This is a genomic window from Sphingobium sp. D43FB, assembly GCF_002312805.1.
In the GTDB taxonomy this organism is placed as follows: domain Bacteria; phylum Pseudomonadota; class Alphaproteobacteria; order Sphingomonadales; family Sphingomonadaceae; genus Sphingobium.
Genome location: NZ_NMUA01000016.1, coordinates 1 through 55,979 on the forward strand (window position 1 = coordinate 1; position 55,979 = coordinate 55,979).

The window sequence follows — 55,979 nt, forward strand, 5'->3', positions numbered from 1 at the left end:
TTCATCTAAACCAACAATGTCAAAGAACCCGCCAAACTAAAATCCGGACAGCAAACCCCACCTGATCCTTACGGTCCAGGTGAACCAGCGTCCCGCCATAGTGGCAACCTTCCAGAGCGCTTCCATACAGCAGCGCCCCGTCCGGTGAACACGCCTCTAAGCAGACCAACTGAGTCGGTCAACAGGAAAAAACCACCGCTTTGGCAATTTTTCGCAAAAGCGGTCATCGGCATGTCGCAAAACCCCGATAACAGCTGAGGGTTTCGGGGCTCGACCACCCAATCGCGTCAGCACCCACTCTCCTCTCTTACGCGGGCCCTAACAGGCTTTCATGCTGCACACCGTTGCGAATCACCGCTACAGCGGCAAGCCGACATAATTTTCTGCGATCGTCGTCTGCGCCGCATGGGATGAGGCAATATAGTCGAGTTCAGCCACCTGCATCCGCCGGTCGAACGCATCGCCATCCGGGAAGCGATGCATCAGCTTTGTGAGTTGCCAGGAAAAGCGTTCCGATTTCCACACCCGTGCCAGCGCCTTGTCCGAATAGCCTGCCACCGCATCGGCATCGCCCCGCTTGAAATAGCCGATCAGCGCTTCCGACAGATAATGGACGTCGGACGCCGCCAGGTTCAGCCCCTTGGCACCGGTCGGCGGTACGATATGGGCGCTGTCCCCAGCCAGCATCAACCGCCCATGGCGCATCGGTTCGAACACGAAGGAGCGCAGCGGGGCGATCGACTTTTCGAGCGCGGGGCCGCGAGTCATGTTCGCGGCTGCCTCCGGGCCCAACCGCGTCGCCAACTCGTCCCACAGCCGATCGTCAGGCCACTCTTCGATCTTCTCGTCGAGCGGCACCTGGATATAATAGCGGCTGCGGCTTTCCGACCGCATCGAGGCCAGGGCAAAGCCACGGTCATGGTTGGCGTAGATCAGCTCATGATGACATGGTGGCACGTCCGCCAATATGCCGAGCCAGCCAAAGGGGTAGACCTTTTCATAGGCCTTAGCCACTGAGGCGGGTACCGCCTTGCGCGACGGCCCGTGAAAACCATCGCAGCCACAGAGGAATTGCGCATCGATCCGGTGAGTCATGCCATCCTTGCTATAGGTGACATAGGGCGCATCGCTGTCGATAGCGTGCAGCGCCACATCGCCCGCCTCATAGATGATCTCCAGCCCGCGATCGGGCGCGGCCTCCATCAGGTCGCGGGTCACTTCGGTCTGGCCATAGACCATGACCTTCTTGCCGGTCAGCGCCTCGATATCGATACGGATCAGCCGTTCGCCGTCCGCAAGGTGGAAGCCGTCATGCGGCAACCCTTCGGCATGCATCCGCGCGCCCAGCCCAAGCCGATCCATCAGGTCCGTGGTCGTCCGCTCCAGCACGCCTGCCCGAATCCGGCCCAGCACATAATCAGGCGCCGCGCGCTCGACGACGACAACCTCTATGCCTTCGGCCCGCAGCAAATGGCCCAGCAACAGGCCCGCAGGCCCGGCTCCGATAATGGCGACCTGTGTCTTCATCTCATCTCTCCCATAAGGCGACTTTGACCCAGACATGCGGCCTCAGGCGATCGAGCGACAGAGGGAGAGCAACCGATTATTTGGATGATCCACCGGAAATGGGTTCTCAGACGATGCCATGCTTGACCGGTCAAACCTATTGTCGCATGCCACATCGACGCAAAAGAAGATGGACGATCCGGCCGATAGGCGCCTGTCGCATACCGGTTCGAACCGTCAGGAGCAGGAGTATCCCATGACCGACATCAGACGCCAGTTGGACGAAGCGCCGATGGGCCGGTTGCAGATCACCGCCATCGCGCTCTGCGTGCTGCTCAATGCGCTCGACGGGTTCGATGTTCTGGCGATCAGTTTCGCGTCTCCCGGCATCGCCAAGGAATGGGGCGTCGATCGCGCCGCGCTGGGGTTTGTGCTGTCGATGGAATTGATCGGCATGGCCGTGGGGTCGGTATTGCTCGGCAATGTCGCCGATCGCATCGGCCGCCGACCCACGATCATCGGGTGCCTGATCGTCATGGCGGGCGGGATGGGCGCAGCCACGATCGCCTGGGACGTTACCTCCCTTTCCCTTATCCGCCTGATAACCGGCCTCGGTATCGGCGGGATGCTCGCCTGCACCAACGCCGTGGTCGCCGAACTCGCCAATGCGCGCGCGCGCAGCCTGGCGGTCGCGATCATGGCGGCGGGCTATCCGGTCGGCGCCATACTGGGTGGTTCGGTCGCTTCCTATCTGCTGATCGCGGGCGATTGGCGCGACATCTTTCTGTTCGGAGGGATCGTCACCGCCCTGTTCCTGCCGCTGTCGCTGTGGCTGTTGCCCGAATCGATCGGTTTCCTGGTCCAGAAGCGACCGCAAGGCGCACTGTTGAAGATCAATCGCCTGCTCGCCCGCATGGGCCATACCCCTGCCACCGCGCTACCGCCGCTGGACGCGGCCGCGCCCAAACCCTCCTTTGCCGCGCTGTTCGCCCCCGGCCTGGCCCGCACCACCATCCTGCTGACACTGGCCTATTTCTGCCACATCATGACTTTCTACTTCATCCTGAAATGGGTGCCCAAGATCGTCGTCGACATGGGCTATCTTCCGTCCAGCGCAGGTAGCGTGCTGGTCTGGGCCAATGTCGGCGGGCTAGTGGGGGCGTTACTGCTCAGCGTCCTAAGCTGGCGCATCGCTGTCCGCCCTCTGGTCATCATTACCATGGTTGCATCGACCATCATGGTCACGTTGTTCGGCCAGGAACAGACGACACTGGCTGGCCTCAGCTTGATTGCGGCATCCGCCGGCTTCTTCACGAACGCTGCGGTCGTGGGCCTATACGCGCTGATCGCCCAGTCCTTTCCGACCGCCGTGCGCGCCGGGGGGACCGGCATCGTCATCGGCGTCGGTCGGGGCGGCGCAGCGTTGGGGCCGATATTGGCCGGCTTTCTGTTCAGCCTCGATTTCACACTGCCACTCGTCGCCATCGTCATGGCGTCGGGATCGTTGCTGGGCGCGGGATTGCTGCTGGCGCTGCGCCATCGCCGATAGGCCATGACCGCTTCACCCGTCCCCAGCTTCTATCTTTACGGCGAGCCGCAGCGCAGCGTTGCGGAGGGGTTCGTCCATGTCGAAAGTCTGGACGACCGGTCGCGGCCCAGCGAATGGACGATCCGCCCCCATGTCCATCGCGACCTCAATCATATCATCCTGATCGCGGAAGGGGGCGGCGCGATGCAGGCGGAGGAGGCTGCGGTCCGCTTCGACGCCCCCTGCCTTTTGCTGATCCCGGCGGGCATCGTCCATGGTTTTAGCTGGGCCAGCGAATCGCGCGGGGCGGTCGTCACCATCGCCGACAGCTATCTGCGCCACCTCGTCCTGCGCGATGCGGATCTCGTTCCTCTCTTCGCCCACCCCCAAGCCGTCGCGCTCCCCCGATCGGACCGCGCCGCCGCCGAAGACGCCATCACCCGCATGGATCAGGAGTTAAGCTGGGCCGGACCAGGCCAGCGCGCTGCGGTCGAATCCGCCTTGCTGCATCTCATGGTGCTGGCCTTGCGCCATGCTGCCTTGAGCCAGCAGGCGCAGCCCGGCACGCCGCGCCAGGCCGCATTGGTCGCGCGCCTGCGGGAACGGATCGACCAGCGCTTCCGCCTGCGCGAGCCGGTATCCGCCCATGCCCGCGCGCTCGGCGTCAGCCTCACGGCCCTGCGCCAGGCGTGCGCCCGCGTGGCGAACAGTTCGCCCGCGCAGATGCTCGACGACCGCGCATTATTGGAGGCGCGCCGGATGCTGCTTTATTCCCAGCTGTCGGTCACCGACATCGCCTATGCCGTCGGCTTCGAAGACCCCGCCTATTTTTCGCGCTTCTTTACCCGCCATGTCGGCCAGCCGCCGCGCAGCTGGCGCGCCGCGCGCGAGAGTTGACGCACCGGCCCGCACCTTTAAGGGTTGGCGCATGACGGCCGACAAGCTCATCGACCTGCTCGTCGCCCGACTGGTTCGCGACCACGGCAGCAGCAAGCATCACTGGCGCCGGGTGATCGGCCCGCTGCGCCTCTACAGCCGCGCCACACACCCCCATTGCAACTGGAACGCGACACCGACCGGCACGATTGCGGATGTCGCGCTGATCGAAAATATGCTCGACGATCTGCGCATGGCGCATCCGCTGCTGACGGCCTGACGCAAAAGGGCGCAGCCGGTTGCCCCGACTGCGCCCTTTCGTGCGACCCCGAAGGGATGTCGATCAGACCAGCTGTTGTTCCAATTCGCCTAGCACGCGATAGCAGTCGAAGACCTTCGCGACGCTCGAATTGGGCTCGCGACCTTCGCGGATCGCGCCGATAAATTCGCGGTCCTGCAATTCGATGCCGTTCATCGACACGTCCACCTTCGACACGTCGATCGGCTCTTCCTTGCCGTTCACCAGATCGTCGTAGCGCGCGATGTAGGTGCCCGTGTCGCCGATATAGCGGAAGAAGGTGCCCAGCGGCCCGTCATTGTTGAACGACAGCGACAAGGTGCAGATCGCCCCACTCTCGCTCTTCAACTGGATCGACATGTCCATGGCGATCCCTAATTCGGGATGGATCGGCCCCTGCATAGCATGGGCCGACACGATCTTGCCCGCCTGATAGGCGAACAGGTCGACCGTATGCGCGGCATGGTGCCACAGAAGATGGTCGGTCCAACTCCGCGCTTCGCCCTTTGCATTGATATTCTTGCGGCGGAAGAAATAGGTCTGCACATCCATCTGTTGAATGTTCAGATCGCCGCCGGTGATCAGATTATGGACATATTGGTGGCTGGGGTTGAACCGTCGCGTATGCCCGACCATGCAGACAAGGCCCGTTTCCTGTTGCTTGGCTAGCACCGCCTGCGCATCGGCCCAGCTATCCGCTAACGGGATTTCGACCTGCACATGCTTGCCCGCGTCCATGCAGGCGATGGCTTGCGCCGCGTGCATTTGCGTCGGCGTACACAGGATCACCGCATCGACATCATCGCGCGCCAGCGTCTCGGCCAGTTCGGTGGTCGCATGGCCGATGCCATATTTATCGGCAATCGCCTGGGTCGCATCCAGCCGACGACCGACCAGCGATGTCACCGTCACGCCGTCGATATTCTTGAGGCCATCCAGATGCTTTTCGCCAAAGGCACCCGCGCCAGCCAAAGCAATACGCATAATAATCTCCGTACCAATCAAAAAGCCCTCCCCTTCAGGGGAGGGGTTGGGGTGGGGCCGTGAGGCAGGCGCTGCGCCTGATCTCATGCGCCCACCCCGCCGATTTACTCCGCCGCGATCGCCGTAACCGTATCGCTTCCGGTCATGTCCAGCCCTTCGCCATTGTCCGGGCGCAGCACCAGATGGCCGATCGCGGTGTTGGAGCAAGGCAAATGATAATGGCGGTGCAGCGCGCGGGTCTTCTTCCCCAGCGCGCCGCGCATCACCAGCCACATCACCATCTCGATGCCTTCGCTGCCGGTTTCGCGCAGATATTCGATATGCGGAATCCGACGCAGATGATCGCTGTCACCGATCAGCCCGTCCAGGAATTTATTGTCCCATTCCTTGTTGATCAGGCCCGCGCGCGGCCCCTGCAACTGGTGGCTCATGCCGCCCGTACCCCAGATCTGCACGTTCAGATCTTCGGGGAAACTCTCGACCGCTTTACGCACCGCCTCGCCCAGCGCCCAGCAGCGGTTGCCCGATGGCGGCGGATAGGTAACGACGTTGACGGCCAGCGGCACGACCTTGCACGGCCAGGCGTCGGGCTTGCCGAACATCATGGAAAGCGGCACGGTCAGGCCATGGTCGACATCCATCTCGTTGATGATGGTCATGTCAAACTCGTCCAGCACCAGGCTCTGCGCGATATGCCAGGCGAGGTCGGGATGCCCCTCCACGTCCGGCACGGCGCGCGGTCCCCAGCCTTCATTGGCCGACTTGTAGCGTTCGCCACAGCCGATCGCGAAGGTCGGGATGATCTTCATGTCGAAGGCGGACGCATGGTCGTTATAAACGAGGATGATGACATCGGGCTTTTCGGCCTTCTCCCATTCGCGCGTCCAGTCATAGCCCGCGAAAATGGGGCCGAAATACTCGTCCCGATCCTTGTTGAAGTCCGACGCCACGCCCAGCAGCGGCACATGGCTCGACGCCACACCAGCAGTAATTCGCGCCATATCAGCGATCCTCATTCTTGGCCGCAGCCGCAGCTTCATTGGCCCTGATCGACCGCACGCCTTCGGGCGAACGGCCACCGTTCATCATCATCTCGCGATATTGCGGGAATTCCATGTCCGTCATCGTGCTGACCGCTTCGGCGAACGGAATGCCGTCGGTCGAAAACAGCTTCGCCAGAAAATAGACATTGCCGCCCAGGTCGAGGCAGCGATTATAGTCGCGCGCCAGCATCGCTTCCTTCTGGTCCTGCGTCAGCGGCCATTCGTCCATATAGGCGCGCTCGTCGGCCTTGAACCGGGTGCGGTTCTCATCCTTCATCAGGCTCATCGCAAACTGGTTCATATGATAGCCCTGCCGCGCCCGCTTGGCGGTAAAGACACGGGTGCCGGGGATATCTTCCATCTCGGCCAGATATTCATGGATATCCTGGTGCTTGGGATCTTCTGTTATCATAGTCCCTTCTCCTTCAACTGGGCATCAAGGCGCGGGAACACCCGGCGGGCATTGCCCTCGAAAATCGCGACGCGCTCGGCCTCGCTTATCTCCAGCGCATCGACATAGCGTTTGGTGTCATCGAAATAATGGCCGGTAGTCGGATCGATGCCGCGCACCGCGCCGACCATTTCCGACCCGAACAGGATATTCTTGTTGTCGATCACATCGGCGAGCAGATCGACGCCGGGCTGGTGATAGACGCAGGTGTCGAAAAAGATGTTGTTCATCAAATGCGTCGACAGGTCCGGCTTCTTGAGCATGTCGGCAAGGCCGCGATAGCGCCCCCAATGATAGGGCACCGCGCCGCCGCCATGCGGAATGATGAAGCGCAGGGTCGGGAAATCCTTGAACAGATCGCCTTCCAGCAACTGCATGAAGGCGATGGTATCAGCGGCAATATAATAGCCGCCGGTGGCGTGCATCGCCGGGTTGCAGCTGCCCGACACATGGATCATCGCCGGAACGTCCAGCTCGACCATTTTTTCGTAGAAGGGATACCAATAGCGATCGGTCAGCGGCGGATGGGTGAAATGCCCGCCACCCGGATCGGGATTGAGGTTGCAACCGATGAAGCTCATCTCGACGCACCGTTCCAGCTCGGCGATGCTGTTGGACATGTCCGCCTTGGGCGATTGCGGCAACATGCATACGCCGACGAAGGTTTCGGGGAACATCGCCACCACCCGCGCGATCAGGTCGTTGCAGCGCATCGCCCATTCCTTGGCCATCGCCTCGTCGCCGACATGCGGCGCCATGGCCGACGCGCGCGGCGAAAAAATCGTCAGGTCCGCGCCGCGCTCCTTGATCAGGCGCAGCTGGTTCGCCTCGATCGTTTCGCGAATTTCCGCATCGCTGATGTCGGGATAGGGCGGACAGGCCGTGCCCGCCTTGAACGCAGCCTTCTGCTCTTCGCGCCAGGCGTCATGCCCCTTCGGCAACACCGTATAATGGCCATGGCAATCGATAATCAGGCTCATCGCGTCTCTTTCCTCAACCCTTATTCCGTCACCCCAGCGCAAGCTGGGGTCTCAGGCGACAGCGCACCACGCCCGCCCCAAAATCCCCGTCATTCCCGCGAAGGCGGGAATCCATCTCCCAGCAGTTCCTCTTGTCGCGAGGTGGCGAGATGAATTTCCGACTGCGCGGGAATGACCTTGGAAGAAACCACGCCAATCTTCGCGCCCAACCCCTCCGGCGGCATCTTGACCCCCAGCGCCCCGATCGCCCGCTGCCGCGCGACCGTACCGCGCGTCATCGCGGCCCCCGTGCCAAGCCCATCGAGCGTCTTGACCACTTCCTCCATCTCTGCCGCGCGGCGCAGGCCATGCACCAGCATCCGGTCGAGATTATAGTCGGCCCGCTCCGTCCAAGGCTTGGCCTTCTCGCTCGCGTCGAGCGACGCCAGCACCTCGTCCAGCACATCGGCTGCCTCGGCCGCCAGCACGCATTCGGCGGTCAGCGCTTCCATCCCCTTGACCATGACGGAGCGGATCATCTTGATCGATGACGCCCGCCCGACATCGGCACCCACGATGCGGGTCTTGGCAAAGCCCAGCGCCGCCAGCCGCGCCTGCGCGTCTTCGGCACGGCCACCGCTCAACAACAGGGGGACATTCAACCGCGCCGGATCGACCGGGGCCATCACGGCAACATCGACATAATGCGCGCCCGCCGCCTCGATCGCGCGCGCCGCCGCCAGCTTGGTCTGCGGCGCAACGCTGTTCATGTCGCAATAGAGCGCGCCCGGCGCTATCATCGCCGCCGCTGCCTCGGCCACCGCCAGCGCTTGGTCCGCCGTCACCAGCGACAGGATCAAGCCGACGCCATCCAGCGCATCTTCCAGAAAGCGCGCGGGCAACACGCCCGCCTGCCTATAGGCCGCCAGCATGGCGTCGCGCGTGGCCGCCGCATCGGTCTTGGCATCATAGACATGGGCGGCCGCAGCCCAATCCCCCGCCAGCGCAAAGGTGGACCCTGCCTCGCCAAACCCGATAAGACCGACTTCCTGCTCCATGGGAAAGGGCATGCCGGATTGTATCCCACCCGGCCAATCATATCCGGGGGCGTCTCATAAGATTTTACGAATTCATGGTTGCGACCGCCTGTTCGATTGCCGCCATGAACTGTTGCTGCAACCGGGTCGGTCGCCAATCGGCGCGACTGGTGACGCCGATGGTGCGGCTGATCTCGCCGGGCGCCGGACCGATATCGGCCAGCATCCCGCTGTCTAGTTCGACCCGCAACTGATCGATCGACAGCAAAGTCAGATAATCGCCGCTCACCAGCAATTGCCGCACCGTCATCACAGAGCCGCACTCGATCGGCACGGCAGGCAGGTCGCCGCCCAGCGCCGCGAACATCGCCTGCCATAGCTGGCGCAGCGGCGTGCCCTCGGGCGGCAATATCCAGGGAAAGCGCCGCAGATCATCGCCATTCCAGCCCTGCTCCAGCACATGCCCTGCCCGCGCGAAAATGGTCGGCCGATCCTCGAACAAGGGTTGCTGCACCAGATCCAGCCCGATGGTCGCATCGCGCAATGCGCCTACCATCATGTCGATCTCGCCATCGCGCAACGGGCCCACCAGTTCGGCATGCGACCCTTCGACCACGGAAATATCGACCTGCGGAAAGCCCCGGCGAAAGCTGGTGATCGCCAGCGGCAGCAGCCGCGCGCGGCTGAGCGGCATGGCCCCCACTAAAATCCGCCCGCTATCTTCCCCCATCAGTTCAGCAATCTCTTCCAGGCCCTGCCGCAGTTCAGCGAGCGCCAGCCGCAATCGGCGCGCCAGCGTCACGCCCGCGCGGGTGAGCATCAGCCCCCTCCCCCGCCGCTCAGCCAGCCGCACCCCCAGCGCCAGCGCCAGATCGCCGACCGCGCGGTGCAGCGAAGGCTCCGCCACTCCAGCCTGCACCGCCGCCGCCGCATAGCTGCCACTCCGCGCCAGCGCGACGAAGGCCCGGATTTGCGCGGCCGTCACCCGGCTGCTGCCGATCAACCGCAACGCCACATCGACGCGCGGCTTGAAACGTAGCGCGACCGGCGTCGGCACCATCCCGCCGGGTCGCCGCTCGAACAAAGCCGCGCCCAGTTGCGCCTCCAGCTTGGCGATGCCCTGGGTCACCGCAGGCTGAGTCAGGTTCACCGCCCGCGCCGCCAGGCTGACGCTACCCTGCTCCACCACGGCGGCCATTGCGGCAAGATGCCGGATATTGAACTGATCGACCTGCATTTTTGACAATTAGCAAAATTTTATGCAGCCGCGCCAGAACGGATTTGAGCATGGCGCCACTATTGTCCATGTCGCTGTCTGGTTTAGGAAAGAGGAGCAAGCGCCCATGTCCGGCATCGTCGTCCAGAATATCGAACGGGCGGACCTTTCCGTCATCGACGGTCTCGCCCAGTGCGGCGTCGCCACCGTCCATGAAGCGCAGGGCCGCACCGGCCTGCTCGCCCCGCACATGCGCCCCATCTATCCGGGTGCCCGGATCGCGGGCAGCGCCGTCACCATCTCCGCCCCTCCCGGCGACAATTGGATGGTCCATGTCGCGATCGAACAGCTCAAGGAAGGCGACATTCTGGTTCTCGCGCCGACCAGCCCCTGCACCGACGGCTATTTCGGCGACCTGCTCGCCACATCGGCCCAGGCGCGCGGCTGCCGCGGCCTGATCATCGATGCGGGGGTCCGCGACCTGCGCGACTTGAAGCAGATGAATTTCCCGGTCTGGTCAAAAGCGGTCCACGCCCAGGGCACGATCAAGGGCACGCTGGGGTCGGTCAATGTCCCGATCGTCTGCGCCAATGCGCTGGTCAACGCGGGCGACGTGATCATCGCTGATGATGACGGCGTGTGCGTCGTGCCGCGCGCCGACGCGGTTGCCGTGCTGGAAAAGGCACGGGCGCGCGAAGCCGCCGAAGAAGCGAAGCGCGTCCGCCTCGCCGCAGGCGAACTCGGCCTCGACATTTATAATATGCGCCCCCGCCTCGAAGAAATGGGTCTTAAATATGTCTGAGCCCCTTGGCTCCGCCAAGGTGATGTGGATGCGCGGCGGCACGTCGAAGGGCGGCTATTTCCTGGCAGACGACCTCCCCACCGACACCGCGGCCCGCGACGCCTTCCTGCTGCGCGCCATGGGATCGCCCGACCCGCGCCAGATCGACGGCATGGGCGGCGCCGACCCGCTGACCAGCAAGGTCGCAGTGGTAAAGAAGTCAGAGCGTGAAGGCATCGATATCGATTATCTCTTCCTGCAGGTCTTCGTCGACCAGGCGATCGTCAGCGACGCGCAGAATTGTGGCAATATCCTCGCTGGGATCGGCCCCTTCGCGATCGAGCGCGGCCTCGTCGCCGCGCAGCCAGACGAAACGCGGGTCGCCATCTTCATGGAAAATACCGGCCAGATCGCCATCGCCACGGTCCAGACGCCCGGCGGCATCGTCCGCTATGATGGCGATGCTCGCATCGACGGCGTGCCCGGTAGTTCCGCCCCCATCCCGCTGGAGTTTCGCGATACCGCTGGCTCCTCCTGCGGCGCGCTGCTCCCAACCGGCAATGCCTATGACGAAGTCGAGGGCGTCCGCGTCACCCTGATCGACAATGGCATGCCTTGCGTCGTGATGCAGGCGCGCGACGTCGGCGTTACCGGCTATGAAGATCGCGATACGCTGGACAAGGACAGCGACTTGAAGGCCCGGATCGAAAAGATCCGCCTCGCCGTCGGCGAACGCATGAACCTGGGCGACGTCACGGAAAAGTCGGTGCCCAAGATGATGCTGGTCGCCCCGCCCCGCAATGGTGGCGCGGTCACGGTCCGCAGCTTCATCCCCCATCGCGCGCATGCGTCGATCGGCGTGCTGGGCGCGGTCAGCGTCGCGACGGCCTGCCTGATCGAAGGGTCACCGGCGGCCGAGGTGGCAAATATCCCCGATGGTTCGCGCAAGACGCTGTCGGTGGAACATCCCACCGGCGAAACCACCTGCGTCATGGAATTGGACGGGAGCGGCACGGTCACCAGCGCCGCCATGCTGCGCACAGCCCGCAAGCTGATGGATGGAGAGATTTTCGCATGAGCGCCGCAACGTCCGATCGCGTCATTTCCTGGCACGGCAACCCGTCCAAACCGATTTACACCCCGCCCCCCGGGGCGATCGACGCGCACTGCCATGTGTTCGGGCCGATGGCGGACTTCCCGTTCAGCGCGAAGGCGAAATATCTGCCGGAAGATGCCGGGCCGGATATGCTGTTCGCCCTGCGCGACCATCTCGGCTTTGCCCGCAACGTCATCGTCCAGGCCAGCTGCCACGGCACCGACAATAGCGCGACGCTAGACGCCATCGCCAAGTCGAATGGCAAAGCACGGGGCGTCGCTGTCGTTGATCCGGCGATCTCGGAGGCTGACCTCCTGGCCCTCCATGACGGCGGCATCCGGGGCATTCGCTTCAATTTCCTCAAGCGCCTGGTCGACGACGCACCCAAGGACAAGTTTCTGGAAGTCGCTAGCCGCCTGCCTGCCGGCTGGCATGTCGTCATCTATTTCGAGGCGGATATCCTCGAAGAATTGCGCCCCTTCATGGACGCCATCCCCGTGCCCCTCGTGATCGACCATATGGGCCGCCCCGACGTGACCCAGGGACCGGACGGCGCGGATATGAAGGCCTTTCGCGCCTTTCTCGATTCCCGCGACGACATTTGGTTCAAGGCCACCTGTCCCGACCGCCTCGATCCGAATGGCGACCCATGGAACGCCTTTGCCGATGCGGTCGCGCCGCTCGTCGTCGATTATCAAGACCGCGTGCTGTGGGGCACCGACTGGCCGCACCCCAATATGCAGGATGCGATCCCCGACGACGGCCATCTGGTGGACATGATCCCGCGCATCGCGCCAACCGCAGAGTTGCAGCGCAAATTGCTGATCGACAATCCGATGCACCTCTACTGGCCGGAGGAAAATGTCGCCTGACGGACTATGGCGTCAGGCGACCAGCCCGACGCCCACGTCCTGCCCCGCCCATGCGCGCCAGCGATCCGCATCGGGCCGGGCTTCGACCCGATCGACCAGGTTGAATATCTTTACCTGACCCTGGGCGGCATCATAGGCGGGCCAATCCTCCTCCGGCCCACCATGCCGCACGAAATGGGCAATATGCCGCGTCATCCTTTGGCCCAAGGCGGCACGCTGCCCGGTCATCCGTCCCCCCCGCGCCAGCGCAGCGCGCAACCCGTGCATCGGCCATGTCAGCGTGAGGTCCAGCCCATGGGTCGCCCCGGCGATAGGGTGCGCATAATCGAAGCGGTAGAACCAGGTCGGGCTGTGCGCGGCATGGCGATCAGCGAAATGACGGGTCGGCATGACGAACGTCAGGTCACTGGCCAGCGCCCGCCGCCCCGCCTTGGTGCGCGGATATGTCGCCAATATCGCCTGCGCTTGCTCCACCCCCAATTGCCCGCGCAACAGCGTTTCCAGCGCGGACCAACTGGTTGGCAGAATATCGCCGGGCATCAACTCGAACAATCGCACCTCATCGCGCGTCGCTCCCGCAAGCAACGGCACTGGCGCGGCCTGTGCCTCCTGAATGGCCGCGAGCGTCCCCGGCACCAGATCGCCGTCCAGCCAGGGCGATGCGGGAATAGTCCCCGGATTGGCCGCGCCGACAGCCGCCTGCGCCTCAAAGAGGGCGTGCAAATTCAACGCCTGCAGTGCCCCAAGGTCGCGTCCGCCTGCACCCAGTGCCGCGGCATATTGGCGGCCGATGGCCTCGCTCTTCGCCTGACTATGGATCAGGCTGACGGCACCGCTCTGCATGATCGCCTGCTGAAACAGTGGCCGCGCTGCCGGGATGTGCAGCAGCAGCGAGACAGACATTGACCCGGCGGATTGCCCGCCGATCGTCACCCGATCAGGATCACCCCCGAAGGCGGCGATGTTGGTCCGCACCCATGTCAGCGCGAAAATCTGGTCGCGCAGGCCGAGGTTGGAGGGAATATCTGCGCTCTTCAGCGTCGCCCCAAGATTTACGAAACCCAATACACCGACGCGATAATTGATCGTGACGACGATGATCCGTCCATCGCGTGCGAGTTGGGAGCCGTCATAGCTGTTGCCGCTGCCCGCAACGAAAGCCCCGCCGTGAATCCAGACATAGACGGGCAGACGTTCATCTTCGCCCAGATCGTCCGGCGCGTAGATATTGACGGTAAGACAATCTTCGGAAAAATCCGGCTGGGCGATCCGCGCGCGCTTTGCCGCGTTGCCATACATTTGCGGGCATTGCGGACCCGGTACGGTCGCATCGCGCACGTCGGCCCATGTCGGGGCTGCGACAGGCGCGGTAAAGCGGGCGGCTTGCGCATAGGGTATGCCCAGCCAGCGCCGTGCACCTTGGGCGCTTGACCCGCGAACGAGACCAGACTGCGTAGCGACGACCTGATTGTTCATGGCACTCCCCTCTCCTGCGGCGACGTCGCACCGCATCACGCCTATCGCACCATCATCGCCCGCCCAACACGCTTTTGTTCATGCAGCGGATCGCCGTACCGATATCGGGCTGGTCGGACGTCACGCAGATCCAAGAAGGCTGACGAACGCCCGGATTTGCAGCTAGCCTCGCCCAAAATCACAGGAGAGACGATATGGAAGCGCTTGCAGAACTGGTCGCCAAGGAAGAGATACGACAGCTGGCGCAGCTTTATTCGCGTGGCGTCGATCGCAAGGATCTCGCGCTGCTCCGCACGCTCTACACGGACGATGCGATCGACAATCACGGCCCTTATTCGAGCGGCCCGGTCACGAACTACTACGCCTTTCTCGAACGGTCGCTGCCCCACATGCATATCGGCAGTCACCATATCTGCAATCATCTGGTCAGCGTCGATGGCGACACGGCGCAAGGTGAAGTCTACGCCATCGCCTGGCACCTGATCCCCGATAGCAAAGGCGGCCTCGCGCATGACGTCCAGAGCGTCCGCTATGTGGATAATTATCGCAAGGAAAACGGCCGCTGGCTGTTCGCGCGGCGCGACGTCCAGTTCGACATGAAGATGCTGCTTCCGGCCGCCGATCATGGCGCAAAGCCTGATCCCACCCAGGACGCGACCTATGCCGTGCTGCCTGCGGCGCTGTTTGCGCGGTATTGACCCTGCGCCGCCGGTTCGCCGAGGCGATCAAAGCGGGCCTTGCTTGACAGGGTCGGCAGCGATGTTGATCACCCGTTCAAACGACGAAATGGTCGGCATGGCAGGAAGGATTTTTCGATGACACGCTCTCTCAATGGCAAGGTCGCGGTGGTGACGGGCGCGGGGTCGGGCATCGGGCGGGCCATCGCCATCCGCCTAGCCGAAGACACGGCGAAGATCGCCATCTGGGACATCAATGCCGAGGGTGCCGCCGAAACCGCGCAGATGATCGAGGATGCCGGTGGCACCGCCATTGCCATCGCCGCCGACTGTTCGGACAAGGCCGCCATCCACGCAGCGGCGGCGGACACCCGCGCCACGCTCGGCCCCGTGGCCATCCTGGTCAACAATGCCGGCATCGCGCCCTTTACCCCGTTCATGGAGATTGACGATGATCTGTTCGACAAGGTCATCCACATCAACCTGCGCGGACCATATCTGCTGACCAAGGAAGTCTTGCCCGACATGCTCGCCGCCCAATGGGGCCGTGTGATCAACATCACTTCCTCCTCGGTTCAGTCCGGCTCCTTTGCCCAGGGCCATTATGTCTCGTCCAAGGGCGGATTGATGGGCATGACCAAGGCGCTGGCACTGGAATTCGCTGCCAGCGGCGTGACGTTCAACATGGTGCCGCCCGGCTTCATCGACACGCCCATGCTGCGCGCGGCGCCGATCGACGTCGATGCCTTTGCCCAGACCCTGCCGATGAAGCGGGTGGGCAAGCCGGAGGATATTGCCGCCGCCTGCGCCTATCTGGCGTCGGAGGAGGCCAGCTACATTACCGGCCAGACGATCAGCACCAATGGCGGCCGCTATATGGGATCGCATTAAGCCCGAACAGAAGAGCGCCGTGCCCCAAGCGCCTTGCGCACGCGTCATCGGCTCTTATGCTGGCACCATGGTCCAGAAACGTCGCATTGGAGCCGAAAGCTCCGAAACCCGCGCCCGCATTGTTGACGCTGCCGAACAGGTGATCCGCGATGAAGGCTATGCCGCCGCCAGTTCGCGGCGCGTTGCCCTGCGCGCGGAATTGCCGCCATCGCTGGTGCATTATTATTTCCCCACCACCGATGACCTGCTGCTCTCTGTATTCCGGCGCGGCGCGCAGCAAAGTGATGCGATGATCGACCAGGCGCTGGCCAGCGACGATCCGGTGCGTGCGCTGTGGCGTTTCTTTACCGATACCAGCCGCACCGCGCTGGCGATGGAATTTGTCGCGCTGGCCAATCATCGCAAGGCAATCCGCGCAGAAATCACGCGCCACAGCGAAGCGATGCGCGCACGCCAGACCGCCTGTCTCGATCGGCTGCTCGGTCCGAAACTGGCCGAGCAAGGCATGACCGCTGCGGCCATGAGTGTGCTGCTCGCGAGTGCAGGACGGGCGTTGGTCATGGAAAAGGGTCTGGACGTCAGCGCCGGGCATGACGATGCGCGGCACGCGGTCGAACGCTGGCTGGATAAGCTCCTCGCCTAAAAAATGAGACATGTTGACTTTTTTTCGACCCCATGCTGAACATGTGTTCAAGACATAGGGAAGACTGAGGAGAGTCGGACATGGCAAGCACCGCAATCACGCGCATGGCGCATGAAGAGATCAAGCCGAACATCGGTAGCCGCATCCTGAACAGCAAGGCGGAATTGCTGGCGGGCGATCTGGGACCGCAGCTGCGCGAGTTGCTGGAACAGCGCGGCGTGCTGGTGTTTCCCAAGATCGATTTCGACGATGACGAGCAGATCGCCTTCACCAAGACGCTCGGCACATTCGCGCCCGAAATGCAGGACGGCACCAACCACAAGATTCACAAGATCACGCTCGACGTGAAGGAAAACCCGCAGAGCGCCGAATATCTCAAAGGCTCGCTCTACTGGCATATCGACGGCACGATGAACGACACGCCGATCCTGGCGTCGCTGCTGTCGTGCAAGGTCAAGGCGCCCTGGGGCGGCAATACCGGCTTCTGCAACACCTACGCCGCCTATGAAGCGCTGAGCGACGAGCAGAAAGCGGAATATGAGAAGCTGCGCGTGATCCATTCGGTGTGGGCGACGGTCTTCTATTATGAACCGGAACCCAGCCTCGCCAAGATTGAAGGGATGCAGCGGATCGGTGAGAATGAACTGCCGCTGGTGTGGAACCACAAATCTGGCCGCAAGTCGCTGGTCCTTGGCTGCACCGCGCATCGTGTCAAAGACGTGACCCCCATGGAAAGTGCGAAAATTCTGGTTGGCTTGCGCGAATGGGCAACGCAGGAAGAATTCAGCTACAGCCATGAATGGAGCGTCGGCGATCTGGTGATCTGGGACAATACCGGCACCATGCACCGCGCCGAGGCCTATGATCCCGCTTCCAACCGCATGATGCACCGCACCAAGTTGCAGGGCGAAGAACCGTTCGAATAAAACGGCTTGAGCGTCGGCAAGTTAGAAGCCCGTCACCAGATATGGCGGCGGGCTTTTCAATAGGTATCTCAGATATTTAGTCGATCGACTTTGGTGCGCCTGTTCCCATGTAGCGCGCCAGATTCTGGTGCAGGCTGGCGACCGAGCGCTCCATATAGGGATTGGGCTGGGTGCCGCGGAAGCCGACATTCTTCATGCCCTGCTGGACGGCGGCCATGTTGGTGAAATCCTGTTGTAGGACCGACGGCCATTCCTCCGGTTTGGTATATTCCCAGTCGGTCGCGGGCGCTTCGCCGTCGGGGAAGAGTTCGTAGACTGCTGCCTCGAAAATACATTTGTCCGGGTCGCCCTGATAGGGACGGGCCGAATAGCAGAGCATGTTGTTGACGGCGTGGCCGATCTGGAAATTGGGGAAGATTTGCCAAGCGGTGCCGCTTTTTGCGGTATGGGATGGGTGGACCACCGGCCAGATGACGCCGCGCTTGGCGTCGTCGGCGCGGGCACTGGCTAGCCAGTGCTGGAGCACCTGGGCCGCGGGGGTGCCTTCGGGCAATTCTTCCTTCAGTCGCTGCGCCGCGTTGACCAGCGTCATGGTCGTATTGGTGTTGGCATTTTCCCAGGTGAAGAGCTGCATCTCCGCCGTCGAGAGGCGCGGGTCTTCGCCCGATCCGACACGCAACTTGGCCTGGTTCTCGCCCATATTCTTGGGCGCGTCATAGCCGATATTGCTGTGCAGGCCATGTTGGCGCGCCCAGCCGCGGAACTCGCCGAAAGCGTTGAATTCGGGGTGGGTGGTCTGGACATGATAGGTTTCGCTGAAGGCTTCGAGCGCGACTTTCCAGTTGCAGTCGAAGATGATCCATTTGCGCCAGCGATAGCGCATATTCTGGAGGCCGAAGGGATCGAGCATGCCCGGCACGACGCCCAGATAGTCGGTCAGCGACTCCCCGTCGGGATCAAGGCTGATCCATGCCCAGCCGCCCCATGTGTCGACCCGCACCTTGCCCAGCGCGGTGCGTTCCGCGGTCAGCTTGCCCTGCCAATCGTCCCGATGGTTGACGAAGGTGCATTGCCCCTGTCGATCGAAGGTCCAGCCGTGGAAGCCGCAGATGATGCTCGTCCGGTTACCGCGTGCGTTGCGAGCCCCCGTCGGCGTGTCGATCAGGCGGCGGCCACGATGGGGGCAGACATTGTGGAAGGCACGCAGTTCGTCGGGGCCAGTCCGCATGACGATGACCGAGTCTTCAAGGATATCGTAGGTCACGAAATCGCCGATATTGGGAATGTCCTCCAGCCGGGCGGCCTGCAGCCAGACCTTGCGCCACAACCGGTCCTGTTCGGCGCGCGCATAATCGGGCGATATATAGGCATCGACCGGGACGGTGACCGGCTGTGTCAGATCTGTCATGGCATCCTCGCTTGTCATCTATCGGCCCTGCCACCGGGGCGGGCGTTTTTCCGCGAAGGCGCGCGGACCTTCCTGTGCGTCTTCGCTCTGGTAGGTGTATTCCGACGCGGCACGGGCGGCCTGGAGCGCAGCGGAGCGGCCCATCTCGGTCGCCAGCATCACCGTGTCGCGGCCCGCTTTCACCGACAAAGGCGCGCCGTCCAATATCTCGGTGGCGAGCGCGATGGCGGCGTCCAGCAGCGCTTCGGGTTCGGCCAGGCGATTGACGAGGCCGATCTCATAAGCACGCTGCGCAGTGATCGGCTTTCCGGTCAGGATGATCTCCATCATGATCCGCTGCGGGATCATGTGGATGAGCGGTGAGGCCCAGGGGGACGAGCGGCCGACCTTGACCTCAGTGATGGCAAAGCGCGCGGTGCTGCTGGCGACGCACAGGTCGCAGGCCTGCGCGATCATCCAGCCGCCCGCGAACGCGACGCCGTTGACGGCGGCGATCGTGGGCTTGCTCAGTTCGATCGTATCATAGGGCAGCGGGAACATGGCGCGCGGCGGGACAGTCATGCCGGTTTCGACCATTTCCTTGAGGTCGCCACCCGCGCAGAAGGCCTTGTCGCCCGATCCTGTCAGGATGGCGACGCGCAGCGCCGGGTCCGTTTCGAACCTCTCCCATGCCGCCCGCAAGCCTTCGCGCACTTCGCGGCTGAGGCAGTTGCGCTGGTCGGGGCGGTTGATCGTCAGGACGGCAATGCCATCGGCGCGGGCGTCGAAGAGGACGGCGTCGGTCATGTCAAAATCCCCTTTGCGTGATGACATGGGCGGCCCGGTCCAATTCATCGCGGAAGTCTGGATGGGCGATGGCGATCAGGCGGCGGGTGCGTTCGGCAAGGCTTTGCCCCTTGAGTTCGGCCGCGCCATATTCGGTGACGATCACGTCCACGTCGGTGCGAGCGGTGGTGACCGGGCCGGAAAGTTGGGCGACGATCTTGCTGAGCGTGCCGCCCTTGGCCGACGCTGACAACGCGATGATCGAGCGGCCACCGGGCGAGCGCGCTCCCGCGCGGACGAAATCGACCTGCCCGCCCGTGCCGCCCAGATAGACCGCGCCCGATTGTTCGGCATTGACCTGTCCGGTCAAATCCACCTCCAGCGCGCTATTGATCGTGACCAGGCGCGAGAGGCGACCCAGTATCGCGGCATCATGGGTGTAGCTGGTCGCGCACATGCGGATGGCCGGGTTGCGATGCGCCCAGTCGTAGAGGCGCTTCGTGCCGATGAGCGCGCCATTGATCGAGACGCCGGGGTCGACCTCCTTGCGGGCGTTGGTGATGACGCCAGCTTCGACCAGTTCGACAAGGCCATCGCCCAACATGCCGGAATGGACGCCCAGATCCTTGCGGTCATGCAACAGCCGCAGGATCGCATCGGGCACAGCCCCAACCCCAGTCTGGATCACCGCGCCGTCGCCGATATAGGCGGCACAGTGGCGGGCGATAGCTTCGTCGATAGGGCCGATGGCGGCGGGGGCGACTTCGACAGGTGGACGGTTGACAGGGATGGCGACGTCGATGGCGGATGCGGGAATGGTTTCGCCGGGCGTGAAGGGGACAGCTTCGTTGATTTCGGCGATGACGACCCGCGCCTTGTCGACGGCGGCGCGGACATAATCGCTGATCAGGCCGCAGCTATGATTGCCCTGCTCATCCGCTGGGCTGACCTGGATCAGGGCCACGTCGCAGGGTATGACCCCGGCGGTGATCAGCGGGCCGACCTGGCTCACATGGACGGGAATGACCTGGAGCCTGCCTGCCTTGGTCATGGACCGCAGCGCACCGATCGCGCCCATGCTGGATAGGGCGAAGCTGTCGGCGGTGGCGGGGGTGAAGAGGCCCGAAAAACTGGTAGCGATGAAGGCGGACAGGCCCGGAATATCGCGGCCCTGGTCGATCAGCGCCTCGACCAGGGTGGTGGGTTCGCCACAGGCCTGGCCGATGACGATATGGTCACCGGCCTTTAAGTGTACAGCGAAGCGGACACTGGTTTCGCTTTTCACAATCGTCCTACTTGTCGGAGTAAATGCTCGGCGCGGCTGAGATGGGGACGATCGAGCATCCCGCCCTTATAGCCGATCGCCCCGACGCCCGGATTTTTCGCAAATATATCAACCACTTCAAGCGCGTGCGCGATTTCTTCCTCAGTGGGCGTGAAGGCGGCGTTGATCACATCGACCTGCGCGGGATGGATTGCCAGCATGCCGCGATAGCCATCGCGCCGTACTTTTTCCGCGCGGGCCTTCAACCCTTCGAGATCACGGAAATCGCCCTGGATCGTTTCGATCGCCATCACACCGGCGGCCGCTGCGCCGAGCAGGCACATCGACCGCGCCAGTTCATAGGTGAAGCCATAGCTGCCGTCGTCATTGCGGTTATTGCTGGCGCCGATCGAATCGGCCAGATCCTCCGCCCCCCAGGTGAGCGCGACGACGCGCGGCGCGCCCCTATAATCGCCCGTATGGAACATGGCTTTCGCGGTTTCGGTGACCAGCACGATCAGCGGGGTCGAGCCTTCATCAATGCCATTGGCGACTTCAAGCGCGGAGAGATAATGGTCGAGCCGCTCCACATCCTGCCGCCCATCGACTTTGGGCAGCATGATGCCGCCGGGCCGGGCGGGCATGATCGCGGCGAGATCGAGCAGTGTATAGGGACCGTCGAGCGGATTGACCCGGACCCACAAACGGTCCCGGCCTTCGGGACGGCTGGCGAGACAATCATGGACCAGCTGGCGCGCCAGCACCTTATTTTCGGTCGTGACGGCATCTTCCAGATCGAACAGCGCGATGTCCGCCGCGCTGTCGGCGGCCTTTGCCATCTTCTTCTCGCTATCGCCCGGCGCGAACAGCCAGGAGCGCATCTTGATCGAGAGGGTGGCGGGGGTGGACATGATCTTCTCTCCGGTCAGTAGGATTTGGGCAAGTCCAACACTTTTTCGGCGAGAAAGTTAAGGATCATATGCGGACTGACCGGCGCGGTGCGTGGAATCAGCACTTCGCGCAGCAGCCGTTCGACATGATATTCCTGGGCATAGCCCATGCCACCCAGCGTCAGCATGGCGGTATGGCAGGCCTCAAACGCAAATTCGGCGGCGAGATATTTGCCGGCGTTCGCTTCAACGCCACATTCTTCACCCTTGTCGAATTTGGTCGCGGCCTGCATCACCATCAGATTGGCGGCTTCCAGCTGTGCCCAGCATTTGGCGAGCGGGTGCTGGATGCCTTGATTCATGCCGATCGGCCGGTCGAACACGATGCGTTCGCGGGCATAGCGGGCGGCACGCTGGATCGCGTTGCGGCCAATGCCCACCGCTTCGGCCGCGAGTAAAATGCGTTCGGGGTTCAGCCCTTTCAGAATGATGCGGAAGCCCTGCCCCTCCTCGCCGATGCGGTCCTCTTCGGGGATGAAGAGGTCGTTGATGAACAGCATGTTGGAGCCGACCGCATGACGGCCCATCTTCGGGATCAGCTGATGCTCGATTCTATTGCGGTCGAGCTTGGTATAGAAAAGCGACAGGCCGTGGGTCTTGATCTCCACGTCATCGATCGGCGTCGTCCGCGCTAGCAGCATCATCCGGTCGGCGACATGCGCGTTGGTGATCCAGATTTTTTCGCCATTGACGCGATAGCCGCCCGCCTCGCGCACGGCGCGGGTCTTGAGCTTGGTCGTGTCCAGCCCGGTATTGGGCTCAGTGACGGCAAAACACATTTTTTCCGCGCCCGACAGGATCGGCGGGATCATGCGCTGCTTCTGTTCCTCGGTGCCGAACAGGTCGATGGGTTCGAGGCTGAATACCGGGCCATGGATGGTGGAGGCCGCCGTCATGCCGCCGCCCGCTTCGGCCACCGCCTGCATCATGATGGCCGCTTCGGTGATGCCAAGGCCCGCGCCGCCCACCGATTCCGGCATGGCGACGCCCAGCCAGCCCGCCTGCGCCATCGCGGTATGAAACTCGACCGGATATTGGGCATCCCGATCGCGCGCGAGCCAATAATCGTCGCTGAACTGGCTGCATTGGGCCAGCACGGCGTCGCGAATATTCTGCTGGTCGTCGGTAAAGGCAAAATCCACGTTTCTGGTCCCGATTGCCGCAAGGGGCGGTCCTGATTGTCGGCCTTTTGGGTATCAGCGAGGAATAAGGCGCACAATCGAACGGCTGTTCAACATTCGACATATCGGTGGGGCGAAGTGGTTGGCCATGGCTTCGCCGCGCCGCCTGTCCTAGCCCGACGGCATGGAACAGGAGAGAGACATGGGCGAGCCAAAGGGCCATGGTGGGCCGCTGACAGGCGTGCGGGTGGTCGATCTGACCGCGATGGTCTTTGGCCCCTATGCGACGCAGATCATGGCCGATATGGGCGCAGACGTCATCAAGGTGGAGCCGCCGGGCGGTGGCGACCAGACCCGCTATATCAATGGTGGCAATGCGCCGGACCTGGGCGGCGTGTTCACCAACGTCAATCGCGGCAAGCGCAGCATCGTGCTGGATCTGACGCGCGAAGCGGACAAGGATGTGCTGCGCGCGCTGATCGCGACAGCCGATATCTTCATCCATTCGATGCGGGGCAAGGCGATCGCGCGGCTGGGGTTCGATTATGCAGCGGTCAGGGCGATCAAGCCCGACATCGTCTACACCAATTGCTATGGCTATAGTCGGCGCGGGCCGGAGGCGGACAAGCCGGCCTATGACGATACCATCCAGGCCGAATGCGGCATCCCGCATCTACAGGCGCTGATGACCGGCAAGCCCGATTTCATGGCGACGATCATTGCCGACAAGGTGGCAGGGCTGACCGGCCTGTACGCGACCATGATGGCGCTGTTCCACCGCGAGCGCACCGGCGAGGGGCAGGAGGTGGAAGTCGGCATGTTCGAAACGATGGCCGCCTTCATGCTGACCGAACATGCAAGCGGCGCGATGTTCGATCCGCCGACCGGCCCCGCCCATTATCACCGCGTCGTCGCGCGCAACCGCAAACCCTATGCGACCAAGGACGGGCATATCGCGGCGCTGGTTTATAATGACAAGCATTGGAACGCCTTTATCGGCGCGGTGGAGCCGGAATGGGCGAGCGAAGAGTTCGACAGCCTGCCCAAGCGGGCGAAGCAGATCGACCGCGTCTATGGCTTGCTGGGTGGGACATTCGCGCAGCGCACGACGCAGGAATGGCTGGATTTGCTGGCGTCGCTGCATATCCCCGCCGCGCCATTGCGGACGACGGATGAACTGTTCGAGAATGACCATCTGAACGCCATCGGCTTTTTTGAAACGGTGGAGACGGAGCATGGCGCGGTCCGCTTTCCGGGCGTTCCGACCTGGTTTTCCGCAACACCGGGGAAGGTCGCTGGCGGTGCGCCGGGGCTGGGCGCGCATGGGGATGCGGTGCGGGGGGAATTACGCCATTCCTCCCCTGGCAGGGGAGGTGGCAGGGCGCAGCCCTGACGGAGGGGTGTCACGCTATCGATAACGCGACACCCCTCCACCACGCGCTTCGCGCGCGGTCCCCCTCCCCTTACAGGGGAGGATTTTTATGGATTTCCACCGCCACGGCGATGATGCGGGGTGCCCGCCCGATCCGTCTTGAACCCCCCTCCCCAGCCTTTACCCTTCGCCCTCAAAGCTAATAGCGGACAGGGTGACATGGCAGAGGATTTGGCAGCGACAACATCGGTTCCGTTCGAGATTACCGATCCCGAACGCATCCCGACGCCGCGCTATTATGACGAAGCATTCTACAAGCGCGAGTGCGAAGAGCTTTGGCCACATGTCTGGCAGATGGCGTGCCGCGTGGAGCAGGTGCCCGAAGTCGGCGACTGGATCGAATATAGCAATCTTGGCCAATCGGTCATCATCGTGCGGACCAAGGATGGCATTCGCGCCTTCCACAATGCCTGCCGCCATCGCGGCGTGCCGCTGACCGAGGGGAACCATGGCAATTGCAAGGGCAAGGGGTTCATCTGCCCCTTCCATGGCTGGCGCTGGAATATCGAGGGGAAAAACACCTTCGTCTATGGCCGCCATCTGTTCAGCGAGGGGCAGTTGGACGAAGCCGATCTGGCGCTGCGCCCGTGCCGCAGCGAAATCGAGATGGGCTGCGTGTTCATCAATTTCGATGATGATGCGCCAGGATTCCGACAGCAATTGGGGCCGCTGGCGGCGGGTCTGGACGCCTATAATGCCGACAAGATGCGCGCCGAATGGCAATTCGCCACGGTGCTGCCTGCCAACTGGAAGACTGCGATGGAAGCCTTCATGGAGGGCTATCATGTCATGCGCACGCACCCGCAGCTTCAGCAGAAGGTGCCGATCCTCTATAATATGATGTATGGCATGGACACGGGCGGGATCGGCGTGCCGATCAACCCCAACCGGTCGATGCGCGACAATATCGTCGATCAGGTCGACCATCTGCAACTGTTGAGCGATGGCATGGCGGGCATGTGCCACGCCAAGGATGTGGCGGTGGCGCGCACGCTGATCGACGTCGAATTGCCCGACGATCCGGGCCAGGCGATCATGCAGTGGTTCGGCACGCTCAACCATTGCGTGACGCAGGCGGGGCTGGCGCGGGGCGAACCGGCGCCCGACCTCAATCACATCGCGGTCAATACGCCGGTCAAGGCGGTGGAGTTCATCTTCCCCAATTATTTCCTGCTGCCGTTCCTGTCGAGCATGGCAGCCTATCGCATCCGCCCGCTGGGACCGGAAAGCTGCATGTTCGAGCTATGGTCGCTAACCCACTTCCCCGAAGGTCAGGAGCCGCCACCAGTGATGGAGGCCGTGACGCTGCCCTATGACAGCGATCAGTTCCCGATGATCCCGCGTCAGGATTACAGCAACATCCCGATCCAGCAGAAGGGGCTGCACGCGCAGGGCTTTGATTTCATGCGGTTATCGAAAGAGATTGAGGGGCTGATTTCCAACTATCAGCGGATCATCGACGGCTATCTAAAGGGCGTGGAGCCGGAGAAGCTGAGCGCGGCGACGCAGAAGCTGGCGGGGAATTTCGACGGGCCGATACTGGATCTGGGGTTCTGAGGCGTACGGCGAGCCGATAGCGGGGTAGGAAAGGCGCGCAACCGCGCTCCTTTCCTGCTACAAGGTAGCGATGAATAGCCGAACTATCTGGTGGCGTCGGGCAGGCATAGGATTTGCTAGCCTTATAGTGTTGCAAGCCATCGCAGAAAGGCGGCCGGACCGGCTGCCGATGCTGGGCTTGAGTGTCATGATCTTTGTTGCGGTGATCGGCATAGGCTGGCTGTTTGCCAACAAACGCCGTGGCTAACCTCTACTTCCAGAGCGCTTCCGCCGCAGCAAGCCCCTGCCCGCCCCGTCCGCCAAGGTCGCTGATCAGCGCCTTGAGGCGATAGGTCCATAGGTGCAGCGGATGTTCGAGCGTCACGCCCATCGCGCCGAAAAATTGGTGGAAGTCGTAAACGGTCGCGCGCGCGGATTCCTGGGCATGGAGCGCGGCGAGCGCAGCGTCGCCGGGGTCGAGCGTGGCGGCGGCCTTGAGCGCCAGCCAGCGCACGCCGTTGGCGCGCACCTGCGCTTCCGCCAGCCGGTGGCGCAATGCCTGGAAGGTGGCGAGCGGGCGGCCGAATTGCTGGCGGTCGGTCACATGGGCGACGGTGCTGTCGAGCGCGGCGGCGAGCAGCCCAGCGGCTTCGGCGGCCAGCGCGATGCGCCAGCGGGTGAGGATGTCCTCTACAGAAACGGCATGGCTAATGCGGTCGGCGGGCACGGCGAGTAGCGTGGCCATCGGGTAGCCAAAGAGCGCTTCGGGTTCAGGGCGGACCTGCTCTGCCGTGGCGGTGAAGGTCGAAACGCCGGATCGACCGACAATCAGTACGGTGCCCCCTTCGCGCAGGAAGCGGATGGGGCGGGTCGTACGGCCTTCCTCGACCATGCAAAGCGGGCGCGGCAGATCATCGCCCAGCAGCGGACGGATCAGCGCGCTGGCCGCGGCTTCGACCGTTTGCGGCAGGCGAGCGAGCCGTTCGACCACCAGCGCGGCGGACACTGCACCCAGATCGGGATCGAAACCGATGTCGAGAAATCCACCCTCGGCCAGTTCGCGGTCAAGCTGCGCATCGGGCAGGGCAAAGCCTGCTTCATGCAACGATGCGCCCGCATAGGGCCGGGTTAGCGTGTCGATCGCGTCGAGGATCGCGACCTGATCGTCGGTGAGCGACAGGTCCATCAGCGCGGCTCCCTGGGCAATTTGAGAACATCGGTAGCGATGATGTTGAGCTGGATTTCCGCCGCCCCCGCCGCAATCCCGGCGACGATGCCGCGCTGGTGGTGCATTTTGAGATAGGGGTGCGCGTCGGCAAGCGCTTCGGGCAGGTATTCGACGATGAACTCGCACACGCGCCGCTCGGCCATGACAGTGGCAAAACGCGCGGAGCTGGATTCCGCGCCGATCGCCTCGCCCTTGGCCCGGCGATCGACAATGGCGTAGCTCGCCATGCGGGCGGCTTCGGTGAGGGCTGCCGCATGAGCGGCTTCGATCCTGACCGCTTCGCTGTCGAACCCCCCCTGCTCCTTCAGCACCGCCACGGCACGGTCGAGCGCAGCGCGGGCCAGCGCGTAGCGGGGGATGCCCAGCCGTTCGTTGGTCAGCGAATAGCCGATAATCTCCCACGCCTGGCCCTCATCGCCCAGCCGCGCGGTGACCGGCACGGTCACGTCATCGAAAAACACTTCATGAATATCGCCTTCGCCGATCAGCGAAGGGATTTGGCGGACGGTGATGCCGGGCGTGTCCATCGGCACCAGCAGGATGGAGATGCCGCGCTTGCGATCGTCGCTGGTGCGGCAGACAAGGAAGCAGGTGTCGGCCAACCCCGCATAGCTGGTCCAGATCTTCTGGCCGGTGACGTGATAAAAGTCGCCATCCCGTTCCGCGCGGGTGCGGAGCGAGGCAAGGTCGGAACCGGAGCCGGGCTCGGAAAAGCCCTGGCACCACAGCGCCTTGCCTTCCCCGATCGGCGGCAGATAGCGCGCCTGCTGATCAGGCGAGCCGTAGCGGATCAGCGTCGGGCCGATCCAATTGACGTTCATATATTGGCCGCCGCGCGGTTCGCCCGCGATCCACATTTCTTCGGCAAGGATGGTCTGGTGCCAGGGGTCCAGCCCCTGCCCGCCCAATGCGACCGGCCAATGCGGGATCAGCAAGCCCTGCTCCGCCAGCGTGCCGCAAAATGTTTCGGCATAGCGGGTCAACGCAGGCGAGGCTGGGCCATGCTGCGAGAAACGCTCCCAATCGTCCGGCAGCGTATCGGCCAGCAGCGCGCGCAGCCGGGCGCGGAAGGCCGTTTCCTGATCTGTCCATGCAAAGTCCATGGGCCTGTGATTACGGGATGCCGCAGGGCGAGAATAGACGACCGCTCAAGAGAACGCCCCGGTGATATGGCAAAGGCGGGCTTGGACAAGAGCGGCGGAGCGGTACCATGCACAGGCATGAACACGGACGCCGCCTCTTATATTCCCCTCCTGCCGCTGGCCGATATGCCCGATGGCAGCGTCCTAGCGGTAGAAGCGGCGGGCCGCTCGATCATGCTGTGCCATTTCGAGGGGCGCATCCATGCGCTCGACAATATGTGTTCCCATGCGCAGGAACCGCTGGCGTGCGGGCGGATGCGACTGGGGTGGATCGCCTGCCCGGCGCATGGTGCGCGGTTCGACCTGGAAACGGGCGAGGCGTTGACCGGCCCCGCCAGCGACCCCATCGCCACCTATGCCGTGCGCGTGGTGGACGGGATGATCGAGGTCGCGATCTAGGCCATCGCCTTGGGGATATTGCGGGTACGCCCCTTGCGTGGGGGGCCATATTTGCGACCTAGCAGATGCGTATTTTGTGGAGGCACGGGATTTGAGCGACGCATTGGACGGCTTGCGGCAGGAGGTGCGCGAATGGCTTGCCGTTCATGCGCCAAAGGACTGGCGCGCGCACAGCACGAGCGAAGCCGCCTTTCTCGCCATGCAACGCAGCTGGTTCGCGACGCTGGTGAAGGGCGGTTATGCAATGCCGCATTGGCCCGAAGGTTGGCCGGGCGGCGGGCGATCGCTGGCCGAGCAGAAAGTGATTTACGAGGAGTTTGCGCGCGCCGATACGCCGCGCCTGCTGCTGTCCTTCATGTCCACCTATCATGCCGCATCGACCTTGTTCGAATGGGGCAGCGCGGAACAGCAGCAGCGCTATATCCCCCGCATCCTTGAGGGCGAAATCTGGTGTCAGGGCTTTTCGGAGCCGGGCGCGGGGTCGGACCTTGCCGCATTGCGCACGCGGGCGGAGCGCAAGGGCGATGTCTATGTCGTCAACGGGCAGAAGCTCTGGTCGACCATGGGGCAGTTTGCCGACCAATGCCTGCTGCTGGTGCGGACCAGCAATGAAGGGGTCAAGCAAGCGGGGCTGACCTATTTGCTGCTGGATTTGAAGGCACCGGGCGTCACCGCGCGGCCGATCCATCAGATCCATGGCGACGAGGAATTTGCCGAAATCTTCCTCGACAATGTCGAGATTCCGGTGGCTAATCGACTGGGCGAAGAAGGCCAAGGCTGGGCCGTGGCGCAATCGACCCTGTCGTCCGAGCGCGGACTGACGCTGCTGGAGCTGAGCGCGCGGATGCGTGGGGCGATGTGGCGGATTGCAGACATGATCCGCACGCAACGCCGGGCGGACGATGCGGGGATTTTGCGCGACCTGGGCAAGCTGGCATCGAAAATCGACGCGACCTGCGCGGTTGCCGACCAGTTCCTGGCCAATCGCATTGCCGGGCTGGAACTGGTTGGCGACGCCTCCATCGTCAAGCTCGCCTATTCACGCACGCTGCGCGACTTTACGGCGCTGGGGCTGCGGATCGGCGGGCTGGACGCGCAATATCACGCGCCGATCACCTTTGGCGGCGGCATGGAAACGGGCAACTGGATGGCCGATTTCATGAACAGCTATGCCTGGACGATCGCGGGCGGCAGCGACGAAGTGCAGCGCAACATCATCGCCGAACGGCTGCTGGGAATGCCGCGCGAACCCAAAAGCTGGACGGTGAAGGAGAGCGCGGCATGAGCATGACGCGGAGCGAATTGCAGGACGCAGCCGCCAAGGCATTCGACGGCGACCTGCCCCCCGATGCGGCGCAGAGCTGGACCCTGATCACCGACATGGGATGGCTGATGATGGCCGTCCCGGAGGATCAGGGCGGGCTTGGGCTGGGCCGCGAGGCGGTGGGGGTGATCCATCAGGCGCTGGGGCGGACATTGGTGGCGGGGCCGACGATCGCGCAGATGTTGGTGATCGAGGCGCTGAGCGGCACGGCGCAGGACGAGCTACTGGGCCGGGCGATGGCGGGCGAGGTGATGACGGCGTCGCTGGCTGACGGGTTGACCGCCATGCCGGATGCCGACCGGGCCAGCCATCTGCTGTTTATCGAGCCGGAGCGGATAGCGTTGCTGCCGACGCAGGGCCGTGGCCTCACGGCGCGGGCGACGTGGGACAAGACGCGGCGGCTGTTCGATGTCGATGCCGGTGAGCAACAAGGCATAGTGCTGGCGCGAGGGGAAGCGGCGGTAGCGCTGGGTAATCGCCTGTCCGCCCTGCGCAGCCTGGCGCTGGCGGCCGACAGCCTGGGCGGAGCGGATGCCGCATTGCGCATGACGATCGACTATCTCGAAACGCGGCGACAGTTCGGCCGGCCGCTGGCACTGTTCCAGGCGCTCAAGCACCGCGTTGCCGACATGAAGACCGCGCTGGTGGCGGCGGAAGCGCTCTTCTGGGCGCGGGCCGACGACCCCGATGCCGACGCGATCAGCATGGGCGCGATGAAGGCTCATGCCGCCGGCGTCTATCGCCTGATCGCCGAGGAAGCGATCCAGCTCCATGGCGGCATCGGCCTGACCATGGAGCATCCTTGTCACCTGTTCCTCAAGCGCGCGACGCTGAACGCCGCGCTGGGCGGCGACGCGGACCATTGGGAGGAAGCCGCCGGGCGGCGCATGCTCGCCGCCTGACGCCTCAGGCCATCGGTTCGCCGTCCCAGGTTTCGGTATCCACCTGCGCCTGCGCGGAGCGCTGATAGCGCGGGCCGGACACCGCTTCGAAGGTGAACAGCGCGTCTACCGCCGCCAGCGTATCGGCCGACAGGTCGAGCGTCAGCGTCGCCATATCCTCGTCGAGATGGACGGTGCTGGTCGTGCCGGGGATCGCGACCACCCAGGGACGGCGCGACAATACCCAAGCGAGGCTAAGCTGCGCCATGGTGCAGCCAGCGTCCGCCGCGATCGTGCCAAAGGCGGCGGCCAGGTCCATATTCCGCTCGAAATGGGGCGATTGGAAACGCGGCATGGCGGCACGGATGTCCCCTTCCGGCACGCCGTCCGCGCCGACCCCGCCCGCCAGCACGCCGCGCGCAACCGGCGAGAAGGCGACGAAGGCGACTCCCAGCTCCCCACAGGCATCCAGCACCGCGACTTCGGCATTGCGGGTCCAGGGCGAATATTCAGTCTGCATCGCCGCGATCGGATGCACCGCATGGGCACGGCGCAGCGTCGCGGCGGACATTTCGGATAAGCCGATCGCACCAATCTTGCCCGCTTCGACGGCACGGACGAGCGCACCCACCGACTCCTCGATCGGGACATTGGGGTCCAGCCGGTGGAGATAATAGAGGTCGATATGCTCGACCTGGAGCCGCCGCAGCGAATCTTCCAGCGTCGCGGTAATGGCCGCTGGCGATCCGTCGATCCCACGCTGCCCGTCCTTGCCGCCCAACACGCATTTGCTGGCCAGCGTGAAGGCATCGCGCCGGTGCATCAACGTGCGGCCCAGCAATTCCTCGTTCGCGCCGAACCCATAGAGCGCAGCGGTATCGAAGAAATCGACGCCGATATCGAGCGCATGGCGCAGCAACCGCTCGGCCTGTTGCGCGTCGGGCCGGGGCAGATAGGCGTGGCTCAGATTCATACAGCCAAGGCCGATGGCCTTGACCGTAAAGGGGCCGATGGTGCGGGGCGAGGGCAATAGGCTCATGAGCGAGGCGTTATCCTGTGTCCGTTGGCGTGGCCCTCCCCTTAGCGGGCGATCATGCTCCGGGCCAGCGGGGCGATAAGGTTGCACCATGATGCACAGCCTATTGGCTTGGCGCGGAAAGGCGGCGATAGTCGGCGGCAGGGGCTTGGAACGGAAGGATAGTGCGATGACGCAGGACGCAGGCAATGGAGACAGGATGGGAGCGGCCGCCTTTCCGCGCGCGGTGCTGGACCTGTTCGACGCCTATGTGCATGGCGCGATCGACCGGCGCGGCTTCCTTAGTCAATGCGCGCTGCATGTCGGCGGCACCGTGGCGGCTACCGCGACACTGGCAGCGCTCAGCCCCGATTTCGCGCGCGGGCAGGTGATCAAGCCCGACGATAAGCGGATTGCGATCACCCATGTCGATATCGCGTCCCCCGATGGCCATGGCACGGTGCGCGCCTATGTCACGCGGCCCGCGGCAAAGAAGGACGCAAAGCTGCCGGTCATCATCGTCGCGCATGAAAATCGCGGGCTCAATCCGCATATCGAGGATATTGCGCGGCGGCTCGCGGTCGATGGCTATATGGCGGTCGCGCCCGATGCGCTGACGACGATCGGCGGCTATCCGGGGGATGAGGATAAGGCGCGCACCGCTTTTGCTACGCTGGATCGCAACAAGATCGGCGAGGATTTCGTCGCGGCCGCCACCTATGCCCGGACCATGGCGGGCAGCAATGGCAAGATCGCTACAGTAGGCTTCTGCTTTGGCGGCTGGATCGCCAATATGCTGGCGACGCGGATACCCGACCTGCGCGCGGCGGTGCCTTTCTATGGCAGCCCCCCGACGCTGGCCGATGTGCCCAAGATCAAGGCGGAACTGCTGATCCATTATGGCGGCAATGATGTCCGCACCAACGCGGCCTGGCCCGATTATGAGGCTGCGTTGAAACAGGCCGGGGTGCGCTACACCGCCCATATCTATGATGGCGCCGAACATGGGTTCAACAATGATACCACGCCGCGTTTCGACAAGGCGGCAGCGGACCTGGCCTGGGCGCGGACGCTGGCCCTGTTTCGCCGGACGCTTGGCTGAGCCGCCTTCGTGACAGGTGCCGCCACGACCTATGCGCATAGGCTGCTGGCGCAATTGGGGCTGGAGGCTATTGCGCTGGATGGCCGGGCCGACCCTGCGCCGCTGGCCTGGCGGCGCGCGGGGCTGATGGCGGTGACGGGCCGCGCCGATGGCCCGGCGCTCGTCTGCCCCGCGGCGCTGGCCAGCGCGGCCGACGGCGTGATGATGGCCCTGCGCGCTATTGCACCGGACAAATCCTGGCCGCTTAACGGCGCGCTGCTGCTGGGCGAGCGGGCGCGATTGCTGGGCCTAACGCGCGGGGGACGGCTGTCGGCCAACCGGTCCTGCCGATTGATACGGGTCGCCGATGGCGAGGTCGCGCTCAACCTGGCGCGGGAGGCGGACCGCGACCTGCTGCCCATCCTGCTCGCTGACCATAAGGCCGACCTGTCGGACTGGGCCGCGATAGAGCGCGCAGCCGCCGGGTGTGACAGCGGGACACTACTGGCGCGCGGGATAGAGATGAACATGGCCATCGCTGCCGTGGTGCCGCCCTGCCCCCCTGCCCGGCTCTTCCCGATCCTTCGATCCGCCCGCGCCGCGCCTGATCGCCCGCCCTTGGTTGTCGATCTGTCCTCGCTCTGGGCCGGTCCCTTGTGCGGATCGCTGCTGGCGCTGGCGGGCGCGCAGGTGATCAAGGTCGAGAGCCGAACCCGGCTCGACGGGGCGCGGTTCGGACATGGCGGTTTCTACGACCTGCTCAATGCGGACAAGGCGAGCGTCACGCTCGACTTTCATGACGCGGCGGACCGTGGGGCGCTGGCCGCGCTGGTTGCACAGGCTGACATCGTGATCGAGGCCTCGCGCCCCCGTGCGCTGCGCCAATTGGGGATCGATCGCGACGCCGAAGTGGCGCGCGGCGCGATCTGGATCGGTATCACCGCGCATGATGATCCTGACCGGATCGGCTTTGGCGACGATGCGGTGGTGGCGGGTGGCCTAGCGGCGATCATGGCCGAGGGATGGGGCGAAGCGCTGTTCGCGGGCGATGCCATCGCCGATCCGCTGACGGGGCTGCATGCCGCGCTCGCCGCGCTGGTGGCATGGCGACAGGGGCAGGCCGGGCTGATCGCGCTGTCGCTGGCGGGCACCACGGCGTTCGCCTGCCATGCGGGCCTTGCGTCCCCTGCCCTACTGCGCGACTGGCAGGCGCAGGCACAAGCCGACGATGCGCCGCTTTATCCTTTGCGCGCCTGTCGGCACGGCGGCGGTGCCGGGTGCGGACAATGACCGGGTGCTGGCATCATGCTGATCCGTGATGCGGAAATGGACGGCCAGCGCTACGATATCCGCCTGGCCGATGGCGTGATAGCGGCTATGGCCCCTGCCCTGCCCGCGCTGCCCGACGAGCCGACGCTCGATGCGCGTGGCGGCGCGCTGCTGCCGGGGCTGCATGATCATCATATCCATCTGAACGCCACGGCGGCTAGCCTGATGTCCGTGCGTTGCGGCCCGCCGGATGTGCGGGATGCGGCAGGCCTAATCGCTGCCCTGCATCACGCACCTGGCGACGACTGGCTGCGCGGTGTGGGCTATCATGCCAGTGTGGCGGGGGAGATCGACCGGCAATGGCTCGACCGCAACGGCCCCGCCCGCCCCGTCCGCATCCAGCATCGCAGCGGGCGGATGTGGATCTTCAACAGCCTGGCGCTGCGCGAACTGGGTGACGGCGCGTCTGCCGATGGTCGGCTGATCGACGGCGATGCCTGGCTGCGCGGCCGCCTGCCCGTGACGCCGCTCGACCTGCGGCCTGTCGGCGATCGGCTCGCCGCGCTGGGCGTCACCGGGCTGACCGAGGTCACGCCGCGCAATGACCGGGCGGATTATCTGCGCTATGCGCAGGCGGGCCTGCCGCAACATCTGCTGGTGATGGGTGGCCCCAAGCTGGATGATGCGCCGCCGGTCGGCCTGGCCAGCCGGGGCGCGGTAAAGCTCCATTATCACGACCATGACCTGCCGCCGCTCGACCATCTCGTTGCGGAGGTTGCACGCGCGCACGGTGCTGGCCGCCCCGTCGCGTCGCATTGCGTGACCCAGGCCGAACTGGTCGTCACCCTCGCCGCGATCGCGGAAGCAGGCGCGATGGTCGGCGACCGGATCGAACATGCGGCGATCGTGACGCCCGACAATGCCGATTGGATGGCGCGGCTGGGGCTGGTCGCGGTGTCGCAACCCCATTTCATCGCCGAGCGGGGCGATGCCTATCGCCGCGACGTGGCCGCCGAGGATCGGCGCTGGCTCTATCGCCTGCGTGGCCTGCGTGCGGCGGGCGTAGGGCTGGCGGCGGGCAGCGACGCGCCCTTTGGCGGATTAAACCCTTGGGCGTCGATGGCCGCCGCCGTGCAGCGCCCCGATGACCTTGGCCCCAACGAGGTGCTGACGCCCGAAGAGGCGCTAGCGCTCTATACCGGGCAGCCCCACGCCCCCGCCATGCCGCGCAAAATCACCATCGGAGAACGCGCCGACCTGTGTCTGATCGATCGCAACTGGGCCGCCGCCCGCGCCGATCTGGCCGCCGTGACCGTGCGCGCGACATGGGTGGCGGGCCGCCTTGTCTATGGCACGATCGCGTCCACCAATCCCCATTTAAGCGCCAGCGATGCCGGGATGCGCCGCATCGACAGCGCCATATAGGCCGTCTTCTGCCGCCCGATCCGGCGCGGCAGGCTGACCGTTCCCCCGGCCCCCGGCAGCAAGCCATATTTGAGTTCGGGCAACTGGAACCAGCTATCCGCCCGCGCCTCGACCCGCCCGGCAAAGGCGGCCATCTCCACCCCTGCCCCCACCACCGCGCCATGGACATGGGCCGTCACGCGCGGCGCAAGCTGTGCGAGCAGGGTGGCGGGCAGGCGTAGCGTGCGGACCCAATGGGCTTCGGCCACGTCATGGCTGAGACCGAATTCCGCGACATCGCCGCCGACCGAAAAACAGCGCCCCGCGCCCGACAGGTGGATGGTCGTGATCGCCGGATCGAGCAGAGCAACACGCAAAACTTCATACAGGGCATCGCGCATCGCGACATTGATCGCGTTGAAGCTGGCCGGACGGTTGAGGCGCAGCGTTAATCGACTGCCGTCCATCTCCACGATCACTGGTGGCTCCGCCTCGTCAGGGCGCGACGGTGCAGCAGGAGCGCCCGCCCGCCACGCCAGAAATTCTCCACCGCGCTGGATCGTCGCGAAGGCCAGGCTCTCGGCCGTCAGCGCCGCGGCCATCGGCAATTGTTCGCTCAAGCGCAATTGCTGCACCAGCAGCATCGCCGCAAAGGGCCGCGCCGCGACATTGGCGATGATCGCCGCCAATCCCGCCTCGTCCGCCAGCACGACATCGCAGGCACCCGCCAACGGCCCGACGCCGATGCCGATGACTGGACAAGGCAGCCCCCGCAACCAGTCCGCCAGCCCGGCATCGCTCCCCGTCAGCGTGAAGGCGAGGCAGGGCCGCCCACTGCGCGGGCCGAAATCCTCCGGCGCTGGGTGGCTTGCCGCCAGCGTAGCCAGCGCGTCTGCGCTCAGGATCATCGCTGCCTTGTTCCCCCCGCTGTCCATGCGCAGGATTATAGGGGGATCAGCCCGCGACGCCAGCCTGTCCGCTATCGCCGCGCCTCGACGAAGGATGTCTGCATCGGCTCCAGCGGGACAACCGGCGCGCCCAGTTCACGGGCCAGCATCTGTTCCATCCAGCCGCGATGGCGGACCATGAAGGCGGCAAAGCCATCGGGGTTCGCTGGATCGAACATAGGCACCGCCCAGTCGACCTCCGGCGGCGCATAGTCGGGCTGCATCACGCCCTTCTCATCCTGCGGCGGGTCGATATGGCGGCCGAGATAACGGTTGCCCTGGAAACGGATATGCGTGGCGGGACCAAAGCCCGGCTCGATCAGATAATCCGGCCCGTTGCGGCCGACCTCATGGCCGTAGCGCACCGTGCCTGCCACCGCGAAGACATTGTTGCGGAAGCGGACGTCGCTGGCCCAGCCATCCCATTGGGTGGCGATCACCATCTGTATGTCCTGCTTCGGGCCGACATGGACGACATTGCCCTCGATCAGGACATCGGCGACCGTGCCCGCCAATTGGAAGGCACGGGTGCCGTCGTTGCGGCTGACATTGGACCGCGCCACCGTGCCGCGATTGCCCAGATTGTCCTGATCGCTACGCTTTGGCGAACAGACGAGCAGGAAGCCGCCCGCATTATCATGGCTATAATTATAGGCGATCGTCGTGCGCCGCGAATTGAAGTCGGAATCGAACCCCTGCCCGTCATAGCGGGTGCGGGTAAAGGCAGCCTCGTTGAACTGAATGAGGCTATGGTCGGTGCTCCATTGCCAGATCGCAGCGGTGTAGCCCGGCGCGCGGCTGCCCGCATAGCGCACGATATTATGCTCGATCAGTGCCCCGTCCGTGCCGCGCGGGACGATGCCGTCGCCGCCGACATCCTCGACCAGATTGTCGCGGATCACCACCCCGGCACTGGGAAACCAGCGCGCCTTCGTCACCTGGTCGCTGATCCCGGCAATGCCCGACCGGTCGACGCGCCAGACGATGTTGCGCTCGATGCGGATATCCTCGAACCGGGTCGGTCGCTTCGGGCCGAGCGCGCTGTAGACGATGCCGCCATTATCCTTGCGGTCGTTGGTGCCGCGCACGTCATGAATATACATGTCGCTGATGCGGATGCCGCGCGTCACCCCGCTGTCCTGCGCCGACACCAGCACGCCAAAGCGCGACCCGGCGGGCGGGCCGTCATTGGTGACCTCCAAACCGCTGATCCGAACATATTCGGCGTTCAGGATGGCGACGCCATGCGCGGCGACCCCGCCCGCGTCGATACGCGGGCGCTGGCCCATGCCGGTCGGCCCGACCGTGATCGGCGCATCCTTGCGGCCCGACCGGGTGATGACCAGCGGCTCCTTCCACACCGATCCTGCCGCCAGCAGGATATGATCGCCCGGTTGCAAGGACGTAGCCTTGATCCGCCCCAGCGACCGCCAGGGCGCAGTGGCAGACCCGGCATTGCTGTCCTGCCCCAGATTGGCGTCGATATAATAGGTCGCCGCCTGCGCAGCGGTTGCGCCCGTCGCGAGCAGCCACGCCGCCAGCATCAGCGCACCCGATCGGCGGCCGATCTTCAATTTTCCGTCCCGTAATAGCGGCATGCGTCCCCTGTCCCACAGCATTGATTCCCATTCTGGCAGACCCGGAATAGATCGATGCTGAACGACGGGCGACGCGCCCTTAGCCCGTCATCCCGCCGCTGCGTTCGCCCGCATCCTTGCCCGCCAGATAGCCGAACACCATGGCCGGGCCGAGCGTTCCACCGGCGCCGCCATATGTCATCCCCATGGGCGACGCCATCGCGTTCCCCGCGCAATACAGCCCCTCGATAACCACGCCGTCGACATTGAGGACGCGCGAGCGCGTATCGGTCAACGGACCGCCCTTGGTCCCCAGCGCGCCCGACTTCACTTCGATCGCATAATAGGGTCCATCGCCCAGCGGTCCCAGCGTCGCGCGCTTGTCTCCGCGCCAGCGCGGGTCGCCCCACCACAGGTCGTTATTCGCTTCGCCCCTTTGAAAATCGGGATCATCGGCCTGTTCGGCATGACGATTGAACCGGGCCACCGTCTTTTCGAGGCCTTCGGGATCAATGCCCACCCGTTCCGCCAACGCGCGCAGCGTCGGCGCGCCCGGCACCCATTGCGGCGGTGTCGCCCCCGCCTCGAAACTGTCGGTCAGACCGCCGACGAGGAACGGATAATGGCCATAGAAGGCGGCGTTGAAGATGAACCAGCAGGGCAGGTTGGCATAGGTGAAGGCGCTGACATCCTGCTCATGGAAAGCCGCGCCGAACGCATTGTAATTGGACGCTTCATTGGTGAATCGCTTGCCTTTGCGATTGACCATCAGCCCGCCGGGCATGGTCCGTTCATAGGTGAAAAGCTGGCGCCCCATGCTGTTGAGGTCAGTCGGCACCTCGATCACCGGCATCCACCAGGCTTCGCGCATATTGCCCAGCATCGCGCCGACCCGCATCGCCATTTTCAGACCATCGCCGCTATTGGTCGGCACCGACACCGGATGCGTCATCGGTCCACGGGTGAAGGCCCGCACCAGATCCTTGTTCCATTCAAAGCCGCCGGTCGCGATCACGACATTGGGCGCATGGGCGGTGCTGCCATCCTCGAACCGCACCCCGGCCACGGCCGCGCCGTTCATGATCAGTTCCATTGCGCGCTTTCCGGTTTGGGGTTCAATGCCCCGGTCGAGGCAGGCTTTCATCAACCGCCCGACCAATGCCGCCCCCATGCCGCGTGCATCGACCGCGCGCCGTTGTGCCTTTACCTCTGGACTGGCGGGCTGGGGCACGGGCTGGCCTAGCGTCGTTTCACCGACGGTCTTGGTGTAGTCGGGATAATAAGGCGACGCCTCCATCCGGTCGGACCAGTCGCCCAGCTCCTGATAGGGGAAAGGCGGACATTCCAGCGTCCGCCCGCCGGTGCGCTTGGCGCCGGGAAATTCGGAATGATAATCGGGGAAATCGGGAATGCTGTAGAAATGGACCGGCGTGCGGGCCTCCAGAAAGCGGATCATGTCCGCGCCTGTATCCACGAAGGTTTCGGCCATCGCCGGGTCGATCATGCCATGCGAGAGGGCGCTCAGATAGGTCAGCGCCTCTTCCCGGCTGTCGGTCCGGCCCTTGGCCATATGGGGATGATTGGGTATCCAGATCTGCCCACCGGACCAGGCCGACGTGCCGCCGATCTTGTCTGATTTCTCGAACACAGCGACCCGCGCGCCATATTCATGGGCCGTCACGGCCGCCGTCAGCGCCGCCGCGCCCGACCCCAGCACGATCACGTCGATGTCGTTCATCGCCCTTCCCTCCCCTATCTTTTGTCCCGTCATTCTCGTCTTCCAACGGCGCGGGGCAACTAGCGATAGTGGCAAGAGGGCGCGCGGGCCTTTACCCAAATGCGCGACGGCGGGGATGCCCATCATAGGATGGACAACGCCCGCCGTCAGGATGGTCGGCCGCCGGATCGGGCGGCCGCCGGGCCGGAGACATTCAGCGCTGTGCGAGCTGGACCGTCGGCTTGTGGCTGATGGTGAGGCCGGCCTGCGCCCATTCTTCCTTCGACTGGCAGGTGGTGACGGGGATCAGCGATCCGGTCACGACTTCCTTGAAGCAATAGCGCTCGGTCTTCTGGTCGTAGCGGACCTTGGCCTGGCCATAGGTGCCGGTGGGCTGGGCGAAAGCGGGGGTGGCAGCGGCCGAAACGGCGATGGTGGCGGCGGCAATGGCGGCGACAAAAGCGATGGTCTTCATGATGTTTCTCTTTCCCTGAACAATGTGTGGCGATCCGTTGTGAATCATGCCGACAGCATTGCAGGGAGCGTGCCAATTCCAAAAAGCGCCGAAAAATAGGCGCTTTCGCCGCACCAATACGGAATTAAGTGTCATAATTTTACCGCATATTGGTAAAATATCCGATAGGTTTGGACATTTTTCATCTTCGGTTCACATTAAGCGCCCCAGCATCTCAAACCCGACCCGTCACCGGGATCAGCGCGCCCGTAATCGCGTCCGCAGCGGGCGACAGGAGGAAAGCTGCCACCCCCGCCAGCTGCGTCGGGGTTACCCAGTTTCCAAAGTCCGCGTCGGGCATGTCGGCACGATTGGCCGGTGTGTCGAGGATGCTGGGCAGGATCGCATTGACTCGCACCCCCTGCGCTTTCACCTCTTCCGCCAGCGCTTCGGTCAGCCGGGCGACGCCGGACTTGGACGCGGCATAGGCCCCCATCCCTGCCGCCGCCTTCGTGGCCGCCGCCGCGCCGATATTGACGATCGCGCCGCGGCTGGCGGTGAGCAGCGGCAACAGGGCGCGGCTGGCGATCAGCGCCGTGCGGACATTCATGGCATAGAGCCTGTCCCAGGTCGCGACGCTGCCGTCCGCCACCGTTTCCCAGGCAAAGCCGCCCGCGATATTCACCAACCCGTCGAGCTGGCCCAACTCGTCCGAAATCCGCGCGGCTGCCCCGGCCATCGCCGCTTCATCGGTCAGGTCGATCCCACCCAGCGCCAGCGCAACGCCGTCCGCAGCGACCTCGCCCAGATCGATGCCCACGACCGTCCAACCGGCAGCCCCCAATATCTCGACCGTCTTGCGCCCCAATGCGCCCGCCGCGCCGGTTATCGCCACTATGCCTGTCATTGCCCTGCCCTCTTTCTGATCTACGCCTTAAAGGCCCGCCATGCACATATATTTCATCTCGACATAATCTTCGATGCCATGGCGCGACCCTTCACGGCCCATGCCGGATTGCTTGATGCCGCCAAAGGGGGCGACCTCAGTCGAGATCAGCCCGGTGTTGATGCCCACCATGCCGACCTCCAACGCCTCCCCCACCCGCCAGGCACGGGCCAGGTCGCGGGTATAGAAATAGCCCGCCAGCCCCACCTCGGTATCATTGGCCAGCGCGACCGCTTCTTCCTCCGTATCGAACAGGAACAGCGCCGCGAGCGGGCCGAAGGTTTCATCCTGTGCCAGCAGCATGTCGGGCGTGCACTCTGCAACGACTGTGGGTTCGTAGAAGCTGCGCCCGAATGCGTGGCGATGCCCTCCGGTGACGATCCGGCCGCCCTTGGCCAGCGCGTCGGCAACATGCTCCTCCACCTTCTGGACCGCCTTGTCGTCGATCAGCGGTCCTTGGGCGACGCCCTCCTGTGTGCCCGGCCCCACCTTCAGCTGTTTGACGGCGGCGGCCAGCTTCTGTTCGAACGCGGGCGCGACCTCTCGCTGCACCAGGATGCGGTTGACGCATACGCAGGTCTGGCCGCTGTTGCGATATTTGGACGCCATCGCCCCTTCGACCGCCGCATCCGGGTCAGCATCGGCAAAGACGATGAAGGGCGCGTTGCCGCCCAGTTCCATCGACAGCTTCTTCATCGTCGGCGCGCATTGCGCCATCAGCGTCTTGCCGACCTCGGTCGATCCGGTGAAGCTCAATTTGCGAACCAGCGGGCTGGCCGTGAGTTCGCCGCCGATCACCCGCGACGATCCGGTGACGACGTTGAACACGCCGGCGGGCACCCCTGCCCTTTCCGCCAACACCGCCAGCGCCAGCGCGGTCAACGGTGTCTGGGTCGCGGGCTTCAGCACCATCGTACAGCCTGCCGCCAGGGCAGGCGCTGCCTTGCGCGTGATCATGGCCGCCGGAAAATTCCAGGGCGTGATCGCAGCGACGACGCCGACCGGTTGCTTGACGACGACGATGCGGCTGTCTGCGCGGTGGCTGGGGATCACTTCGCCATAGAGGCGTTTGGCCTCTTCGGCGAACCACTCGATGAAACTCGCGGCATAGCCGATCTCGCCCTTGGCCTCGGCCAGCGCCTTGCCCTGCTCGCGCGTCAGGATCATCGCCAGATCATCCTGATGCGTGATCAGCAGGTCGAACCAGCGCCGCAGGATGCGCGACCGCTCGGCCGCCGTCTTCGCCCGCCAGGCCGGGAGCGCCGCGTCCGCCGCCGCGATCGCCGCCTGCGTTTCCGCCACGCCCAGATCGGGAATGGACGCGATCGTCTCGCCCGTCGCCGGATCGGTGACCGCAATGCTGGGCAAACCGGTCCATGCGCCGTCGATCAGGCATTGCTGGCGCAGCAGATCGCGGTCGGAAAGGGCAATGGTCATGAAGGCACCTCTAAATAGCGTATCCGCCATCAACGCAGCGGGGCAGCAACAGGATGCACAGATGATCGGCACCCATCCCAGCGTCAACGCGCCGGATGACCGCCTGCCGAAGGATCGACACGGCGATCCTATTTGTGACTTTCTATATCTGTTTTTTCGTTTAATTATACGCCATATCCAATTGTGATTAGACTATTTATATTGTTTTTCAATTCGGATATGAATCGAACCTAGCGGCCTAGTATCGGATCATAGCCATGGCATCTCCCGATCATAATATGCTTCTCGTTTATGCCCAGGCGCAGGCGGCGATCGAACGGATCGAGGAGCGACGGCGGCTCAGTCCGGTGCGCCATCCCTGGCGAACACGGTGCCTGATCGCCGAGCGGCAGGCCTTGGCCCGCATCGACGGGCAGGCGCTGGACGACCTCGATATCGAGATAAACGCAAGGAGCGCGGTCTCCACCTCGCCTTTCGATCTAAGCGCCGCGCGCGATAGCATCGGCACCGCCATCGGCCTGGAGGCACTGGTGCAGGATGGACCTGCGCTGTTGCGCTGGCTCGGACAAGACCGCCATCCGCCAACTGGCGGGCGCACCATCGGGGACCAGCTGATGGCGATCGAACGATGGCAACGAGACGCCCGCGCCCTGCCCCCCTCCCCGCCCCTACTTCACGGTGCTGATCTGGCCCGCCTCTGGCGCCACCACGCCCCCCTTGGCCGGAGCGACTTGGTGGCGAGTCTGTTGATCGGCGATCGTTGGGGGCCGGGGCGATGGGATGGCTCGGCCGGAGGGATGACGGCGATGGGCCTCGAACGCAGCCGCGCCCCTTGGCTACTGGCTCAGGGTGATGAATTGTCGCTGCTTTGGTTGAAGGCCATTGCGGCGGGTGCGCAGGTCCAGCTTGATCTGGAGATGCGGCTAAGGAGCTATGCGAAGCGCGCGATGGGCCATGTCGCCGGGCGGCGGCGTCCGGGGAAATTGAAGGATGTGCTGCTGCTCGCCATGGCACGGCCGCGCGTCACTAGTCGGCAGGTGGCCGCCGCGTTGGGCCAGACATCGGCTGGCGCGATCAAGCTGTTGACGATTGCCTCCGATCTTGGACTGCTGATCGAACAATCTGGCCAAGCAAGCTATCGCAGCTACGCGATACCCGTGTCTCTATCTTACAGCCCCCTGCCCTCCTCCACCCTGCATCAAGATTGGCATGAGAATGAATTTTGGTCGGGCGATGGGAAAAATGAGGCCTCGCCAGAAGCCCTCTGAGCGCCAATAAGGCGGTCCCAGGTGCCAACCTGTGCCGAAGAGTCTGTAGCGCCTCAGAAGGCCTATACGGCCAATTTTCGCTGATTCTCTTTTTGTTCTGCTGAGTCGGTACGCAAATTTCGTGAGGGATAGGCGGGAGCGTCCCCAGATGCCCGAAGGCGTAATTCTGAAAACACGTCTGCTGCATCGTACATCGCGAACCAGCGACTGGGCGGGCCGGATAGACCAAGGCCCATATGGCTTAACTAGTTTTGACCGATCGTTATCTCGCTATGCGACGTGTTTTCAGAATCACCGCGATAAAGCGCTTGCGACCCGAAAGGTTTGAAAGCCGATCTGCCTAAGTCACGCAATTGCGCGGTCTTTGACGTGGCTGCTGAACGATACGCGCAAATGCTAACGGACCGGCCATCGATTTCATGAAATTCCGAAAACACGTCGAAGGCCGATAGGGGAGGGCGCTAGCCGCCGTCTTCCATCAAAGCCGATATTTATTCCGGCGATGATGCTCCTTTACGAACCCGTAGAAACGCTTGGAATAGTTGCGCGGCAGTTCGGCGGGATTTTCGCCAAGAAAGGCGTCGAACCGCCGCATCAGTTCGTCATAGTCCCAACCCGGAAAATCAGCCCGAATGGCCGCGTAAATGTCTGGATCGAGCATCTTGCTGGCGCTGGAGCTGCGGGCAGGGGAGGGGGGTCGCGCGCCACCTGTCGACGTGCTGACGCGGGCAGGCCGATCGGCAACCCGCATACCTTCCGACACGCGAGAGATCAGCCCAAGCGCAAGACCGGCATCGACCATATCATCCTTCGCGCTGGCCGCGCTCGCAGGCGCTTTGCGTTTGCGGCCGGATTGTTCGGCGAGGTGGCGACGCATGACCATCTTCATCTTTGGTCGTGCGCTCTCGCCGTCGATGACTTCCAGGCTGATATCGGGCAGGTCATTGCCCTTGGCCAGCTCCAGCAGCTTGCGCTTGAACACGGGATAGCTGCTCTCACTACCGCTTTTCTGGTGGAGGGTTTCAAAGCCGATGGTGAAGCCCTCGGCACCATTGCCGCCCGCATGTTTGCGCGACGCGCGATAGAGCCATTTGCCGAGGCCGCTCGTAATTTCGAAATAGAGCGGGGAGATGGACAGGATATTGCGCTTGTCCATCACGCCATCGAAAAACCATTTCGACAGGGTGATCTCCATGCCAAGCGACCGTTGCGTCCGCTCGTCCACGAGATGGGTGTAGCTGTCGATCCAGGAGAAGGTCGTCTCCCGGCTTTTGGCACTAGCGCGGATATTGGTCTTGATCGTGGTGGCCTGCAGCCGGTCGAGCGCACTCACCAGGCGCTCATAAGCACGCCCGCTGGTGCCCCAGCATATGCGCTTGAGCAGATCGCCAGGCTGGATGCGAATAACGGGTGAGAGTTCATTCTGACCCCGCTCGCGCAATTCATTCAGGTGAGAGGCAAGATAGATCATGATGTCGGCGTCCCAGATCGTCGCCATGCCATAGGTGGGATTGGCGGAGACATGGACGGTTACCGACTTGTCGGGACTGATATATTCGATGGGCTTCACGCGCCTGCGCTTCGACAGGCTGAAGAAGGGCCGCTGCATCGTTTCCTGATAATCGCGCAGCGAAATGTCGCTGAAATCAGGCAGAGTGAAGAACATTTCGAACTGGACCTTGCGCTCTTTCAGCGCCGTCTTGAGTTCGCCCTCCTGTTCCACCACGATGATCCCATTTGCCTTCCCCCCAGGGGGAAAATCCATATAACAATATGAAATATAACGATAATATGGCTATTCTTAGCTTTTTACACCCACACCTAGCGCCGCTTGGCCGTGCAAATCTTCGCCCGTTCGATGATGGGGCGCAGCGCTGCCAATATCTCGTCCACCGACAAGTCGGATGGCGACAGGGACAGCGTCAATATCTTCTGCTGATCCTTTTCCACCTGACCGATCGCAGCACCAACCGGGCTTTCGATCGCGGCTTTCTGGACCCGGCCCTTGGCAACCATGGCCTTGAGCAAGCGGGCCATGACCTCCGGCCCGGCAATCGGCTGCTCATCCCCGGATCGGCGAAAACTCTGTTCGGACGCAATCTGCTCAGCCGCCGCCTCCAGCTTCGCGCGCGACGATGGATCGCGCAGCAACGGCAACAACTTCTCGGCATATTTCGCCTGAAGGTCCATCGGCGAATGAAAGGCGCTGACCAGGGCAGGGGGGATTTCGGTCAGCGCAATATAGCGCGATAGCTGCGACTTCGAAATCTTGAGCCGCTCGGCCATGCGCAACTGCACGCCGCCATAGAAATTATCGACCGCCGCCTTGTAGTTCATGCCGCGCTCAAGGTCGGAAATATCCTCGCGCTCGCGATTCTCGATGTCCGCCAGCCGGAACGCGGCCTCATCGTCCAAATCCTCGATGATCGCGATCAGTTCGATGTCGGGATAATGATTGGCGTTGAGCCAGGCGATCGCCCAGTGCCGCCGCGTTCCCGTAACCAGCTCGTAAGGCAGTTCGGCATTGGGCGTGCGCCGGACCACTGCGGGCACGCGATTGCTGCCCTCGGCCAGGATAGAATCGATCAGGCTGCGCAACCGATGCTCGTCCAGCATCGAATAGTCGCGCGCATTGCCAGGCCAGACCGAACATTCAGACGGCTTCAACCGGATCGTCGGCCGCTTGACGATCCGCGCTGCCTCACCAAAGGCTTCCAACCGCTTATTGGTGAAATTGGTACGCGGCGCGGCCGGACTTGGCTCGCTCGTCGCCGGAGGAGGGGCCGGATCGTTCAGCGCCGATGCCAAAGCTTCACTGATGAGGGAACGACGGCTCATGCCGCCACGCCCACACTGGAGTCAGCGGTCAGGCTGGTCGATGGCCATTGCTGGCGAATTTGCTGTTCGACTTCGGCAAAGACCGCATCCAGATTATCACGGCAGCGCGTATAGGTCTGGTGCGACGCGGAGGGCTTGGATTCATAGATGGACCGAAAAGCCTGGGTCGCATTCTTGATTTCCTCGGACGCGAGGATGGGTTGTCCCAGCAGCAATCCCGCATAGGTCGCCTGCATGATCCGCCACATGTCGTTCTCGCCAGGCTTGCTCGGCGAGAAGGCGGAACAGACGACGCGGATGAAACCATAATCGACCGGCGTGCCATTTTCTTCAAGGATCTCGATATTGTCCGCGATCGTGTCCATGAAATGGATGGTCGACAGATAATCGAGCTGCCGCGCGGGCACGGGGATCAGCAGGCCGGTGGCGGCCGCCATCACGTTGAGACCAAGAAAACCCATGGCTGGTGGCGGATCGAGCAGGATGACGTCGAAATCCTTCGTCACGCTGGCAATGCCGATGCGCAGCGCCTGCAACCCCTCGCGCACCGCCTGCCCGCCCTCGCGCAGGGTCGCGGTCAAATCCCATTCGGCATCCTGCAAGCCCAGGCTTGACGGCACGATCTTGATCGTCGGCCAGGGGGTGTCGCGGATGGTCTGCGAAAATTCGCTGAACGTACTGCGCGGCGACAGGAACGCGCCCAATGTCTGTTCGTCGTCGATCAGCGTTTCGGGCTGAATGTCGAACATCGTCGTGGTTGACGCCTGCGGATCGCAATCGATCACCAGCACGCGATAGCCATGCAAGGCGAGATAGTCTGCGAGATGCTTGGTGATCGTGCTCTTGCCGACCCCGCCTTTGAAATTCTGCACTGCCAACACGACGGCATCCTCGTCGGGCTGCTTGCCGACATGAATGCCCAGCGCCTCGCGGATATGGGTCAGGTCTTCGAGTGTGTAGTAGCGGCGGCCATTGGCCTGCTGCTTGGGCTGGGGCAGGCGCCCTTTGGCCTCCGCCTTGGCTAGCGCTTCAGGTGTCCGGCCGATCAGTTCGGCGGCGACGGTCGGGCCAAAACTGATATCGAGCGTCTTGTGATTGTCCGGCCGAAACACGATCGTCTTGATATGATCGCGCATTTGCTGGCAAGCGGTGGTGACGTTCCGCAATGTGTTGACCGTAAACGACATGATGCCCCTCAGCGCCGAATCACGACTGTTGAAAATGGTTGGCGTTTAATGCCTCCATTTTTGCATCAAAGTCAAACCGTAGCAGATGACTGCTGGGAATTGCCACTTGCGGCGTTGCGATAGCGTCAAACGACAACCTTGGCCGTGTCGCACATCGGAAGGGTCTAGAGCCCCCTGATAGCCTTTCAACCTCTATCCATGCGCTGCGTGTGCTCTGGATAACAAACCTGGCCCCCATTTGCCCATCAATTGGCTTAGGGGATTTATTCGGAGATTAGCAGAGTTAGCGCCACCGTCATGCGCCTGTAACGCAACCGTCATCGCGAGTCGCAGCACGACCGATGAAACCGATCCCACGTCTGATCCAATCCGATAGCACGACCAAGCGATTCCGAAACCACGATACATCCGCGTTGATAACACGTTGGATACCGGTCATTCAGGGACATGGGCAGGCCGGTTATTGACCAGCGGCCTCAGATAGGAAGGGTCGCTGCCGTCGCGGGCCGATACGCCATTGGCCGTGATGTCGGGCCAGTCGGCAAAGGGCAGCGGCAGGGTCGGCACCAGGCCCGACCATTCGATGATATTGGTGCGCAGCGTGATCTTCCAGTGGCCCTCCCGCTTTTCCAGCCGATCGAGATAGCGACCGCCCGCAACCCAATTGCTGGCATCGCGGTTGCGCCCGACGAACAGATAATAGGTTTCGACATGGGCTTGGGCACCGTCGATATCGATCGTCTGGTTCAACAGATTATGATGCGTCGCCTCCTGCCCCGCTTCATGCAGCCCCGTTGCCCAGTCATAGAGCGCCTGGGCCTCACCCACGAACGGCCCGGCCGCAATGGTCGCGTCGGAATGAAAGGCCGACAGGAACAAGGCCCGGTCGAACCGGTCCATGCCGCGGGCGAAGCGGACGATGCAGTCGGCAATATCCTGCCGATCAAGCAGCGCGTCCAGCCGCGCCATACGCTCAACGTCCATGGCCAGCCTCCGCGATTGGCCGCCAGATCGGCGATCCCCGTTCGGCGCGCAGTGACGGGATGGTCTTCCCGTCAATATCGCTAATGCCATAATCCTGCGCGACCTCGGCGGTAATGAAGGTGCCGCCCGACCGCGCCATGATCGCCGGATCGGCCGCCAGCGCCGCGATGACGCGGCCCGGAAATTCGGGCGAGCAGCCGACCAGCGGGTTGGTGACGGTGCGTGCCTGCATGGCGGGGTCGGCGGCCAGATTGCGGTTCGCGCGCTCGGTAAAGGTCAGCCCTTGCCAGAGCGAGAGCGAGGCAACGCCATGCGGTTCCAGTTCGATCGCCATGTCCCGCGCCATCCGGTCGACCGCCGATTTGGCGGTGCCGAATATCGTGCCATAGGTATAGGTGACGCCGACATAACCCGAAATCGCGACGATCAGCCCAGAGCGCTGCGGTGCCATGATCTTCGCCGCGTGCCAGGCGGCGGTGAAATTGGACCGCACGCCTACATCCACCATCTGCCAGTTGGACAGCGGCTTTTCCCAGAAGGGCAGGGGGATGGTCAGGTCTTCGGGCAAGGCGAAGGCGTTGTTGACGAGGATGTCGAGCCGACCCTGTTCCTGCACGATCCGATCGAACAGCGCCGCAACCTGCGCGTCGTCGCCATGGTCGACCGCGACCGCTATGCCCCGCCCGCCGCGCGCCTCCTCGCACTGCGCCGCGGTCTCACCGACCGTGCCGGGCAGGTCATGCGCGCCGGGTGTGACCGTGCGCCCGGTCACATAGACGGTCGCGCCTTGCTCGGCGAGCGCAAGCGCGATCCCCTTGCCGATCCCCCGGCTTGCGCCCGTCACCACGGCCACCTTGCCTGTCAACTGTCCCATCGCCTGTCTGTCCTCAATCGGCTTGTGCGAAAAATATGGCGCTGAAATCACCTGCCACCTGTCCGGTGAAATGCGGTGCGCTGAACGGCATTCCCATCAACCCTTGCGACCAGTCGGCGGCCGCGCCTGCATCCTGAAACCAGTCATAGACCATGGTCCGTTTCGCGATCCGCCAGACACCCGTCCGTCGCGCCATCGCGTCGAGATAGCGTCCGCCAAGCCACATATCGCGTGCGCCTTTGCCTGCATCGATCCGGTGATAGGCGCTGACATGGGTTTCGACTTTCGCCAGATCGCCATCGATCTGGATGAGGCTTTGTCCCAATATATGCTGGGTCGCGGCGATCGCGTCGGACCCCGGCACCACCCAGGCGAGATAGGCGTCGAAATCACCCGCAAAAATTCCATAATCGACCGTCGCATCGGACCAGAAGCTGCTGCGGATCAGGTCCGCATCGCGCCGGTCCTCGCCCCGCGCCAGCCGCGCAAGGCAATCGCCTATCGCCATCCGGTCAGCCAGCGGCCGCCAGTCTGCGCCATCAGCCATGGCTCCATTCTCCCTCATTCCCGCAATTGCCATGGACCCGATATGGACGGCTTCGCACCCGCTCGACAGCAGCGCGCCCGGATATCGGCCCGGCGATAACCCCGCCATCGGTCGGCCAAGCCGGTTTTCCATCGCTGCCTGCGCGTGCATCATTGGGGCGTGCCCCTGCTCAGGAAGGGGCGGATCATGAGCAGGAGAGACAGTGTGAGCAGCCCGACGCTAGATTGTTCGGATATCGACCAATATCTGGGCAAGCCGATCCAGCCCGCCCGCATGGTGGAGCCGATCGCCAATAACGACATCCGCCGCTGGGTGCAGGCGATGCACTATCCCAACCGCCTCCACTATGATGCGGGCTATGCCGCGCAAAGCCGCTGGGGCGGGCTGGTCGCGCCGCAGAGCTTTGCCGTGACGATGGATTGCGGCCATGGCTCCGCACCCGCCTGCGTCGGCGGCATCCCCAACAGCCATCTGCTGTTTGGTGGTGACGAATGGTGGTTCTATGGTCCGCGCATGCAGGGCGGCGACCGCATCTGGAACGAGCGGATTCCGTTCGACTATACGGTCAAGGATACCAAATTCGCTGGCCCCACCTGTTTCCAGCGCGGCGACAATTTCTATTATAACCAGGCTGGCGACCTGATCTGTAAGCAGCGGTCGACGACTATCCGCTACAATCAGGAAGCGGGTAAGGATAATGCGCCGACCGATGGCTTCGATGATCCGGTGTGGACCGACGAGGATCTGGAATCGCTCGAAGCGCGCAAGATGGAATGGATCCAGATGCTGCACGATCTGGGCCATGACCGGCGCTGGTGGGACGATGTGACTGTCGGCGCGCCTTTGCCCGAACGGGTGATCGGCCCGCATTCGATCGTGTCCTTCACCACCGAATGGCGCGCCTATACCTTCACCCAATGGGGCGGCACCCACCGGCGCACCGACCTCGACATGGAGGCGCTTGGCTTCGTCAAGGAAATGGCGGGGCATGAAAATGATCCGGTGATGGAAGCGATCAATCCCGAATTTACCGATGGCGCCTATTTCGGCCCGTCGCGCGGGCATCTCTTCCCGCGCTGGGCGCGCTTCATCGGCATGCCGCGCGGCTACGGCTATGGCGCGTCGATGGGGGCGTGGATCACCGACTATTTCGCGGGCTGGGCAGGCGAGTGGGGCATGGTGCGCCATTCCGCCTGCAATTATCGCGGGCCTGCGCTGACCGGCGACATTACGGTGACGACCGGCACCATCCTCGACAAGTTCGTCGATGAGGAAGGCCGCCATATGGTGCAGCTCGATTGTCGCTTGATGAACCAGGCAGGCGTCACGCTGGCAACCGCCAAGGCCGAAGTCGAATTGCCCAAAAAGCCAGCCTGATCGGATCGACCCTCCCCGACAAGGGGAGGGTCAAGCGGGTAGCGGGAGCGCCACCTGCCTGCCGTCCCGTGCTGAAATCTGCGCTGCCTCCACCACTCCCTGCACCGCAACGGCGTCTTCCAGCGTCACGGGAAGGGGGGTGCCCGACAGGATCGCCGCCGCCATCTGCACATAATAATCCTCCTGACAGCCCGCGAGCGCAGGCCGCACAGTCCTGCCGCCTTGCCTGTCATAGACGACAACCGGATCATCGTCCTCGCCCCAGCCCGGATCCCCGGGGCGCAATCCGGCCACGAGCTGCGCTTCCTGCTGGTCGAGCCGCATCTTGACCAGCGTACCGCCCTGCCCATGCACCAGGAAGCGCGGACTGCCGCCCACTTCTCCCGCGGGCGCGCTCATGCTGGCGTGCAATATGACACGCATCCCGGCATAGCGCAGAACGACATGCGCCCAGTCGTCCGATGGCGATCCATCCCGCAAGGCAGCAATGTCGGCGCTCACGCCATCGGGGCGCCCGAACAAGGCCAGCGCCTGATCGACCAGATGTGGCCCCAGGTCGAACCATATGCCTGACCCGGCCGATCCATCCTCCCGCCATCTATCGCGCACGTCCGGCCGGAAACGGTCGAAATGCGATTCGAAATGGGTGATGCACCCGACCACGCCTTCGGCAATGGCCGCGCGGATGCTCAGGAAATCGCTATCGAACCGGCGATTGTGGAAAACCGCGAGCAGTTTCCCGCATTCGCCCGCCAAGGCGGCGAGATCGCGCGCCTGTTGCAGCGAAAGCGCGAACGGCTTGTCCACCACGACATGCTTGCCCGCGCGCAACGCCTCCGCCGCCAGATCGGCATGTGTCGCGCTGGGCGTCGCGATCACCACCAGGTCGATGGCGGGGTCGGCGAAAATCTCGGCCGGTGTCGCTACGCACGCAATGGCCGGGTCCAGGGCCGCAACCTCGTCCACCCGGCTCGTGCTGATCGTCGTCAGCCGCATGGCCGGAACGGCGCGCAACAAAGGCGCATGAAAGACGCGACCCGCCAGACCATAGCCGACCAGTCCGACCTGGATCACATCAGTCACGCAAGGCCCCTTCGACGATCGGCGTCAGCTTGCCGACGATCACTTCCACCCCCTTGTCATTGGGATGAATGCCATCGGGCAATTGCAGTGCCCGGTCGCCAATCACCCCGTCCAGCATGAAGGGATAGAGCGTCGCGTCATATTTCGTCGCCAGCGTCGGGAAGATCGGATTGAAGGCGGCGGCATAATCCGGCCCCATATTGGGCGAGGCAAGCATGCCGGTCAGCAGCACCGGAATGTCGCGCTTCTTCAACTCGGCAAGGATCGCGTCCAAATTGTCGCGCGTCGTTTCGGGACTCAATCCGCGCAGCATGTCATTGCCGCCAAGCCCCACCAGCATCAGGTCCGGCTTGCGCGCCAGCCCGTCGAGCGTGAAGGCGAGCCGCGCCAGACCCGCCGCGCTGGTATCGCCCGACACCCCGGCATTGACGACCTGGGCTTTCATGCCGCGGGCCGCCAAAGCCTGCTCCAGCATCGGGGCCAGCCCCTTGCCCTGGTCCAGATTATAGCCCGCATAAAGACTGTCGCCGAACGCCACCACCAGCTTGCCATCGGCTACCGGCGCAGCGGCGGGCGCGGCCTGCGCGCTGTTGGCGACCTGGGGCGGCGGGGGCGGCGGGGGAGTGTTGTCCGAACAGCCGCTCGCCAGTTGGACAATCAGCGCCAACGCCCCATATTGCGATAATCTGCCCGCCAAGGAGCGCTCCTTCTTCATGCATATGCCTATCGATCCCGCCACTATCGCGATCCGTGCGCGCAATGTCACCCTCTCGCTTGGCACGCGCGACGCGCCGGTCGAGATATTGAAGGGCGTCGATCTCACCTTGTTGCGCGGTGAGAGCATTGCAATCCTGGGCGCATCGGGATCGGGCAAAAGCTCGCTGATGGCGGTGCTGTGCGGCCTCGAACGCGCAACCGGCGGCGATGTGCATATTGGCGGCGTCGATTTCGGCGCGCTGGATGAGGATGACCTGGCCCGCGCCCGGCGCGGCCGCATCGGCATCGTGCTGCAGAGTTTCCACCTGCTCCCGACCATGACGGCGCTGGAGAATGTCGCCGTGCCGCTCGAACTGGCGGGCGTGTCCGATGCCTTCGCGCGCGCTGCCGACGAACTGCGCGCGGTCGGTCTTGGCCACCGGATCGATCATTATCCATCGCAATTATCCGGCGGCGAGCAGCAGCGCGTCGCCATCGCCCGCGCCGTTGCGCCGCGTCCAACCATCTTGTTTGCCGACGAACCCACCGGCAATCTCGATGCGACCACCGGCGTCACCATCATGGACCTGTTGTTCGATCGCCAGCGCGCGGCGGGCGCGACATTGGTCATCATCACCCATGATCCGGCGCTCGCCGACCGCTGCAGCCGGATCATCGAAATGCGTGATGGCCAGGTCGTGTCGGATCGCGCGGCGTGAGCGCGCTGGATTGGGCGTCGAGTTGGCGCATCGCCCGGCGCGATCTGCTTGGCCGGTTCCGGGGATTGCGCCTGCTCTTTCTCTGCTTGTTCCTGGGCGTGGCGACGCTGGCGGCGATCGGCAGCCTGACCTCGGCGATCACGCAGGAACTCAGCCAACGGGGGCAGGGGCTGCTCGGCGGTGACGTCGAAATCGCCATGACCCAGCGCGAAGCGGGGGAGGGCGACAAGGCGGCCTTCCGTCGCCTCGGCCGCTTGAGCGAAACCATCCGCCTGCGCGCCATGGCGCGGGGTGAGAGGCCGGACTCGGCGGCAGTGCTGACCGAACTCAAGGGCGTGGACAGCGCCTATCCGCTTTATGGCACGCTGGCCCTGCAAGGCGGCACCTATCGCGCGCCGCTTGCCCCCGGCCGCATCCTCATCAGCCCGGCGCTTGCGGACCGGCTCGACGTCAAGCCTGGCGATCGGCTGGTCTATGGCACCGCCACTTTCACCATCGCGGACATCATCACCGACGAGCCTGACCGGCTGGGCGAAGGCTTCACCCTCGGCCCAGTGGCGATCGTTTCGCTCGACGGATTGCGCCGCACCGGCCTGATCCAGCCCGGCAGCCTTTATGACAGCAAATATCGCCTCCGCTTGGCCCCTGGGGCCGACGCGCAGGCGGTGCGCGAGGATCTGGAGCAACGCTACGCCTCGGCCGGATGGGAATATAAGGACCGCGATCGTGCCGCGCCCGGCGCCAGCAGCTTCATCGTCCGCATGGGCCAATTTCTCTCGCTCATCGGCCTCGCCGCGCTGGTGATCGCGGGCATCGGCGTTAGCAACGGCGTCGCCTCCTATCTTGCACTCAAACGCCCCGGCATCGCGACCTTCAAGGTACTGGGCGCGACCTCGACCGATATCGCGCGCATCTATCTGCTTCAGATCGGCTGCGTCGCGCTGCTCGGCATTGCCTGCGGTCTGATCGTCGGCTCGCTCCTGCCGCCTGCCATCGTCGCACTGGCGGGCGATGTGCTGCCGGTCAGCCCCGGTTTCCGGCTCCATGCCTTGCCGCTCGTCACCAGCGCGGCCTATGGCCTGTTGATCGCCTTCCTCTTCACCCTGCCGCCGCTTGCCCGTGCGCGGACCCAGCCGGCCGCGCTTCTCTTCCGTGGCGTGGTCGATGCGCGCCATGGCATCGACCGGCGCAGCCTGATCGCCATGACGGCGGCGGGCGCGCTGTTGGTCGCGCTGGCGCTCGGCACCGCGCGCGATCCGCTCTTTTCTGCCGCTGTTCTCGGCGCGACCGCAGCCGTCCTGCTCCTGTTGCTCGGCATCGGCTGGGGCGTCCGCCAGCTTGCCCTGCGTGCGCCGCGCCCGCGTCGGCCCTTGCTCCGCCTCGCGCTCGCCAATCTCCACCGCCCCGGCGCACAGACCGCCGCGCTGATCGTCGCGCTTGGCCTCGCGCTCACCCTGTTCGTCACGCTGGCGGGCATCCAGACCAGCCTCGACAGCGAAATCCGCAACGTCGTGCCCAAGACGGCACCGGCCCAGTTCGTCCTCGACATCCCATCGGGCGAGGGGGATCGCTTCCAGACGATCGTGCGCGCCCAAGCCCCCGACGCGCAGTTCAACATCGTCCCCGCCCTGCGCGGCACCATCGTCGCTTATGGCAATCAGCGCGTAACCGACCTGAAGGAACTGCCCGACGGCGCCTGGTTCCTGCGCGGCGAGCGCGGCATCACCTACAGCGCCACGCTGCCCGAAGGCAGCGAACTGGTCGAGGGGCAATGGTGGGCACCCGATTATGCCGGGCCGCCGCTTGTCTCCTTCGACGCGGAGGCGGCCAAGACGCTCGGCATCGGCGT

General features: G+C 63.9%; 53 protein-coding genes (1 of these 53 running past the window's edge). 23 read left to right on the plus strand and 30 right to left on the minus strand.

What is annotated here, in order from left to right:
* Positions 1–357: 357 nt before the first annotated feature.
* On the minus strand, positions 358–1,527 hold the full coding sequence (gene pobA / locus SxD43FB_RS14240) for a 4-hydroxybenzoate 3-monooxygenase (RefSeq protein ID WP_096062765.1): 1,170 nt from the start codon (positions 1,525–1,527) through the stop codon (positions 358–360).
* A 235-nt stretch (positions 1,528–1,762) separates the two neighbouring features.
* On the opposite strand from pobA, the gene SxD43FB_RS14245 reads away from it, so the two are divergent.
* The 3 genes from SxD43FB_RS14245 to SxD43FB_RS14255 are packed head-to-tail and all read left to right on the plus strand — an operon-like array spanning position 1,763 to position 4,190.
* Positions 1,763–3,055, plus strand: a complete 1,293-nt coding sequence (locus SxD43FB_RS14245) for an MFS transporter (protein WP_096062842.1) — start codon at positions 1,763–1,765, stop codon at positions 3,053–3,055.
* Between the two features lie 3 nt (positions 3,056–3,058).
* Complete coding sequence (locus SxD43FB_RS14250; protein WP_096062766.1) at positions 3,059–3,931, plus strand: helix-turn-helix domain-containing protein; 873 nt, start codon at positions 3,059–3,061, stop codon at positions 3,929–3,931.
* A 31-nt stretch (positions 3,932–3,962) separates the two neighbouring features.
* Entirely contained in the window at positions 3,963–4,190 is a 228-nt protein-coding gene (locus SxD43FB_RS14255; RefSeq protein WP_096062767.1) for a hypothetical protein, read from the plus strand.
* Between the two features lie 63 nt (positions 4,191–4,253).
* Here the strand turns inward: SxD43FB_RS14255 and SxD43FB_RS14260 are convergent, their stop codons facing one another.
* From SxD43FB_RS14260 to SxD43FB_RS14285, 6 genes are all read right to left on the minus strand, one after another.
* Positions 4,254–5,192, minus strand: a complete 939-nt coding sequence (locus tag SxD43FB_RS14260) for a Gfo/Idh/MocA family oxidoreductase (RefSeq protein WP_096062768.1) — start codon at positions 5,190–5,192, stop codon at positions 4,254–4,256.
* Between the two features lie 104 nt (positions 5,193–5,296).
* On the minus strand, positions 5,297–6,193 hold the full coding sequence (locus SxD43FB_RS14265; protein ID WP_096062769.1) for a class III extradiol dioxygenase subunit beta: 897 nt from the start codon (positions 6,191–6,193) through the stop codon (positions 5,297–5,299).
* Between the two features lies 1 nt (position 6,194).
* Positions 6,195–6,647 carry a protocatechuate 4,5-dioxygenase subunit alpha gene (gene ligA, locus SxD43FB_RS14270; RefSeq protein WP_043153533.1) on the minus strand — a complete coding sequence of 151 codons (453 nt, stop codon included), beginning with the start codon at positions 6,645–6,647 and terminating at the stop codon, positions 6,195–6,197.
* Positions 6,644–7,666 (minus strand): amidohydrolase family protein, encoded by a 1,023-nt coding sequence (locus SxD43FB_RS14275; protein WP_096062770.1) that lies wholly within the window; start codon positions 7,664–7,666, stop codon positions 6,644–6,646. The genes ligA and SxD43FB_RS14275 overlap by 4 nt, the downstream gene beginning before the upstream one ends.
* 89 nt (positions 7,667–7,755) lie before the next feature.
* Positions 7,756–8,703: an NAD(P)-dependent oxidoreductase gene (locus tag SxD43FB_RS14280; protein ID WP_096062771.1), complete on the minus strand. Its 948-nt coding sequence runs from the start codon at positions 8,701–8,703 to the stop codon at positions 7,756–7,758.
* Between the two features lie 64 nt (positions 8,704–8,767).
* On the minus strand, positions 8,768–9,919 hold the full coding sequence (locus tag SxD43FB_RS14285) for a LysR family transcriptional regulator (RefSeq protein WP_096062772.1): 1,152 nt from the start codon (positions 9,917–9,919) through the stop codon (positions 8,768–8,770).
* A 106-nt stretch (positions 9,920–10,025) separates the two neighbouring features.
* Here SxD43FB_RS14285 and ligK point away from each other — a divergent pair, with 106 nt between their 5' ends.
* Genes ligK through SxD43FB_RS14300 form a run of 3 tightly spaced genes read left to right on the plus strand, consistent with a single transcriptional unit; the run spans position 10,026 to position 12,647 of the window.
* Positions 10,026–10,700 (plus strand): 4-carboxy-4-hydroxy-2-oxoadipate aldolase/oxaloacetate decarboxylase, encoded by a 675-nt coding sequence (gene ligK / locus SxD43FB_RS14290; protein ID WP_096062773.1) that lies wholly within the window; start codon positions 10,026–10,028, stop codon positions 10,698–10,700.
* Complete coding sequence (locus SxD43FB_RS14295; protein WP_096062774.1) at positions 10,693–11,757, plus strand: 4-oxalomesaconate tautomerase; 1,065 nt, start codon at positions 10,693–10,695, stop codon at positions 11,755–11,757. The genes ligK and SxD43FB_RS14295 overlap by 8 nt, the downstream gene beginning before the upstream one ends.
* Positions 11,754–12,647, plus strand: a complete 894-nt coding sequence (locus tag SxD43FB_RS14300; protein WP_096062775.1) for an amidohydrolase family protein — start codon at positions 11,754–11,756, stop codon at positions 12,645–12,647. The genes SxD43FB_RS14295 and SxD43FB_RS14300 overlap by 4 nt, the downstream gene beginning before the upstream one ends.
* A 12-nt stretch (positions 12,648–12,659) precedes the next feature.
* On the opposite strand, the gene SxD43FB_RS14305 is transcribed toward SxD43FB_RS14300, so the two are convergent.
* Positions 12,660–14,123, minus strand: a complete 1,464-nt coding sequence (locus SxD43FB_RS14305) for a carboxylesterase family protein (protein WP_096062776.1) — start codon at positions 14,121–14,123, stop codon at positions 12,660–12,662.
* Between the two features lie 194 nt (positions 14,124–14,317).
* On the opposite strand from SxD43FB_RS14305, the gene SxD43FB_RS14310 reads away from it, so the two are divergent.
* The 4 genes from SxD43FB_RS14310 to SxD43FB_RS14325 all read left to right on the plus strand — a co-directional run bounded on the left by SxD43FB_RS14310 (position 14,318) and on the right by SxD43FB_RS14325 (position 17,260).
* The gene (locus SxD43FB_RS14310) at positions 14,318–14,821 is read left to right on the plus strand and encodes a nuclear transport factor 2 family protein (protein ID WP_096062777.1); all 504 of its coding nucleotides are present in this window, start codon (positions 14,318–14,320) and stop codon (positions 14,819–14,821) included.
* 117 nt (positions 14,822–14,938) lie between these two features.
* Complete coding sequence (locus tag SxD43FB_RS14315) at positions 14,939–15,691, plus strand: SDR family NAD(P)-dependent oxidoreductase (protein ID WP_096062778.1); 753 nt, start codon at positions 14,939–14,941, stop codon at positions 15,689–15,691.
* Positions 15,692–15,758: 67 nt separating this feature from the next.
* Positions 15,759–16,334 carry a TetR/AcrR family transcriptional regulator gene (locus SxD43FB_RS14320; RefSeq protein ID WP_096062843.1) on the plus strand — a complete coding sequence of 192 codons (576 nt, stop codon included), beginning with the start codon at positions 15,759–15,761 and terminating at the stop codon, positions 16,332–16,334.
* Positions 16,335–16,414: 80 nt separating this feature from the next.
* Positions 16,415–17,260 (plus strand): TauD/TfdA family dioxygenase, encoded by an 846-nt coding sequence (locus SxD43FB_RS14325; RefSeq protein WP_096062779.1) that lies wholly within the window; start codon positions 16,415–16,417, stop codon positions 17,258–17,260.
* A gap of 76 nt (positions 17,261–17,336) precedes the next feature.
* Here the strand turns inward: SxD43FB_RS14325 and SxD43FB_RS14330 are convergent, their stop codons facing one another.
* Genes SxD43FB_RS14330 through SxD43FB_RS14350 form a run of 5 tightly spaced genes read right to left on the minus strand, consistent with a single transcriptional unit; the run spans position 17,337 to position 22,789 of the window.
* Positions 17,337–18,668, minus strand: a complete 1,332-nt coding sequence (locus SxD43FB_RS14330) for an aromatic ring-hydroxylating dioxygenase subunit alpha (protein ID WP_255245737.1) — start codon at positions 18,666–18,668, stop codon at positions 17,337–17,339.
* An 18-nt stretch (positions 18,669–18,686) separates the two neighbouring features.
* Complete coding sequence (locus SxD43FB_RS14335) at positions 18,687–19,454, minus strand: enoyl-CoA hydratase-related protein (protein WP_096062781.1); 768 nt, start codon at positions 19,452–19,454, stop codon at positions 18,687–18,689.
* Between the two features lies 1 nt (position 19,455).
* Positions 19,456–20,718 carry an acetyl-CoA hydrolase/transferase C-terminal domain-containing protein gene (locus tag SxD43FB_RS14340; RefSeq protein WP_096062782.1) on the minus strand — a complete coding sequence of 421 codons (1,263 nt, stop codon included), beginning with the start codon at positions 20,716–20,718 and terminating at the stop codon, positions 19,456–19,458.
* The gene (locus SxD43FB_RS14345) at positions 20,715–21,608 is read right to left on the minus strand and encodes a CoA ester lyase (protein WP_096062783.1); all 894 of its coding nucleotides are present in this window, start codon (positions 21,606–21,608) and stop codon (positions 20,715–20,717) included. Before SxD43FB_RS14345 ends, SxD43FB_RS14340 begins: the two co-directional genes overlap by 4 nt.
* Before the next feature lie 14 nt (positions 21,609–21,622).
* Entirely contained in the window at positions 21,623–22,789 is a 1,167-nt protein-coding gene (locus SxD43FB_RS14350) for an acyl-CoA dehydrogenase family protein (RefSeq protein WP_096062784.1), read from the minus strand.
* Between the two features lie 181 nt (positions 22,790–22,970).
* Here SxD43FB_RS14350 and SxD43FB_RS14355 point away from each other — a divergent pair, with 181 nt between their 5' ends.
* Positions 22,971–24,161, plus strand: coding sequence for a CoA transferase (locus SxD43FB_RS14355; protein WP_096062785.1), 1,191 nt, complete (start codon positions 22,971–22,973; stop codon positions 24,159–24,161).
* Between the two features lie 198 nt (positions 24,162–24,359).
* Positions 24,360–25,757 (plus strand): aromatic ring-hydroxylating dioxygenase subunit alpha, encoded by a 1,398-nt coding sequence (locus SxD43FB_RS14360; protein WP_096062786.1) that lies wholly within the window; start codon positions 24,360–24,362, stop codon positions 25,755–25,757.
* A 250-nt stretch (positions 25,758–26,007) separates the two neighbouring features.
* On the opposite strand, the gene SxD43FB_RS14365 is transcribed toward SxD43FB_RS14360, so the two are convergent.
* Both SxD43FB_RS14365 and SxD43FB_RS14370 read right to left on the minus strand, forming a co-directional pair.
* Positions 26,008–26,922: an acyl-CoA dehydrogenase family protein gene (locus SxD43FB_RS14365; protein ID WP_096062787.1), complete on the minus strand. Its 915-nt coding sequence runs from the start codon at positions 26,920–26,922 to the stop codon at positions 26,008–26,010.
* On the minus strand, positions 26,922–28,067 hold the full coding sequence (locus SxD43FB_RS14370; protein WP_096062788.1) for an acyl-CoA dehydrogenase family protein: 1,146 nt from the start codon (positions 28,065–28,067) through the stop codon (positions 26,922–26,924). The genes SxD43FB_RS14365 and SxD43FB_RS14370 overlap by 1 nt, the downstream gene beginning before the upstream one ends.
* Before the next feature lie 117 nt (positions 28,068–28,184).
* Here SxD43FB_RS14370 and SxD43FB_RS14375 point away from each other — a divergent pair, with 117 nt between their 5' ends.
* From SxD43FB_RS14375 to SxD43FB_RS14385, 3 genes are all read left to right on the plus strand, one after another.
* Positions 28,185–28,505 carry a non-heme iron oxygenase ferredoxin subunit gene (locus tag SxD43FB_RS14375; protein ID WP_037475401.1) on the plus strand — a complete coding sequence of 107 codons (321 nt, stop codon included), beginning with the start codon at positions 28,185–28,187 and terminating at the stop codon, positions 28,503–28,505.
* Between the two features lie 76 nt (positions 28,506–28,581).
* The gene (locus SxD43FB_RS14380; protein WP_096062789.1) at positions 28,582–29,790 is read left to right on the plus strand and encodes an acyl-CoA dehydrogenase family protein; all 1,209 of its coding nucleotides are present in this window, start codon (positions 28,582–28,584) and stop codon (positions 29,788–29,790) included.
* Complete coding sequence (locus SxD43FB_RS14385) at positions 29,787–30,731, plus strand: acyl-CoA dehydrogenase (protein WP_096062790.1); 945 nt, start codon at positions 29,787–29,789, stop codon at positions 30,729–30,731. The genes SxD43FB_RS14380 and SxD43FB_RS14385 overlap by 4 nt, the downstream gene beginning before the upstream one ends.
* 4 nt (positions 30,732–30,735) lie before the next feature.
* Here SxD43FB_RS14385 and SxD43FB_RS14390 read toward each other — a convergent pair whose 3' ends face one another.
* Positions 30,736–31,749, minus strand: a complete 1,014-nt coding sequence (locus SxD43FB_RS14390; protein ID WP_096062791.1) for an aldo/keto reductase — start codon at positions 31,747–31,749, stop codon at positions 30,736–30,738.
* A gap of 166 nt (positions 31,750–31,915) precedes the next feature.
* On the opposite strand from SxD43FB_RS14390, the gene SxD43FB_RS14395 reads away from it, so the two are divergent.
* The 3 genes from SxD43FB_RS14395 to SxD43FB_RS14405 are packed head-to-tail and all read left to right on the plus strand — an operon-like array spanning position 31,916 to position 35,500.
* The gene (locus SxD43FB_RS14395; protein WP_096062844.1) at positions 31,916–32,827 is read left to right on the plus strand and encodes a dienelactone hydrolase family protein; all 912 of its coding nucleotides are present in this window, start codon (positions 31,916–31,918) and stop codon (positions 32,825–32,827) included.
* Positions 32,828–32,836: 9 nt separating this feature from the next.
* Positions 32,837–34,096 carry a CoA transferase gene (locus SxD43FB_RS14400; protein WP_255245739.1) on the plus strand — a complete coding sequence of 420 codons (1,260 nt, stop codon included), beginning with the start codon at positions 32,837–32,839 and terminating at the stop codon, positions 34,094–34,096.
* 15 nt (positions 34,097–34,111) lie between these two features.
* Complete coding sequence (locus SxD43FB_RS14405; protein ID WP_096062792.1) at positions 34,112–35,500, plus strand: amidohydrolase family protein; 1,389 nt, start codon at positions 34,112–34,114, stop codon at positions 35,498–35,500.
* Here the strand turns inward: SxD43FB_RS14405 and SxD43FB_RS14410 are convergent.
* The 6 genes from SxD43FB_RS14410 to SxD43FB_RS14435 all read right to left on the minus strand — a co-directional run bounded on the left by SxD43FB_RS14410 (position 35,422) and on the right by SxD43FB_RS14435 (position 42,557).
* Entirely contained in the window at positions 35,422–36,387 is a 966-nt protein-coding gene (locus SxD43FB_RS14410; protein ID WP_255245740.1) for an enoyl-CoA hydratase/isomerase family protein, read from the minus strand. The two genes, SxD43FB_RS14405 and SxD43FB_RS14410, sit on opposite strands and share 79 nt — an antisense overlap.
* Positions 36,388–36,458: 71 nt before the next feature.
* Entirely contained in the window at positions 36,459–38,024 is a 1,566-nt protein-coding gene (locus SxD43FB_RS14415) for a right-handed parallel beta-helix repeat-containing protein (RefSeq protein WP_096062846.1), read from the minus strand.
* A gap of 79 nt (positions 38,025–38,103) precedes the next feature.
* A complete protein-coding gene (locus SxD43FB_RS14420; protein WP_096062794.1) occupies positions 38,104–39,741 on the minus strand; it encodes an FAD-dependent oxidoreductase in 1,638 nt (545 codons plus the stop codon).
* A gap of 193 nt (positions 39,742–39,934) precedes the next feature.
* On the minus strand, positions 39,935–40,195 hold the full coding sequence (locus SxD43FB_RS14425) for a hypothetical protein (protein ID WP_069064094.1): 261 nt from the start codon (positions 40,193–40,195) through the stop codon (positions 39,935–39,937).
* A gap of 214 nt (positions 40,196–40,409) precedes the next feature.
* Complete coding sequence (locus tag SxD43FB_RS14430) at positions 40,410–41,081, minus strand: SDR family NAD(P)-dependent oxidoreductase (RefSeq protein WP_096062795.1); 672 nt, start codon at positions 41,079–41,081, stop codon at positions 40,410–40,412.
* Positions 41,082–41,108: 27 nt separating this feature from the next.
* Entirely contained in the window at positions 41,109–42,557 is a 1,449-nt protein-coding gene (locus tag SxD43FB_RS14435) for an NAD-dependent succinate-semialdehyde dehydrogenase (protein WP_096062796.1), read from the minus strand.
* On the opposite strand from SxD43FB_RS14435, the gene SxD43FB_RS14440 reads away from it, so the two are divergent.
* Positions 42,556–42,744: a hypothetical protein gene (locus tag SxD43FB_RS14440; RefSeq protein WP_069064097.1), complete on the plus strand. Its 189-nt coding sequence runs from the start codon at positions 42,556–42,558 to the stop codon at positions 42,742–42,744. The genes SxD43FB_RS14435 and SxD43FB_RS14440 overlap by 2 nt on opposite strands.
* 70 nt (positions 42,745–42,814) lie before the next feature.
* Entirely contained in the window at positions 42,815–43,825 is a 1,011-nt protein-coding gene (locus tag SxD43FB_RS14445) for a hypothetical protein (protein ID WP_096062797.1), read from the plus strand.
* Between the two features lie 478 nt (positions 43,826–44,303).
* Here SxD43FB_RS14445 and SxD43FB_RS14450 read toward each other — a convergent pair whose 3' ends face one another.
* The 6 genes from SxD43FB_RS14450 to SxD43FB_RS14475 form a co-directional block, all read right to left on the minus strand.
* A complete protein-coding gene (locus tag SxD43FB_RS14450; RefSeq protein WP_255245741.1) occupies positions 44,304–45,548 on the minus strand; it encodes a replication initiator protein A in 1,245 nt (414 codons plus the stop codon).
* Positions 45,549–45,646: 98 nt separating this feature from the next.
* On the minus strand, positions 45,647–46,663 hold the full coding sequence (locus SxD43FB_RS14455; RefSeq protein WP_096062799.1) for a ParB/RepB/Spo0J family partition protein: 1,017 nt from the start codon (positions 46,661–46,663) through the stop codon (positions 45,647–45,649).
* The gene (locus SxD43FB_RS14460; protein WP_069064099.1) at positions 46,660–47,850 is read right to left on the minus strand and encodes an AAA family ATPase; all 1,191 of its coding nucleotides are present in this window, start codon (positions 47,848–47,850) and stop codon (positions 46,660–46,662) included. Before SxD43FB_RS14460 ends, SxD43FB_RS14455 begins: the two co-directional genes overlap by 4 nt.
* Positions 47,851–48,285: 435 nt before the next feature.
* Positions 48,286–48,834: a nuclear transport factor 2 family protein gene (locus SxD43FB_RS14465; protein ID WP_096062800.1), complete on the minus strand. Its 549-nt coding sequence runs from the start codon at positions 48,832–48,834 to the stop codon at positions 48,286–48,288.
* Positions 48,824–49,708 (minus strand): SDR family NAD(P)-dependent oxidoreductase, encoded by an 885-nt coding sequence (locus SxD43FB_RS14470; protein ID WP_096062801.1) that lies wholly within the window; start codon positions 49,706–49,708, stop codon positions 48,824–48,826. Before SxD43FB_RS14470 ends, SxD43FB_RS14465 begins: the two co-directional genes overlap by 11 nt.
* Before the next feature lie 13 nt (positions 49,709–49,721).
* Positions 49,722–50,255 (minus strand): nuclear transport factor 2 family protein, encoded by a 534-nt coding sequence (locus tag SxD43FB_RS14475; protein WP_255245742.1) that lies wholly within the window; start codon positions 50,253–50,255, stop codon positions 49,722–49,724.
* A gap of 204 nt (positions 50,256–50,459) precedes the next feature.
* Between SxD43FB_RS14475 and SxD43FB_RS14480 the strand changes: the two genes are divergently transcribed.
* Positions 50,460–51,632, plus strand: coding sequence for a MaoC family dehydratase N-terminal domain-containing protein (locus SxD43FB_RS14480; RefSeq protein WP_096062802.1), 1,173 nt, complete (start codon positions 50,460–50,462; stop codon positions 51,630–51,632).
* A gap of 30 nt (positions 51,633–51,662) precedes the next feature.
* Here SxD43FB_RS14480 and SxD43FB_RS14485 read toward each other — a convergent pair whose 3' ends face one another.
* Together SxD43FB_RS14485 and SxD43FB_RS14490 are read right to left on the minus strand one after the other, a co-directional pair.
* A complete protein-coding gene (locus SxD43FB_RS14485; RefSeq protein WP_096062803.1) occupies positions 51,663–52,715 on the minus strand; it encodes an oxidoreductase in 1,053 nt (350 codons plus the stop codon).
* On the minus strand, positions 52,708–53,430 hold the full coding sequence (locus tag SxD43FB_RS14490; protein WP_096062804.1) for an arylesterase: 723 nt from the start codon (positions 53,428–53,430) through the stop codon (positions 52,708–52,710). The genes SxD43FB_RS14485 and SxD43FB_RS14490 overlap by 8 nt, the downstream gene beginning before the upstream one ends.
* On the opposite strand from SxD43FB_RS14490, the gene SxD43FB_RS14495 reads away from it, so the two are divergent.
* Together SxD43FB_RS14495 and SxD43FB_RS14500 are read left to right on the plus strand one after the other, a co-directional pair.
* Positions 53,429–54,130 carry an ABC transporter ATP-binding protein gene (locus SxD43FB_RS14495; protein WP_096062805.1) on the plus strand — a complete coding sequence of 234 codons (702 nt, stop codon included), beginning with the start codon at positions 53,429–53,431 and terminating at the stop codon, positions 54,128–54,130. The genes SxD43FB_RS14490 and SxD43FB_RS14495 overlap by 2 nt on opposite strands.
* A protein-coding gene (locus tag SxD43FB_RS14500) for an FtsX-like permease family protein (protein WP_096062806.1) crosses the window boundary here: on the plus strand, positions 54,127–55,979 show its 5' portion. The gene runs 661 nt beyond the window's last position; 1,853 of the gene's 2,514 nt are visible here — the first part of the coding sequence; its start codon is at positions 54,127–54,129; its stop codon lies beyond the right edge, outside the window. Before SxD43FB_RS14495 ends, SxD43FB_RS14500 begins: the two co-directional genes overlap by 4 nt.

What these genes read in the sequence shown, in the direction of transcription:
- pobA (WP_096062765.1), bottom strand. Translation starts at nt 1,527, where the DNA reads ATGAAGACACAGGTCGCCATTATCGGAGCCGGGCCTGCGGGCCTGTTG.
- SxD43FB_RS14245 (WP_096062842.1), top strand. Translation starts at nt 1,763, where the DNA reads ATGACCGACATCAGACGCCAGTTGGACGAAGCGCCGATGGGCCGGTTG.
- SxD43FB_RS14250 (WP_096062766.1), top strand. Translation starts at nt 3,059, where the DNA reads ATGACCGCTTCACCCGTCCCCAGCTTCTATCTTTACGGCGAGCCGCAG.
- SxD43FB_RS14255 (WP_096062767.1), top strand. Translation starts at nt 3,963, where the DNA reads ATGACGGCCGACAAGCTCATCGACCTGCTCGTCGCCCGACTGGTTCGC.
- SxD43FB_RS14260 (WP_096062768.1), bottom strand. Translation starts at nt 5,192, where the DNA reads ATGCGTATTGCTTTGGCTGGCGCGGGTGCCTTTGGCGAAAAGCATCTG.
- SxD43FB_RS14265 (WP_096062769.1), bottom strand. Translation starts at nt 6,193, where the DNA reads ATGGCGCGAATTACTGCTGGTGTGGCGTCGAGCCATGTGCCGCTGCTG.
- ligA (WP_043153533.1), bottom strand. Translation starts at nt 6,647, where the DNA reads ATGATAACAGAAGATCCCAAGCACCAGGATATCCATGAATATCTGGCC.
- SxD43FB_RS14275 (WP_096062770.1), bottom strand. Translation starts at nt 7,666, where the DNA reads ATGAGCCTGATTATCGATTGCCATGGCCATTATACGGTGTTGCCGAAG.
- SxD43FB_RS14280 (WP_096062771.1), bottom strand. Translation starts at nt 8,703, where the DNA reads ATGGAGCAGGAAGTCGGTCTTATCGGGTTTGGCGAGGCAGGGTCCACC.
- SxD43FB_RS14285 (WP_096062772.1), bottom strand. Translation starts at nt 9,919, where the DNA reads ATGCAGGTCGATCAGTTCAATATCCGGCATCTTGCCGCAATGGCCGCC.
- ligK (WP_096062773.1), top strand. Translation starts at nt 10,026, where the DNA reads ATGTCCGGCATCGTCGTCCAGAATATCGAACGGGCGGACCTTTCCGTC.
- SxD43FB_RS14295 (WP_096062774.1), top strand. Translation starts at nt 10,693, where the DNA reads ATGTCTGAGCCCCTTGGCTCCGCCAAGGTGATGTGGATGCGCGGCGGC.
- SxD43FB_RS14300 (WP_096062775.1), top strand. Translation starts at nt 11,754, where the DNA reads ATGAGCGCCGCAACGTCCGATCGCGTCATTTCCTGGCACGGCAACCCG.
- SxD43FB_RS14305 (WP_096062776.1), bottom strand. Translation starts at nt 14,123, where the DNA reads ATGAACAATCAGGTCGTCGCTACGCAGTCTGGTCTCGTTCGCGGGTCA.
- SxD43FB_RS14310 (WP_096062777.1), top strand. Translation starts at nt 14,318, where the DNA reads ATGGAAGCGCTTGCAGAACTGGTCGCCAAGGAAGAGATACGACAGCTG.
- SxD43FB_RS14315 (WP_096062778.1), top strand. Translation starts at nt 14,939, where the DNA reads ATGACACGCTCTCTCAATGGCAAGGTCGCGGTGGTGACGGGCGCGGGG.
- SxD43FB_RS14320 (WP_096062843.1), top strand. Translation starts at nt 15,759, where the DNA reads ATGGTCCAGAAACGTCGCATTGGAGCCGAAAGCTCCGAAACCCGCGCC.
- SxD43FB_RS14325 (WP_096062779.1), top strand. Translation starts at nt 16,415, where the DNA reads ATGGCAAGCACCGCAATCACGCGCATGGCGCATGAAGAGATCAAGCCG.
- SxD43FB_RS14330 (WP_255245737.1), bottom strand. Translation starts at nt 18,668, where the DNA reads ATGACAGATCTGACACAGCCGGTCACCGTCCCGGTCGATGCCTATATA.
- SxD43FB_RS14335 (WP_096062781.1), bottom strand. Translation starts at nt 19,454, where the DNA reads ATGACCGACGCCGTCCTCTTCGACGCCCGCGCCGATGGCATTGCCGTC.
- SxD43FB_RS14345 (WP_096062783.1), bottom strand. Translation starts at nt 21,608, where the DNA reads ATGTCCACCCCCGCCACCCTCTCGATCAAGATGCGCTCCTGGCTGTTC.
- SxD43FB_RS14355 (WP_096062785.1), top strand. Translation starts at nt 22,971, where the DNA reads ATGGGCGAGCCAAAGGGCCATGGTGGGCCGCTGACAGGCGTGCGGGTG.
- SxD43FB_RS14360 (WP_096062786.1), top strand. Translation starts at nt 24,360, where the DNA reads ATGGCAGAGGATTTGGCAGCGACAACATCGGTTCCGTTCGAGATTACC.
- SxD43FB_RS14365 (WP_096062787.1), bottom strand. Translation starts at nt 26,922, where the DNA reads ATGGACCTGTCGCTCACCGACGATCAGGTCGCGATCCTCGACGCGATC.
- SxD43FB_RS14370 (WP_096062788.1), bottom strand. Translation starts at nt 28,067, where the DNA reads ATGGACTTTGCATGGACAGATCAGGAAACGGCCTTCCGCGCCCGGCTG.
- SxD43FB_RS14375 (WP_037475401.1), top strand. Translation starts at nt 28,185, where the DNA reads ATGAACACGGACGCCGCCTCTTATATTCCCCTCCTGCCGCTGGCCGAT.
- SxD43FB_RS14385 (WP_096062790.1), top strand. Translation starts at nt 29,787, where the DNA reads ATGAGCATGACGCGGAGCGAATTGCAGGACGCAGCCGCCAAGGCATTC.
- SxD43FB_RS14390 (WP_096062791.1), bottom strand. Translation starts at nt 31,749, where the DNA reads ATGAGCCTATTGCCCTCGCCCCGCACCATCGGCCCCTTTACGGTCAAG.
- SxD43FB_RS14395 (WP_096062844.1), top strand. Translation starts at nt 31,916, where the DNA reads ATGACGCAGGACGCAGGCAATGGAGACAGGATGGGAGCGGCCGCCTTT.
- SxD43FB_RS14405 (WP_096062792.1), top strand. Translation starts at nt 34,112, where the DNA reads ATGCTGATCCGTGATGCGGAAATGGACGGCCAGCGCTACGATATCCGC.
- SxD43FB_RS14410 (WP_255245740.1), bottom strand. Translation starts at nt 36,387, where the DNA reads ATGATCCTGAGCGCAGACGCGCTGGCTACGCTGGCGGCAAGCCACCCA.
- SxD43FB_RS14415 (WP_096062846.1), bottom strand. Translation starts at nt 38,024, where the DNA reads ATGCCGCTATTACGGGACGGAAAATTGAAGATCGGCCGCCGATCGGGT.
- SxD43FB_RS14420 (WP_096062794.1), bottom strand. Translation starts at nt 39,741, where the DNA reads ATGAACGACATCGACGTGATCGTGCTGGGGTCGGGCGCGGCGGCGCTG.
- SxD43FB_RS14425 (WP_069064094.1), bottom strand. Translation starts at nt 40,195, where the DNA reads ATGAAGACCATCGCTTTTGTCGCCGCCATTGCCGCCGCCACCATCGCC.
- SxD43FB_RS14430 (WP_096062795.1), bottom strand. Translation starts at nt 41,081, where the DNA reads ATGACAGGCATAGTGGCGATAACCGGCGCGGCGGGCGCATTGGGGCGC.
- SxD43FB_RS14440 (WP_069064097.1), top strand. Translation starts at nt 42,556, where the DNA reads ATGAAGGCACCTCTAAATAGCGTATCCGCCATCAACGCAGCGGGGCAG.
- SxD43FB_RS14435 (WP_096062796.1), bottom strand. Translation starts at nt 42,557, where the DNA reads ATGACCATTGCCCTTTCCGACCGCGATCTGCTGCGCCAGCAATGCCTG.
- SxD43FB_RS14445 (WP_096062797.1), top strand. Translation starts at nt 42,815, where the DNA reads ATGGCATCTCCCGATCATAATATGCTTCTCGTTTATGCCCAGGCGCAG.
- SxD43FB_RS14455 (WP_096062799.1), bottom strand. Translation starts at nt 46,663, where the DNA reads ATGAGCCGTCGTTCCCTCATCAGTGAAGCTTTGGCATCGGCGCTGAAC.
- SxD43FB_RS14460 (WP_069064099.1), bottom strand. Translation starts at nt 47,850, where the DNA reads ATGTCGTTTACGGTCAACACATTGCGGAACGTCACCACCGCTTGCCAG.
- SxD43FB_RS14465 (WP_096062800.1), bottom strand. Translation starts at nt 48,834, where the DNA reads ATGGACGTTGAGCGTATGGCGCGGCTGGACGCGCTGCTTGATCGGCAG.
- SxD43FB_RS14470 (WP_096062801.1), bottom strand. Translation starts at nt 49,708, where the DNA reads ATGGGACAGTTGACAGGCAAGGTGGCCGTGGTGACGGGCGCAAGCCGG.
- SxD43FB_RS14475 (WP_255245742.1), bottom strand. Translation starts at nt 50,255, where the DNA reads ATGGCTGATGGCGCAGACTGGCGGCCGCTGGCTGACCGGATGGCGATA.
- SxD43FB_RS14495 (WP_096062805.1), top strand. Translation starts at nt 53,429, where the DNA reads ATGCATATGCCTATCGATCCCGCCACTATCGCGATCCGTGCGCGCAAT.
- SxD43FB_RS14490 (WP_096062804.1), bottom strand. Translation starts at nt 53,430, where the DNA reads ATGAAGAAGGAGCGCTCCTTGGCGGGCAGATTATCGCAATATGGGGCG.